Annotated in this window: 55 protein-coding genes; 27 read left to right on the top strand and 28 right to left on the bottom strand. The window is 72.1% G+C overall.

Annotated features, from left to right (window positions below; translation table 11 throughout):
* Positions 1-42: 42 nt before the first annotated feature.
* The 3 genes from ACFXKG_RS36120 to ACFXKG_RS36110 form a co-directional block, all read right to left on the bottom strand.
* Positions 43-1,434 (bottom strand): serine hydrolase domain-containing protein, encoded by a 1,392-nt coding sequence (locus ACFXKG_RS36120; protein ID WP_384848182.1) that lies wholly within the window; start codon positions 1,432-1,434, stop codon positions 43-45.
* A 226-nt stretch (positions 1,435-1,660) separates the two neighbouring features.
* Entirely contained in the window at positions 1,661-2,806 is a 1,146-nt protein-coding gene (locus ACFXKG_RS36115) for a DUF1648 domain-containing protein (protein ID WP_384848179.1), read from the bottom strand.
* A 264-nt stretch (positions 2,807-3,070) separates the two neighbouring features.
* Positions 3,071-3,475: a GntR family transcriptional regulator gene (locus ACFXKG_RS36110; protein WP_384848176.1), complete on the bottom strand. Its 405-nt coding sequence runs from the start codon at positions 3,473-3,475 to the stop codon at positions 3,071-3,073.
* Positions 3,476-3,573: 98 nt separating this feature from the next.
* Between ACFXKG_RS36110 and ACFXKG_RS36105 the strand changes: the two genes are divergently transcribed.
* The 3 genes from ACFXKG_RS36105 to ACFXKG_RS36095 are packed head-to-tail and all read left to right on the top strand — an operon-like array spanning position 3,574 to position 5,722.
* Complete coding sequence (locus tag ACFXKG_RS36105; protein WP_384848174.1) at positions 3,574-3,945, top strand: hypothetical protein; 372 nt, start codon at positions 3,574-3,576, stop codon at positions 3,943-3,945.
* The gene (locus ACFXKG_RS36100) at positions 3,942-4,928 is read left to right on the top strand and encodes an ABC transporter ATP-binding protein (RefSeq protein ID WP_384848171.1); all 987 of its coding nucleotides are present in this window, start codon (positions 3,942-3,944) and stop codon (positions 4,926-4,928) included. Before ACFXKG_RS36105 ends, ACFXKG_RS36100 begins: the two co-directional genes overlap by 4 nt.
* A complete protein-coding gene (locus ACFXKG_RS36095) occupies positions 4,925-5,722 on the top strand; it encodes an ABC transporter permease (RefSeq protein ID WP_384848168.1) in 798 nt (265 codons plus the stop codon). Before ACFXKG_RS36100 ends, ACFXKG_RS36095 begins: the two co-directional genes overlap by 4 nt.
* Positions 5,723-5,888: 166 nt before the next feature.
* On the opposite strand, the gene ACFXKG_RS36090 is transcribed toward ACFXKG_RS36095, so the two are convergent.
* The 4 genes from ACFXKG_RS36090 to ACFXKG_RS36075 all read right to left on the bottom strand — a co-directional run bounded on the left by ACFXKG_RS36090 (position 5,889) and on the right by ACFXKG_RS36075 (position 9,319).
* Positions 5,889-6,137, bottom strand: coding sequence for an MbtH family protein (locus ACFXKG_RS36090; RefSeq protein ID WP_365816775.1), 249 nt, complete (start codon positions 6,135-6,137; stop codon positions 5,889-5,891).
* A 170-nt stretch (positions 6,138-6,307) separates the two neighbouring features.
* Positions 6,308-7,117 carry an alpha/beta fold hydrolase gene (locus tag ACFXKG_RS36085; RefSeq protein WP_384848165.1) on the bottom strand — a complete coding sequence of 270 codons (810 nt, stop codon included), beginning with the start codon at positions 7,115-7,117 and terminating at the stop codon, positions 6,308-6,310.
* A gap of 58 nt (positions 7,118-7,175) precedes the next feature.
* Complete coding sequence (locus tag ACFXKG_RS36080; RefSeq protein ID WP_384848162.1) at positions 7,176-8,561, bottom strand: aldehyde dehydrogenase family protein; 1,386 nt, start codon at positions 8,559-8,561, stop codon at positions 7,176-7,178.
* Positions 8,562-8,902: 341 nt separating this feature from the next.
* The gene (locus ACFXKG_RS36075; RefSeq protein ID WP_384848159.1) at positions 8,903-9,319 is read right to left on the bottom strand and encodes a cold-shock protein; all 417 of its coding nucleotides are present in this window, start codon (positions 9,317-9,319) and stop codon (positions 8,903-8,905) included.
* A gap of 519 nt (positions 9,320-9,838) precedes the next feature.
* Between ACFXKG_RS36075 and ACFXKG_RS36070 the strand changes: the two genes are divergently transcribed.
* The 5 genes from ACFXKG_RS36070 (at position 9,839) to ACFXKG_RS36050 (ending at position 15,611) form a co-directional block, all read left to right on the top strand.
* Positions 9,839-10,792: an ArsR/SmtB family transcription factor gene (locus ACFXKG_RS36070; RefSeq protein ID WP_384848156.1), complete on the top strand. Its 954-nt coding sequence runs from the start codon at positions 9,839-9,841 to the stop codon at positions 10,790-10,792.
* Positions 10,793-11,070: 278 nt separating this feature from the next.
* The gene (locus ACFXKG_RS36065; RefSeq protein ID WP_384848153.1) at positions 11,071-11,235 is read left to right on the top strand and encodes a hypothetical protein; all 165 of its coding nucleotides are present in this window, start codon (positions 11,071-11,073) and stop codon (positions 11,233-11,235) included.
* Complete coding sequence (locus tag ACFXKG_RS36060) at positions 11,232-13,556, top strand: TOMM precursor leader peptide-binding protein (RefSeq protein ID WP_384848150.1); 2,325 nt, start codon at positions 11,232-11,234, stop codon at positions 13,554-13,556. Before ACFXKG_RS36065 ends, ACFXKG_RS36060 begins: the two co-directional genes overlap by 4 nt.
* Before the next feature lie 147 nt (positions 13,557-13,703).
* On the top strand, positions 13,704-14,945 hold the full coding sequence (locus ACFXKG_RS36055; protein ID WP_384848147.1) for a sensor histidine kinase: 1,242 nt from the start codon (positions 13,704-13,706) through the stop codon (positions 14,943-14,945).
* Between the two features lie 54 nt (positions 14,946-14,999).
* Positions 15,000-15,611: a DNA-binding response regulator gene (locus ACFXKG_RS36050; RefSeq protein ID WP_384848144.1), complete on the top strand. Its 612-nt coding sequence runs from the start codon at positions 15,000-15,002 to the stop codon at positions 15,609-15,611.
* Here ACFXKG_RS36050 and ACFXKG_RS36045 read toward each other — a convergent pair.
* A complete protein-coding gene (locus ACFXKG_RS36045; protein WP_384848141.1) occupies positions 15,577-16,203 on the bottom strand; it encodes an NADH oxidase in 627 nt (208 codons plus the stop codon). The genes ACFXKG_RS36050 and ACFXKG_RS36045 overlap by 35 nt on opposite strands.
* A 208-nt stretch (positions 16,204-16,411) precedes the next feature.
* Between ACFXKG_RS36045 and ACFXKG_RS36040 the strand changes: the two genes are divergently transcribed.
* Positions 16,412-16,903 (top strand): CoA-binding protein, encoded by a 492-nt coding sequence (locus tag ACFXKG_RS36040; RefSeq protein WP_384848138.1) that lies wholly within the window; start codon positions 16,412-16,414, stop codon positions 16,901-16,903.
* A 64-nt stretch (positions 16,904-16,967) separates the two neighbouring features.
* Here ACFXKG_RS36040 and ACFXKG_RS36035 read toward each other — a convergent pair whose 3' ends face one another.
* Complete coding sequence (locus ACFXKG_RS36035) at positions 16,968-17,540, bottom strand: helix-turn-helix domain-containing protein (protein WP_384848135.1); 573 nt, start codon at positions 17,538-17,540, stop codon at positions 16,968-16,970.
* Between the two features lie 499 nt (positions 17,541-18,039).
* Here ACFXKG_RS36035 and ACFXKG_RS36030 point away from each other — a divergent pair, with 499 nt between their 5' ends.
* From ACFXKG_RS36030 to ACFXKG_RS36010, 5 genes are all read left to right on the top strand, one after another.
* A complete protein-coding gene (locus tag ACFXKG_RS36030) occupies positions 18,040-19,821 on the top strand; it encodes an ATP-binding protein (protein WP_384848131.1) in 1,782 nt (593 codons plus the stop codon).
* A 123-nt stretch (positions 19,822-19,944) separates the two neighbouring features.
* On the top strand, positions 19,945-20,364 hold the full coding sequence (locus ACFXKG_RS36025; protein WP_382896612.1) for a roadblock/LC7 domain-containing protein: 420 nt from the start codon (positions 19,945-19,947) through the stop codon (positions 20,362-20,364).
* Positions 20,361-20,717 (top strand): DUF742 domain-containing protein, encoded by a 357-nt coding sequence (locus tag ACFXKG_RS36020; RefSeq protein ID WP_384848128.1) that lies wholly within the window; start codon positions 20,361-20,363, stop codon positions 20,715-20,717. Before ACFXKG_RS36025 ends, ACFXKG_RS36020 begins: the two co-directional genes overlap by 4 nt.
* Complete coding sequence (locus ACFXKG_RS36015) at positions 20,698-21,312, top strand: ATP/GTP-binding protein (protein ID WP_384848125.1); 615 nt, start codon at positions 20,698-20,700, stop codon at positions 21,310-21,312. Before ACFXKG_RS36020 ends, ACFXKG_RS36015 begins: the two co-directional genes overlap by 20 nt.
* Positions 21,309-22,577 carry a cytochrome P450 gene (locus ACFXKG_RS36010; protein WP_384848122.1) on the top strand — a complete coding sequence of 423 codons (1,269 nt, stop codon included), beginning with the start codon at positions 21,309-21,311 and terminating at the stop codon, positions 22,575-22,577. Before ACFXKG_RS36015 ends, ACFXKG_RS36010 begins: the two co-directional genes overlap by 4 nt.
* 170 nt (positions 22,578-22,747) lie before the next feature.
* On the opposite strand, the gene ACFXKG_RS36005 is transcribed toward ACFXKG_RS36010, so the two are convergent.
* Entirely contained in the window at positions 22,748-23,971 is a 1,224-nt protein-coding gene (locus ACFXKG_RS36005) for a cytochrome P450 (RefSeq protein WP_365816807.1), read from the bottom strand.
* 106 nt (positions 23,972-24,077) lie between these two features.
* The gene (locus ACFXKG_RS36000) at positions 24,078-24,746 is read right to left on the bottom strand and encodes a DedA family protein (RefSeq protein ID WP_384848119.1); all 669 of its coding nucleotides are present in this window, start codon (positions 24,744-24,746) and stop codon (positions 24,078-24,080) included.
* A 279-nt stretch (positions 24,747-25,025) separates the two neighbouring features.
* Here ACFXKG_RS36000 and ACFXKG_RS35995 point away from each other — a divergent pair, with 279 nt between their 5' ends.
* Entirely contained in the window at positions 25,026-26,132 is a 1,107-nt protein-coding gene (locus ACFXKG_RS35995; protein ID WP_384848116.1) for a hypothetical protein, read from the top strand.
* Positions 26,133-26,270: 138 nt separating this feature from the next.
* Here the strand turns inward: ACFXKG_RS35995 and ACFXKG_RS35990 are convergent, their stop codons facing one another.
* From ACFXKG_RS35990 to tuf, 3 genes are read right to left on the bottom strand one after another with little or no spacing between them, the layout of a single operon-like run.
* Positions 26,271-26,924, bottom strand: a complete 654-nt coding sequence (locus ACFXKG_RS35990; protein ID WP_384848113.1) for a class I SAM-dependent methyltransferase — start codon at positions 26,922-26,924, stop codon at positions 26,271-26,273.
* Between the two features lie 28 nt (positions 26,925-26,952).
* The gene (locus ACFXKG_RS35985; RefSeq protein ID WP_384848110.1) at positions 26,953-27,813 is read right to left on the bottom strand and encodes a spermidine synthase; all 861 of its coding nucleotides are present in this window, start codon (positions 27,811-27,813) and stop codon (positions 26,953-26,955) included.
* Between the two features lie 56 nt (positions 27,814-27,869).
* On the bottom strand, positions 27,870-29,048 hold the full coding sequence (gene tuf / locus ACFXKG_RS35980; RefSeq protein WP_382896590.1) for an elongation factor Tu: 1,179 nt from the start codon (positions 29,046-29,048) through the stop codon (positions 27,870-27,872).
* A gap of 386 nt (positions 29,049-29,434) precedes the next feature.
* Between tuf and ACFXKG_RS35975 the strand changes: the two genes are divergently transcribed.
* Positions 29,435-30,157 (top strand): TVP38/TMEM64 family protein, encoded by a 723-nt coding sequence (locus ACFXKG_RS35975; RefSeq protein ID WP_384848106.1) that lies wholly within the window; start codon positions 29,435-29,437, stop codon positions 30,155-30,157.
* 71 nt (positions 30,158-30,228) lie between these two features.
* Here the strand turns inward: ACFXKG_RS35975 and ACFXKG_RS35970 are convergent, their stop codons facing one another.
* The 4 genes from ACFXKG_RS35970 to ACFXKG_RS35955 are packed head-to-tail and all read right to left on the bottom strand — an operon-like array spanning position 30,229 to position 36,477.
* A complete protein-coding gene (locus tag ACFXKG_RS35970) occupies positions 30,229-31,308 on the bottom strand; it encodes an enoyl-CoA hydratase/isomerase family protein (RefSeq protein ID WP_384848103.1) in 1,080 nt (359 codons plus the stop codon).
* A 24-nt stretch (positions 31,309-31,332) separates the two neighbouring features.
* Complete coding sequence (gene meaB, locus ACFXKG_RS35965) at positions 31,333-32,325, bottom strand: methylmalonyl Co-A mutase-associated GTPase MeaB (RefSeq protein WP_382896581.1); 993 nt, start codon at positions 32,323-32,325, stop codon at positions 31,333-31,335.
* 4 nt (positions 32,326-32,329) lie between these two features.
* Complete coding sequence (gene scpA / locus ACFXKG_RS35960; RefSeq protein WP_384848100.1) at positions 32,330-34,558, bottom strand: methylmalonyl-CoA mutase; 2,229 nt, start codon at positions 34,556-34,558, stop codon at positions 32,330-32,332.
* Entirely contained in the window at positions 34,558-36,477 is a 1,920-nt protein-coding gene (locus ACFXKG_RS35955) for a methylmalonyl-CoA mutase family protein (RefSeq protein WP_384848097.1), read from the bottom strand. Before ACFXKG_RS35955 ends, scpA begins: the two co-directional genes overlap by 1 nt.
* Before the next feature lie 480 nt (positions 36,478-36,957).
* Between ACFXKG_RS35955 and ACFXKG_RS35950 the strand changes: the two genes are divergently transcribed.
* Positions 36,958-37,830, top strand: a complete 873-nt coding sequence (locus tag ACFXKG_RS35950) for an undecaprenyl-diphosphate phosphatase (RefSeq protein ID WP_384848094.1) — start codon at positions 36,958-36,960, stop codon at positions 37,828-37,830.
* Between the two features lie 46 nt (positions 37,831-37,876).
* Here ACFXKG_RS35950 and ACFXKG_RS35945 read toward each other — a convergent pair whose 3' ends face one another.
* A complete protein-coding gene (locus ACFXKG_RS35945) occupies positions 37,877-38,056 on the bottom strand; it encodes a hypothetical protein (RefSeq protein WP_384848091.1) in 180 nt (59 codons plus the stop codon).
* Positions 38,057-38,223: 167 nt separating this feature from the next.
* Between ACFXKG_RS35945 and ACFXKG_RS35940 the strand changes: the two genes are divergently transcribed.
* From ACFXKG_RS35940 to lnt, 3 genes are all read left to right on the top strand, one after another.
* Positions 38,224-38,394 (top strand): hypothetical protein, encoded by a 171-nt coding sequence (locus ACFXKG_RS35940; protein ID WP_365816834.1) that lies wholly within the window; start codon positions 38,224-38,226, stop codon positions 38,392-38,394.
* A gap of 133 nt (positions 38,395-38,527) precedes the next feature.
* Positions 38,528-38,983 (top strand): nuclear transport factor 2 family protein, encoded by a 456-nt coding sequence (locus ACFXKG_RS35935; RefSeq protein WP_384848088.1) that lies wholly within the window; start codon positions 38,528-38,530, stop codon positions 38,981-38,983.
* Positions 38,984-39,122: 139 nt separating this feature from the next.
* Positions 39,123-40,754 (top strand): apolipoprotein N-acyltransferase, encoded by a 1,632-nt coding sequence (gene lnt, locus ACFXKG_RS35930; protein WP_384848085.1) that lies wholly within the window; start codon positions 39,123-39,125, stop codon positions 40,752-40,754.
* On the opposite strand, the gene ACFXKG_RS35925 is transcribed toward lnt, so the two are convergent.
* Together ACFXKG_RS35925 and ACFXKG_RS35920 are read right to left on the bottom strand one after the other, a co-directional pair.
* Positions 40,669-41,583, bottom strand: coding sequence for a Gfo/Idh/MocA family protein (locus tag ACFXKG_RS35925; RefSeq protein ID WP_384848082.1), 915 nt, complete (start codon positions 41,581-41,583; stop codon positions 40,669-40,671). The genes lnt and ACFXKG_RS35925 overlap by 86 nt on opposite strands.
* A gap of 46 nt (positions 41,584-41,629) precedes the next feature.
* Complete coding sequence (locus tag ACFXKG_RS35920) at positions 41,630-42,886, bottom strand: FAD-dependent monooxygenase (protein ID WP_384848079.1); 1,257 nt, start codon at positions 42,884-42,886, stop codon at positions 41,630-41,632.
* A gap of 103 nt (positions 42,887-42,989) precedes the next feature.
* Here ACFXKG_RS35920 and ACFXKG_RS35915 point away from each other — a divergent pair, with 103 nt between their 5' ends.
* The 3 genes from ACFXKG_RS35915 (at position 42,990) to ACFXKG_RS35905 (ending at position 44,999) form a co-directional block, all read left to right on the top strand.
* Positions 42,990-43,706, top strand: coding sequence for a TetR/AcrR family transcriptional regulator (locus tag ACFXKG_RS35915; protein ID WP_384848076.1), 717 nt, complete (start codon positions 42,990-42,992; stop codon positions 43,704-43,706).
* 152 nt (positions 43,707-43,858) lie between these two features.
* Positions 43,859-44,326, top strand: a complete 468-nt coding sequence (locus ACFXKG_RS35910) for a DinB family protein (RefSeq protein ID WP_384848191.1) — start codon at positions 43,859-43,861, stop codon at positions 44,324-44,326.
* Positions 44,327-44,525: 199 nt separating this feature from the next.
* Positions 44,526-44,999, top strand: a complete 474-nt coding sequence (locus tag ACFXKG_RS35905; RefSeq protein WP_384848073.1) for a hypothetical protein — start codon at positions 44,526-44,528, stop codon at positions 44,997-44,999.
* Between the two features lie 64 nt (positions 45,000-45,063).
* Here ACFXKG_RS35905 and ACFXKG_RS35900 read toward each other — a convergent pair whose 3' ends face one another.
* From ACFXKG_RS35900 to ACFXKG_RS35875, 6 genes are all read right to left on the bottom strand, one after another.
* Positions 45,064-45,528 (bottom strand): hypothetical protein, encoded by a 465-nt coding sequence (locus ACFXKG_RS35900; RefSeq protein ID WP_384848070.1) that lies wholly within the window; start codon positions 45,526-45,528, stop codon positions 45,064-45,066.
* A 70-nt stretch (positions 45,529-45,598) separates the two neighbouring features.
* Positions 45,599-46,282, bottom strand: coding sequence for a uracil-DNA glycosylase (locus ACFXKG_RS35895; RefSeq protein WP_384848067.1), 684 nt, complete (start codon positions 46,280-46,282; stop codon positions 45,599-45,601).
* A 106-nt stretch (positions 46,283-46,388) separates the two neighbouring features.
* Positions 46,389-47,189 carry an SDR family oxidoreductase gene (locus tag ACFXKG_RS35890; RefSeq protein WP_384848065.1) on the bottom strand — a complete coding sequence of 267 codons (801 nt, stop codon included), beginning with the start codon at positions 47,187-47,189 and terminating at the stop codon, positions 46,389-46,391.
* A gap of 17 nt (positions 47,190-47,206) precedes the next feature.
* Positions 47,207-47,968 carry a 3-oxoacyl-ACP reductase FabG gene (fabG, locus tag ACFXKG_RS35885; RefSeq protein ID WP_384848062.1) on the bottom strand — a complete coding sequence of 254 codons (762 nt, stop codon included), beginning with the start codon at positions 47,966-47,968 and terminating at the stop codon, positions 47,207-47,209.
* A gap of 119 nt (positions 47,969-48,087) precedes the next feature.
* Positions 48,088-48,516, bottom strand: a complete 429-nt coding sequence (locus tag ACFXKG_RS35880; RefSeq protein WP_384848059.1) for a DUF3037 domain-containing protein — start codon at positions 48,514-48,516, stop codon at positions 48,088-48,090.
* Entirely contained in the window at positions 48,513-49,373 is an 861-nt protein-coding gene (locus tag ACFXKG_RS35875) for a HipA family kinase (protein ID WP_384848056.1), read from the bottom strand. The genes ACFXKG_RS35880 and ACFXKG_RS35875 overlap by 4 nt, the downstream gene beginning before the upstream one ends.
* 662 nt (positions 49,374-50,035) lie before the next feature.
* Between ACFXKG_RS35875 and ACFXKG_RS35870 the strand changes: the two genes are divergently transcribed.
* From ACFXKG_RS35870 to ACFXKG_RS35860, 3 genes are all read left to right on the top strand, one after another.
* Entirely contained in the window at positions 50,036-51,397 is a 1,362-nt protein-coding gene (locus ACFXKG_RS35870) for a PHB depolymerase family esterase (RefSeq protein ID WP_384848053.1), read from the top strand.
* A 66-nt stretch (positions 51,398-51,463) separates the two neighbouring features.
* Positions 51,464-52,474, top strand: a complete 1,011-nt coding sequence (locus ACFXKG_RS35865; RefSeq protein ID WP_384848188.1) for an LLM class flavin-dependent oxidoreductase — start codon at positions 51,464-51,466, stop codon at positions 52,472-52,474.
* A 159-nt stretch (positions 52,475-52,633) separates the two neighbouring features.
* Complete coding sequence (locus ACFXKG_RS35860; RefSeq protein ID WP_384848050.1) at positions 52,634-53,113, top strand: Rieske (2Fe-2S) protein; 480 nt, start codon at positions 52,634-52,636, stop codon at positions 53,111-53,113.
* Positions 53,114-53,262: 149 nt separating this feature from the next.
* Here the strand turns inward: ACFXKG_RS35860 and ACFXKG_RS35855 are convergent, their stop codons facing one another.
* Positions 53,263-54,180 (bottom strand): LysR family transcriptional regulator, encoded by a 918-nt coding sequence (locus tag ACFXKG_RS35855; protein WP_384848047.1) that lies wholly within the window; start codon positions 54,178-54,180, stop codon positions 53,263-53,265.
* Positions 54,181-54,218: 38 nt separating this feature from the next.
* Between ACFXKG_RS35855 and ACFXKG_RS35850 the strand changes: the two genes are divergently transcribed.
* A complete protein-coding gene (locus ACFXKG_RS35850; protein WP_384848045.1) occupies positions 54,219-55,292 on the top strand; it encodes a DMT family transporter in 1,074 nt (357 codons plus the stop codon).
* Positions 55,293-55,435: the final 143 nt, after the last annotated feature.

The following is a 55,435-nucleotide window of genomic DNA, read 5'->3' as shown; positions in this document are numbered from 1 at the left end:
TGTTGTTCGCCGGCCGGGGGCGCTTCCCCTTGCCGGGTCGGCTCAGAGCCGTTGCAGTGCCCGGCCGCCGTACTGGAGCAGCGCTACCGGGCCTCCCGGGTGCTTCCTGACGAAGCGTCCGACGATGGGGAGCGCGTCGTGCTCGCGGTCCTGGGCGACGAAGAGGTCGTCCGTGTGGATGGTGAGGCGGTAGTCGGAGTAGTCCTCGCGCGTGAGGTAGAGATCGCCCTCCGCGTCGGTCACGACCATGAGGTGGAGGTCGCCGTTGGCGTACGTGCCGAGGTGGTCGCCGAGGTCGGCGGCCTCCGGGGCATCGGGGGCCGGCAGGCTGTAGTGCCCCAGGTCCAGGCCGGCCACCCGGAGCCGGCCGACCAGGTCCTCCCACAGCTTCGGCCCGGCCGTGGAGTTGGTGGTGACCGCGAGGGCGAGATTGCGGCCCGGGTGGATCCGCAGGTTGCAGGTGGCACCGCCCACCGCGCCGTCGTGGCCGAACCAGGCCTCCTCGCCGCTGCGGTGGCACATCAGCCCCAGGCCCCAGGCATCGGCGAGGCCGAAGGGCTCGGCGTCCGGCACGCTGTCGCGCATCTGGAGTACGGCCTCTTCCGGGAGCAACTCCCGTTGCGGGAAGGTGTTCCGGTCGTCGAGGTGCAGCCGGGCGGCGGTGACCAGATCGGTGGCGCTGCCCGCGAGGCCGCCGGCCGCCGCCAGGGAGAGTGCCGTCATGTGGTCGACGGGCTCGGCGTGTTCGTCGCCGGCCCGTACCGCGTGACCCTCGGCCAGTACGCGGGCTCGGCCGCCGGCGGGCCGGTCCGCCCGGGGGCGGGGGTCGTGGAGGAAGGCCGGCTCGATGGAGAGCGGGCGCAGCAGGCAGCTGTCGACGGCCGTCCACCAGTCCATGCCGGACACCGCCTCGACGACGGAGCCGAGCAGGCAGTAGCCGGTGTTGGAGTAGGAGAAGGCGAGGCCGGGCGGGAAGAGGTTCGGCGTCTCACCGCACACGGCCGCGAATCGGCGGTACGAGGGGCCGCGCATGTCGGGGTATTCGATGCTGTCCGCCAGGCCCGCCGTGTGGCTGAGGAGTTGGCGGACGGTCGCGGTGCCCAACTCGGCGTTCGTGGCGCGTTTCAGGTCGGGCAGGAGCCCGGAGAGCGGTTCGTCGAGATCGAGGTCGCCGTCGGAGACGAACTGCATCACCAGTTCGGCCGTGAAGAATTTCGTCACCGAGCCGTAGGGGAACGCGGTGTCGACGGTGACCGGGGTGTTCGTACGTACGGAGCTGATGCCCGCCGCGCACCGGGTGAGGGTGCCGTCGCGGTAGAGGGCCAGTTGTGCTCCGGTCACGTGGTGCTTGCGCACCAACTCCTGGAAGATCCGCTCGACCTGTTCTGCCGGAGCGGGGCCGGCCCCCGCCGTCGAACCCACCGCTGCACCCACTGGACCCACCGGACCTTCCCCCTGATAGTTCGCCCCGGGCACGGCCACGGCGCGGCACGGCGTGGCACGATGTGGCGTGACCCGCCCGGAACGGGGCGTGGCCTGGCACAACATCGACTACGGGGGCGGCGCGGGCATGCCTCGCCTGCGCACACCAGACTCTCCCGGCCCGCCGTCATCCGCAATCAGCTTCGGCAGCGGTGGAAAACCCCTGGTCGCAGGGGTGTTACCCGAAGCCCACGGTGAGGCTCACGACGGTCGCCGCCAGGCCGAGCACCAGCACCACACCGGAGCCGATCAGGAACCGGGGGTTGGCGACGTTGACCGTCCATCCCATGCCCACGCGCTTGGGGACGAGGATCGCCGGGTCGTCGGAGTTCACGTACATCGTTCCCGCCGCCCGCCAGTGACGGTCGTCGTCGCGTGCCACCAGGCCGGTGTTCTCCTCGGCCTCCGCGCCCGGGGTGGCGCCGATCATCGTCCGGCCGCCCGACGGCGCGGCGCGCAGGACGACGAGCAGGGACCCCACGACGGCGACGAGCAGGGGCACGCCCACGACCAGGGACAGGACGGTTCCGGAACGGCTGTCGCCCCACATCATCCCGGACAGGCCGAGCAGCATGAGGTTGAGCAGCGCGCCCACGCCCAGCAGCGCGCGGGCCGTCAGCGCGAGATAGCGGCGGTGCTGGGCCACGCTCGTCCGGGGGCGTGACACGTCCAGGTCGGGCCGGGCGCGCAGCACGGCGGCGACGGTGCCGAGGACGGTCACGGTGACCCCGAGCTGTACGAAGACCAGGCTGAACGCGGACCAGAAGGTGGTGGTGACGTCGCGGTAGGCCGTGCCGTTCGTGGTCCGCTCCGGGAGGGACATCGTCGCGGGCAGGTCGGGGTAGGCGAACGCGCCTGCGGCGGCCGTCGCCGCGAGCACCACGAGGGAGGGGACCACCCACAGCCAGGGCAGCCGTACGGGGTCCGTGCGCAGGGAGGTGTCCATGACGGCGCCCTGACGGACGTGTTCGTACCAGTTCCCCTGTTCCTTGGCGCGGGCGAGGGCCCGGTGGGCGCTCAGCCACAGTGCGCCGGCGGCGGCGCAGAGCAGCAGCGCCGCCACGGCTCCGACCACGGCGCTGTTGAGTACGGCGCCGAGGACGAGTGAGGCCAGGGTGATGACGACGGCGATCGGTGCCAGCAGTGCGCGGTAGCGCCTGCGCTGCTCGCCCACTTCGGGACTGTCGGCCTTGTCGGGGGGTACGCGGACACCGAAGGGGACCGCTTTGGGGTTGAGGAGGGGGCTGGGAGCCGCGTAGAGGACCGCTCCGAGAATCAGGAGGGTCGCGAAATTGACGAGGAGGCTGACAAGCACGGCGTTCACCTAATCCATCCGACGAAGTCGTGGTAATTGGAGCGGCCTCGCGGGGAGCGGCCTCGCACGGTGCGCGACGGCACTCGCGTACGGCATCCGGCACCACACTCCAACTTCTCCTGGCGGCGGCTGCTCCGCAACCGCCTTTGGGCAGGACCGAATCGTCGGCCCGTTCGCACGATCCGCTCGTTCGTTCTATCTGCTTCGTTTGTTCTGTCTACTTCGTCTGTTCGTTCATTCATTCGGCACTTCTGCTTCGTCCGTCCGTTTGTTCTATCCGTTTCCCGCACCGCCTCCCAGGCCGAACCCCTTCAGGGTCGTCCGTACGTACGTCACGATCTCCTCGTCCGGAATGCCCCGGACGACGGCTTCGGCGAGGAGCGTGCGCAGTCGCTGTTCCCAGTCGACCCCCACCCTCAGCTCGGCCGTCGCCATGCGAACGTCCGGATGGACCACCGCACCGCTCTTGCGGTTGATGCGGATGATCCCTTCGCGGCGCAGCAGGTCGTACGCCTTGTTCACGGTGTGGAAGTTGATCGCGAGATCGACGGCGAACTGCCTGGTGGAGGGCAATGACTCACCAGGTTTCAGCGCGCCGTCCGCGATGGCTTCCACCACCCGGTCCCGGATCTGCTGGTAGATCGGGACCTCGCTGTCGAGATCGAGTAGTAGCTGCACAACACGAACTCTATCTGATATACATCTACTAGAACAGATAGCCAGCGTAGGGACGCACCGGGACCGCGAGCGAGGTCCCCGAGGGAGGGATGGTTCCCATGGCACTGATGAAGGTTTCCGGCAGCGGAGTGACAGTCGAGTTCAACGGACGTGAGCGCACGTGGCTCAGGCGCGGCGAGGTGACCGTGCCGCTGGCGGCCGTCCGCCGGGTGACCCCCGTCGAGACCCCGCTGCGCGCCGCGCACGGCGCCCGGAGCGGGCTGCAGATCTCCGGATTCGCCAAGATCGGGATCTGGGGCGTCATGACGGGTCCGCGCCAGCTCGTGGCGGCCTACCGCGGCCGGCCGGGGCTGCACATCCTGCTGGACCGCGGGGTCGACGGTGTCGAGTACGACGAGCTGGTGCTCTCGCTGGACGGCGCGGAGCAGCTCGCAGAGGCCCTCGGACAGCGGCTGGGGAAGGGCCGATGAGCAAGGAGTCCCGCCGTACGGAGGGCCACCGCGCCGAGGTGGACTCCCCCCGCATCGAGGTGACCGGCCTGACCAAGCGGTTCGGTCCGGTCACCGCGGTGGACGGTCTGAGCTTCTCCGTGGAGCCGGGCGTGATCACGGGCTTCCTCGGTCCCAACGGAGCGGGCAAGACCACGACGATGCGCATGATCCTCGGCCTGGTCACGCCCACCGAGGGCACCGCCACCATCGGCGGCCGGCCGTACGGGGAGCTGCGCCGGCCCTCCGAGGTCGTGGGGGCCGTGCTCGACGCCTCGGCCTTCCACCCGAACCATTCGGCCCGCGACCACCTGCGGATCTACTGCACGATGGGCGGCCACCCGGCGGGCCGCGTGGACGAGCTGCTGGAGCGGCTCGGCCTCGCGGGCGCGGCGCGGCGCAGGACGCGGACGTTCTCCACGGGCATGAAGCAGCGGCTGAGCCTGGCGACGGCGCTGCTGGGCGATCCGCGGGTGCTGCTGCTGGACGAGCCGAGCAACGGGCTCGACCCGGAGGGCATCGCCTGGCTGCGCACGTTCCTGCGGGAGCTCGCCGCCGAGGGGCGCACGGTCCTGGTGTCGAGCCATGTGCTCAGCGAGGTCCAGCAGATCGTGGACGACATCGTGATGATCCGGCGCGGCCGGCTCGTCGCGGCCGGGCCGCTCGCCGAGATGGAGCGCTTCCGGCCCTCGACGGTGCTGGTCCGCTCGCCCGACGCGGAACCGCTGAAGAAGCTGCTGCTGAAGGGCGATCCGGAGCGGGGTGCCGCGAGCCAGGTCGAGTCCGGACAGAACGGCGCGCTGCGCGTCCACGGGCTGACCACGGAGCAGGTCGCCGATCTGGCGTCGGCCGCGGGACTGCGGGTGTACGAACTGGCGACCGAGGACACCAGCCTGGAGCAGTTGTTCTTCGAACTGACCGGGGACGGCGAACGGACCGGGAACGGCGAGGGGGACGCTCGATGAACGCGTTGGTCAAGGCGGAGTTCCACCGGCTGACGGCGACCCGGCTGTGGCTGTGGGCGCTGGTGGCGGCCGTGCTCCTGGGCGGCGGTCTGGTCGGGGTGATGACCGCGGTCGGGCCCGAGAACTTCTCGCCGCCCATGCCCGGCCTGGACACCCGGGAGGGCGTGCTCTCCGTCATCGGGATGCTCGGCTTCACCGTGTTCGTCCCGGCGGCGCTGGGCACGATGGCGATGACGTCGGAGTACCGCCACCGGACGGCGACGTACACCTTCCTCTTCGCGCCGCAGCGCTGGCAGGTGCTCACGGCCAAGCTGGTCACGTACGGTGTGGCCGGCATGGTGTACGGGCTGGTGCTCACCGGCAGCGCGGCTGCGGGGTTCTTCGGGGCGCTCGCCGCCCGGGGCGTCACGCCCGGTGTCGCCACGGGGACGGTGCTGGCGCTGCTGCTGCGGCTGGCGGTCACCATGGCGGTCTACACGCTGCTGGGGGTCGCGATGGGGGCGCTGATCCGCAATCAGATCGTCGCCCTCGCGGTGGTGATCGGCTATCTCTACATGGGTGAGCTGATCCTGATGATGATCCCGGGCGTCAACCTGCTCTACCCGCTGCTGCCGGGTGGCGCGACGGCCTCCCTGACCAGCTTCACCTACATCGCGGACGCGCTGGCGGACGAACTGGCCACCAGTCCGGTCTCGCTGCTCTCGCCGGTCGGCGGCGGGCTGCTGCTGGCGGGGTACGCGCTCGTCGCGGCGGCCGTGGCCGTGCTCGTACCGATGCGGCGGGACGTGGTCTGACCGCGGACGCGGCTCGCACGGCCCACCGGTCCGAAAACGTCTCACGGCCCGCCGCTCCGGAAACGCGGGAGCGGGTGTCCCGGACTGCACTCCGGAACACCCGCGGTGGATCTCACGCGATGGAACTCACGCAATGGAGTTCAGGCGGTGGTTCCCGCCCGACGGGTCAGGCGGGGACACCGGCCGGTCTCGCCGGTACCGCCGCGGCGCCGTCCATCTCCCGGATGAGGCTGGCGGGCCTCATGTCCGTCCAGTTCTTCTCCACGTAGTCGAGGCAGGCCTGGCGGCTCTCCTCGCCGAAGACGACCGTCCAGCCGTCCGGGACACTGGCGAATGTGGGCCACAGCGAGTGCTGGTTCTCGTGATTGACCAGTACGTAGAAGGAGCCGTTGTCGTCGTCGAACGGGTTCTCCATGAGTTTCCCTTCCCTCATGTCCGGGTTCCGGTGTCACCCCGGCCCCCGCGGCATGGTCTCCCAGCCGCTTACGCCGGTTCAAACTGTTTTACCTGGGGCCGAAGCCTCCCCAGGCGGAACCTGTGATTCGGTGTGTGGATTCGGATATGCGTCGTGCGGCCACGTCCGGTTCAGCCGCGCTGTGCGAAGAATTCGAGCAGCGCGGCATTGACCCGGTCGGGGCGTTCCAGGTAGCCGTAATGCCCGGCGTCCTCGATCTCCGTATAGCGGGATCCCGGGATCGCGTCGGCGACTTCACGGCTGAAATGCGGGGGCAGTACGAGATCGTCGGCGAATCCGACGACCAGGCACGGTGTGGTGATCCGCCGGTAGGCGGGGAGCCGGTCGGAGGTGATGTCGATGTCGAGCTGCGCCCGGTAGCCGGGGAGCTGGGAGGCCGGGGCGACCTCGAAGATGTCCAGCCAGTCCTGGATCTCCTTGTCCTCGCGCAGGGTCGCGGGCGACAGGTTCTGCAGGGCGCGCAGGGTGGCCCCGTACAGCGGTGTCATCACGCCGCCGCTGTCATGGAACTCGCGCTCCGCCCGTGCGTGCGCCCGGCGCATGAAGTCCGTTCTGCCGCGCGTCGCCATCAGCACCACCTGGCTGATCAACTCCGGCCTGGCCAGGCAGAGTTCCTGGGCCACATGGGCGCCGAGGGAGGTGCCGACGAGCCGGCACGGGCCGAGGCCGAGATGGTCGATGAGCCCGGCCGTGTCCGCCACCAGGTCGTCGACGGTGAAGCCGTCGGCGCAGGCGTCGGTCGGGGGGATGCCGCGGTTGTTGAAGGTGATCACCCGGTAGCCGGCCGACCGCAGGGCGGGCACCTGGTGCAGATGCCAGGACCGGCCTCCCGCCCCGGAGCCCATCACCATCACCACCGGTTCGCCCTGCCCGGTGTCCTCGTAGCTGAGACTGATTCCGTTGATACGTGCGCTCGGCACAGCCGTCCCTCTCCGTCCTGTTCCGTTCCGCCGGTTCCCGCCACCGGTGGCGCCGCCGTCAGTCCTGCCGCCAGTACGCGCCGAACAGCGCGGCCTCGTCGGGGACGCGCTCGGGTATGGGGCGGGACACCGTCGTGTGATTGAGGAAGTGACGCCAGGTGACATTGCCCGCCACGCTCGAACCACCCCAACTCCCCGCGGAGAGCGTGGTGGTGAAGGGCACTCCGCTGGCGAAGCCGCCGGTGTTGGTCATGGTCGACTGGTTCACCACGACCCGGCAGTGCGTGACCTCCTCGGCCAGCCGCAGCACCCGGTCGGCCCGGGTCGTGTGGACGGCGCAGCTGTGGCCGAGGCCGCACCGCCGCGAGATGGACTGGACGAGGCGTACGGCTTCGTCGTACTCGGTGTAGACGGAGAGGGTGAGGAGCGGGGAGATCTTCTCCCGCAGGACCGCCGTGTCCTGCCAGGGGTCGGCGCAGCGCACGACGAGGACGGTCACCTTCTCCGCCGTGCCGAGGCCGATGCCGGCGGCCCGCGCGATCTCGGTGGCCGGCCGGCCGATCATCTCCCGGTTGAGCGCGGTGCCGTCCGGCCACAGCAGCCGGGCCAGCCGGTCCGCCTCGGCCTCGTCGCAGAGGTGGGCGCCCGCGCGGGCCAGGCCCTGCTCGAAGGCGGCGGCGACGGAGCGGTGGACGAGCACATTGCTCTCCGACGAGCAGGAGGTGCCGTTGTTGAACCCGGCGCCATGCTGGATCTTCTCCACGGCGTCGTCCAGGTCCGCGGTCTCGTCGACGATGACGGTGGGGTTGCCGACGCCGGCGCCGATGGCGGGCGTACCGCTGCGGTAGGCGCGGCGTACGGTGCCGGAGCCGCCGATGGCGACGACGGAGTCGGCGGCGGACATCAGCAGGCTCCCCGCCTCACGGCCGGCCTCGGGCAGGCAGATCAGCAGGTCGGGCGGGGCGCCGATGCCGGTGAGCGCGGCCCGCATGACCTCCACCGTGGCCCGGGCGCTGCGGTGGGCGCGGGGGTTGGGGCTGAAGACGGCCGCGTTACGGGTCTTCAGCATGGGCAGCGCGTTGCAGATGATGCCGGGGGCGGGAGCCGTCGCGGGGCTGGCGACGGCGATGACGCCCAGTGGTTTGGCGATCCTGACGAGCCCGAACTCCGGCTCCTCCTCGACCACACCGACGGTGCGCGCGCCGTGCAGGTCGTGCAGGATGCCGAGCACCCGTCGGCGGTGCAGGGTGTACAGGTCCTCGACGTCGCCGAGCCGGGTCTCCCGGTGGCTCAGGCGCGCGAGGCGGCGCGCTGTCTCCTCGCGGTAGCAGTGCCATCCGACGGCCGTGACGGCCCGGTCGGTGTCGGCCTGCGACCATGACGCCGCTTCCGCCTGGGCCGCTCTGGCCCTGCGGACGGCTTCCTCCACGGATTCGCTGATCACAGCTACTCCTCTACGGCGGTCGCTGAGAGGCGGCCCCTGGAGCACAGTGACGCGCCTTCATCCCGGCAGGCCGTCCAGCAACTCCCGACCTCCCGCAGAGAACTTCACGTTCCTGCCCGGGCAGCGTAACCATCCGGATTCGGCCGTCACCACAGTTTCTGTTGACGGCAAAAGGCCCCGGTGCCGGACCTTGGTGTCATGCCTCCGTGTCCGGGCTCGGTGCCGGTCCCTGTTTCGGCCCCGGTTTCGGTCCCGGCGTTGGCCCCGGTGTTCCGGCGCGCGGAAAAGCCGCGGAATCAACGGACTTCCCGTGATTCCGCGGCTCTCGCGCGGTGCTCCTCTCAGACGCCGACCCAGCCGTGGGCGCGTGCCAGGTCGAGGACGCGGGCCCTGACCCGCTTGATCTGATCGGCCGTCAGGGTGGGGTCCGCCTCCAGCAGCGCCTCGGTGAGTTCGCCGCGCAGGGTGGCGACGGTCGGCTCGGCGCCGTCCGCCGTCTGGTACGTCACGGCGCTCGGCGCCGGGTCGCGCTCCGGGCGGCGCTGCGCGGACTGGTGGATGAGGCGGATCTCCGACGCCTTGGGCCCCTTGTCCCCCATCTCGACGAAGAACTCGACCTCGCGGCCGGCCTGGTAGAGGTACTTCTCGTCCAGCAGGTCGTTCGCGTGCATGAACACGTCGTCACCTCCCTCGTTCGGGATGATGAACCCGTACCCACGCGTCTCGTCGAACCGCTGGATCTTTCCTGTCCTCAGCACAACCGCACCTCCACGCGAACCAATACCTCATACACCTGTACACCTCGTACGGCCCGTGAACCGGCAGCCACCGCGGAGACGGAAAGCGCGATCCGCGCATACGCAGACGGAAGCGCAGGCGGAAGCGGAAGCGGGGGCGGCGAACACGAGCCGGCGGGCGGCCCGACGGGGCCGCCCGGCCAGGATGGTACGCCGCGCCCCCCGTGCGCCGCACCTGAAGAATTCATGATCCTGGCAGTGAATCGGCCATGGGGCCCGGAGGAACGCGGCACTGTCCGAGCGGCTCCGCTCGTGGCACCGTCGGCGGGGAGTCTGGATCGTCGTGGAGTGACCACTGCACGCCTTACCCGGCGTGGCCGCTCCTGACACCAACACGAAGGGTCCGCGCACACGGCACTGCCGCCGGTGTTCGTCCGGCGTACGGGGCAGGCGGGCGGCGTACCCACCGCGAACCGGTGGGTGTACGCCGGCCGCGCGCCCGTGGCGCGGATCCGCCACTCAGCAACGGGGGCTACACACATGCAGAGAATCCATTTCACCGCCGCGGATCTCGCCCGCACACGGCTGCAGAGCACACTGGGGCCGGTCGCCGAGGGGATCTTCGCGCTCGGGGTGCTCACGCAGTCGCGCAACGCGGACTACGCGCGCTGGCGCGGGGACGTCCTGGGCCGGCTGCGGGAGACGTCCTCGCTGAACCGGCCGCTGGTTCCGCTGCTCCGCGCCCTCAAGGCGCCGGACGACCTGCTGTTCCTGCTCGACTCCTCACCGGACGCCGACGCCTCGGTGCTCGCCGCGCTCTCCCTCACCCGTACGGATCTGACCCGGCTGGCCGTGGACATGTGGCGGGCGGGGGTCGCGCCGTACTGGGACCGCGTCCTGGAGCGCCTCGACAGTGAGTGCGACGCGCACGGGCGGATCGCGATGACGGGCGGGGTGGAGCAGTTGCTGGCCACGCTGCACCCGCGGATCGTGTGGAACCCGCCGGTGCTGGAGATCCACGACGGTCTGGAGTGCGAGGTCCATCTCAAGGGGCAGGGGCTGCTGCTGACCCCCTCGGCGTTCCTGCCGGGGACCGTCGGCCGGATCATCAGGTCGGAGCGGGACAGCGATCAGCCGGCGCTGGTCTTCGCCGTACCGTCCGACGTCTCGGGTCTGTTCGCGCTGCCGGACGAGCCCGATGTGACCGGCGGACAGGCGCTGAGCGCGCTCGTGGGCCAGACCCGGGCGGCGGCGCTGCGCGCCCTGACCAACACGTGCACGACAAGTCAGCTCGCCGCACGGCTGGGCGTCTCGCCCGGGAGCGCGAGCCAGCACGCCTCCGTGCTGCGGGAGTCGGGGCTCATCACGACACGTCGGGTACGGAACTGCGCGCTGCACTCGGTGACGCCGCTCGGCATGGCGCTGCTGGGCGGCCGGCTGCGCACCCCGGTTCCCGCGCAGCGGCTCGCCCCGCGCCCGGCGTCGGTGAACTGACCAGCGGTTTCCGGCCGGTCAGGGGCGTTCTCGCGGACAGCGCACTTCCCCGCCGGATGCCAGATGTTTCGGCATCCGGCGAATCGCTGTGCCGGATCCGTGAAATCTTCATGGAGGCCCGGTGACCGGGGGACTGTCCGGTCACCGCCGCCGCTGCGGAGAATCGCTGCGGCGGCAGCCGAGCCGTCAGCAGGACTGACAGCAGGCACCGACAGCACGAACCGACAGCGGAAACCGAGCGTACGAACGAAAGGGGAACGATCGTAATGAGCAGTGCCATGACCTCCCACCCGCGGTCCGACAGCCCGGCGGCCGGCGGACGGCTGCTGATCATCGAGGATCTCGACGCGGTGCCGGAGCAGGCGACCGCCCTGTTCAGCATCTGCATCGCCGCCGCGCCCGTCGCGCCCGCGGCCGGAGAGCGCGAGCAGCTCCAGGCATGACCGCGGCAGGGGGGCACGGACCCGGGCCCGCCGCGCGGGACGGGGCGCGCCTGGGGTTCAAGAGCCATCTGCGCGCCACGGTCGTCCCCGGCGAGGCGGTGTATCTCGTCTCCCAGCGCGGGGTCACCGCCCTCCGCGGGGCTCCCGCGGAGGTGCTGGTGCCGTTGCTGGACGGGACGCGTGGCCCGGCGGAGGTGGTGCGGGACGCGACGCCCGCGCTGACCGCGGAGGAGGCCCGCGCCTCGCTGCGGGCGCTCGACGCGGCGGGGCTGCTCCGGCTCCGTACGCCCGGCGCGGACGGTCCGGCCGCGTCCCCCTGTCCGGATCCGGCGGCCGGCGCCTTCTGGGAGCTCGCCGGCGCCGACGGTGACCGGGCTCTGGCCGCGCTGGCCGGGGCCTCGGTCCTGCCGGTCTCGCTGCTACGCGGCGGTACGGCCCGGGTGTCCGAACTGGCCTCGGCCTGCCGTGCCTCGGGGCTCGGCGTCGCCGCGTCGGAGGCCGAAGCGGACTTCTCGCTCGTCCTGTGCGACGACTATCTCGCGCCGGGGCTCGCCGAGGTGGACGCCCGGCAGCGCGCGGCGGGCACGCCGTGGCTGCCGGTCCGGCTGGGTTCCGCGGTTCTGTGGGCGGGGCCGGTGTTCCGCCCGCACGACGGCCCCTGCTGGCAGTGTCTGGCGTCGCGGCTCCGCGGTCACCGGTACGCCGAGTGGCCGCTGCAGCGGGCGCTCGGGCTCGCGGGCCCGCCGGAGCGGCCGTACGCGACCCTGGCCGCGGGCCGCTCCGTCGCCGTACAGCTCGCCGTCCTGGAGACCGCGAAGTGGCTGGCCGGGGTACGGGGGCCGACGCACGACGCGGTGAACACACTGGACACACTGACGCTCGCCACCACGGCCCATCCCGTGGCGCGGCTGCCGCAGTGCCCCGCGTGCGGGGACCCCGCGCTGACGGCCCGGCGGATCGAGCGTCCGTTCGTCCCCGTGTCGCGTCCGAAGGCGGCGGGCGATCCGGGCGGCCACCGCGCCCTGGCACCCGCCGAGATGCTGGCCCGCCACGGCCGTCTGATCGACCCGGTCACCGGGATCGTCAAGGAGATCCGCCGGGCGCCGGGCTCCCCCGGCTTCGTGAACTCCTTCCTCTCCGGCCAGAATCTGGCGATGCGCAGCGGCACGCTGGCCGGGCTGCGTGCCGGGCTGCGCGCGCTGAGCGGCGGCAAGGGCCTGACCGACACGGAGGCCAGGACCAGCGCGCTGTGCGAGGCGGTGGAGCGGTACAGCGGGACCCGGCAGGGCGACGAGCCGGTCGTCCGCGACTCGTTCCGCGCCCTGGGCTCCGTGGCCGTACATCCCAACGCCTGTCAGTTGTTCGACGAGCGCCAGTTCGAGGACCGGGAGCGGTGGAACGCGGGCGGCTCGCGGCTGCATTACGTACCGCCGCGCTTCGACGAGGACCGCCCCACCGAGTGGACGCCGGTGTGGTCGCTGACCGGCGGGACGCGGCGGCTGCTGCCGACCTCCATGCTGTACTTCGGCGAGGAGGAGACGCCGGACGGCCTGTGGGCCGACTCCAACGGGAACGCCGCCGGCAGCAGCCCCGAGGACGCCGTGGTGCAGGGGTTCCTGGAGTTGGTGGAGCGGGACGCGGTGGCCCTGTGGTGGTACAACCGCACCCGGCAGCCCGGGGTCGATCTGGACGCGTTCGACGAACCGTACATCGAGCGGCTGCGCGCCGGTTACCGGTCGGTGAACCGTACGGTGTGGGCACTCGATCTCACCTCTGACCTCGGGATCCCGGTGTTCGCGGCACTGTCGCGGCGCACCGACAAACCGGCCGAGGACATCCTGTTCGGCTTCGGCGCGCACTTCGACCCGCGGGTGGCGCTGCGCCGGGCGCTGACGGAGATGGGCCAACTGCTGCCGCTGGTGAGCGCGGTGACCGCCGACGGGGCCGGATACCGGGTCGACGATCCCGACCCGCTGGACTGGTGGCGCGGGGCGACGGCCGCCAACCGGCCCTACGTACAGGCGGATCCGGCGGCGCCGGTCCGTACCCCGCGGGACTGGTCGTACACGCCGGCCGGCGATCTCCTCGACGATGTGGCCACCATCACGGAGTTGGTGCGTGCGCACGGGATGGAACTCCTGGTGCTGGACCAGACCAGGCCGGACCTGGATCTTCCTGTTGTGAAAGTTGTCGTGCCGGGTCTGCGCCATTTCTGGCCGCGCTTCGCCCCCGGCAGGCTCTACAACACACCGGTCCTGCTGGGCAGACGCGCGGAACCCACTCCGTTTGGGGAGTTGAACCCAACACCACTCTTCGTCTGAGACGTGGACCGGCTCACACCGCTTCGCATCACTTATCGTTGTTTTAGTCCCGGCGCCCTACGATCTCAGCACATCCTTCACGCAGATCACCTACGCTCTTCACGTAGCACGGAGGTTCGACGGGGAAGGCTGCGAAGACACACGATCATGCGAAGTAGCGACGACAGATCCACGGAAGAAGCCCAGCCGGGGGAATGCGACGGGGCGGCGGGCGCCCCGATCGACCCTCCGGATCTGCCGGCTCCCAAGCTGGCCCGCACCATTCTCACCATCGCACTTCTCGGCTATCTGAGCGTGACCGTCATCAATCTGCTGGGTGCGCCGCACAGCAGGCTGTCCCTGACCATGTCCCTCGTCGGCCTGTTACTCATCTTCGTCATCCAGCTGCGGCACTCCAGCGCCCGGGCGCGGCAGGCACCCGCCTGGCAGAGAGCACTGACGCTGGGGGCGCAGGCGCTGCTGACGTATCTTCCGATCGCGGTGTTCCACTCCCAGTGGGGGGCGATGGCCGGCTTCTTCGCCGGATCGCTGCTGCTCCTCCTGCCGCCCCGCCAGGCGTGGCCGGCCTACGGAGCGGTCGGGGTCACGATGCTGATCCCCCCGGCCATCGACGGCCTCCCCGTGCGGGAGGCCTTCTATTTGTGCCAGTCGACGCTGCTGACCGGGCTGGTGGTGTACGGGCTCTCCCGGATGGCCGAGCTGGTCAAGGCGCTGCACGACACGCGGGTCGAGCTGACGCGGATGGCCGTCACCCAGGAACGGCTGCGGTTCGCACGGGATCTGCACGACCTGCTCGGTTACAGCCTCTCCGCGATCACCCTGAAGAGCGAGCTGATCCACCGGCTGGTGCCCACGCACCCGCGCCGGGCGATGGAGGAGATCAACGAGGTCCTGTCCATCTCGCGGCAGTCGCTCGCCGATGTCCGCACCGTCGCCAGCGGTCTGCGCGGCATGTCGCTGGAGCAGGAGCTCGGTTCGGCCCGGTCGCTGCTGACGGCGGCCGATGTGACGGTGCACGCGGAGATCCGCCTCGGCAGGATCAGTCAGCAGGTCGACACCGTACTGGCCGCCGTGGCACGCGAGGCGATCACCAATCTGCTGCGGCACTCGCGCGCCGGGGTCTGCGACATCGAGGCGGTCCTGGAGGGCGGTCTCGTCCGGCTCTCCGTCTCCAACGACGGAGTGGACCCGTCGTACCGCGACACCTCACCGCACAGCGGCAGCGGCCTGGGCAATCTGCAGACGCGGCTGAAGGCGGTGTCCGGCACCCTCTCCGTCTTCCGAGGGGCCGACGGCACATTCGAACTGGTGGCCGAAGCCCCGGCCCAGCTCATCCGGGGGCTGCCCGAGGTGGACGATGACGTCTATGCACGGGGCTCCGCGGCCTGACCGCCACCCGGACGCGCCCGCTGCCCCACGATCCGATCCGAGGAGGTGCACCTCATGGCGATACGCATCCTGCTGGCCGAAGACATGAACATGGTCCGCGGCGCCCTTGTGGCACTGCTGAATCTGGAGGGCGATCTCGACGTCGTCTGCGAGGTCGAGCGCGGCGACCAGATCCTGACGGCCGCGCTGGAGCACCGTCCGGACATCGCCGTCATCGACATCGACCTGCCCGGAATCGACGGCCTGACCGCGGCGAGCCGGCTGCGCGAGTCCCTGCCGGAGTGCCGGACGCTGATCCTGACCAGCCTCGGCCGGCCCGGCACGCTGCGGCGTGCGCTGTCCGCCCATGTCTCGGGCTATCTCCTCAAGGACGCCCCACCGCACGAACTGGCCACCGCGGTACGGCGGGTGGTGGCGGGTCACCGGGTGATCGACCCCCAGCTCGCGCTCTCCGCGTGGGACGGCGCCGAGACCCCGCTGACCGAGCGGGAGACGGAGGTGCTGCGGCTGGCCGCGGAGGGCTCGGAGGCGGGCGAGATCGCCAAGGCGCTCCATCTCTCCCCCGGCACCGTGCGCAACTACCTCACCACCATCGTGGCCAAGCTCAACGCGCGCAACCGGGTGGACGCGATCAGGATCGCGCAGGCAGCCGACTGGCTGCTGTGACATCGGGGTCGTCGACCGGGGTCGCCATCCCGGCGGCGGCCAGATAGTCGACGATGCCCCGGGTCACCTCACGGGGCAGCGGCAGCGCCTCCGAGAGCGCGTCCGGTGTCACGGGCCAGGCCAGCAGGGCGGCCACCAGCGCCGCCTCCGGGCGGTGCAGCACCACCCGGAACGGGGAGAGCTCCGACTCCAGCGCGAACCCGGCGTCCTCCAGGGTGAGCGACACCTCCCGCGGCATCCGGACGGGCCGCCGGGGCGGCAGCCGTACGGGGGTGAAGCGGGCGGGCCGGGAGACCGGGCAGACGGAGAGCAGCGGCCCGCCGAGATCGTCCACCCCCAGGCTGCGGACCACGAGATGGGAGAGCCGGTCGAGCACGGGCAGCAGAACGAAGTAGACACACCCCCGGGGCATCGAGCCGCCGGGCAGCGGTTCGAGGTTCGCCAGCAGGACGGGCCCGAGCTGCATGCGCCGCAGCGCCTCGCGCACCACCGGCGGGGCGTCGCCGATCCGCTCGGTCCCCCAGGGCCCGGTCAGCACGAGCCCCTCACCGCCGGCCCCGCTCTCCATCACGACGTCGACGTCTTCGCTCAACGACCAGAGATTCACCGTTCTGTGCTCGTCCGCCTTTCTCAACGCTGCCCCTTGTTCTGATACGGCCATGCCACGTACCGAGCAGTATCCGGTGCGCTCCTCGCCCGCGTGCAGCGAAGAGATCACGAATGAGACATGGAGATTTCACGCGGAGACCACAGCGCGGCGGCTTGCGGAATGGCGTACGGAGCGAATCTGTTGCCCCGGTATGGACGCAGAGAGTGCAGAGAGAGCAGAGACCGGAACAGCGGGGACGGGAAGCGGTGGCCCCGCGGGCGCGCGGCCCGGGAACGGGCCCGCCGATCCGGCGACGATCCGCGAGATCCTGCGGCAGGGCGGCGACACCTGGGCCGTCGTGGGCCTGTCCGGCAACACCTCCCGGGCCGCCTACGGTGTCGCCGCGGTGCTCCAGCGCTACGGCAAGCGCGTCGTACCGGTGCACCCCGAGGCCGAGACGGTGCACGGCGAGCGGGGGTACGCCTCGCTCGCGGACATCCCCTTCCCCGTGGACGTGGTGGACGTCTTCGTCAACAGCCGACTGGCCGGAGCGGTCGCGGACGAGGCGGTCGCCATCGGGGCGAAGGCCGTCTGGTTCCAGCTCGGGGTGATCGACGAGCAGGCGTACGAGCGGACTCGGGCGGCGGGGCTCGCCATGGTGATGGACCGCTGCCCCGCGATCGAGATCCCGCTGCTCGGCTGAGAGCCACCGTCCGCGGAGAGCCACCGTCCGTCGAGATCCGCCGCCCCTCGGGAGCCACCGTCCGTCAGCGCGCGGGCGGGACGGAGACCGACATGATCATCTCGACGGTTCGGGCCCCGTCGTTGCGGTAGCTGTGCGCGACGTCGGCCTCGAAGCTCGCCGACGCACCCGCCTCCACCGGGTACGGCTCACCGTCGACGACCAGGGTCAGCTCACCGGCGGTCACATGGAGCAGTTCGGTGGTGCCCGGCGGGTGGGGGTCGGAGGCCCCGGTGTCGCCGGGCATCAGCGTCCATGCCCACAGCTCCAGCGGTCCACGCGCCTCCGTGCCGACCAGCAGGGTGCTGCGACTGCCCGCCGGGGTGGACCACAGCCGTACGGCCTGGTCCTGCGGGACGATCCTGACCTGGGCGCCCTGTTCATGGTCGAGCAGGGTGGCGAGGGAGACCCCGAGCGCGTCGGCGATCTTGACCGTGGTGCCGACGCTCGGATTGGTACGGGCCTGCTCGATCTGGATGATCATCCCCCGGCTGACCCCCGCACGGGCCGCCAGCGCGTCGAGGGTGAAGCCCCGCTCACCGCGCCAGCGCCTCAGATTACGGGCGAGCGACCGCGTGAGCCGATCGAGGTCCGACACATTCCGTCCAATGTGTTCATGGGCAAGTCCACCCGGATTGCACTGCTTTGCGGTGCACCCGGGTATGCACCGCACTGTACTGCGCGGCTCACCCCTCCGGCCTCACAGGTCACCAGACCATCAGGCATCACGCCGACAGTTGGCTGAAAACAAACGACACGCACCCGAGCCGACGCCTCGTGAGAAAACGTTCAAGCGCCCGAACCCGGCATACGAGTGTCCCTTCGCTGCATGGTTGCCCCATACGGCAAAGCTTGTAACGATCAAATCCCTTTACCACACCAGCCTTGCACGGCAGGCAACTTCGGGACGAAGTCGCCCGTTGCGCGGGCTCGGGGGGACCCTGAGTGCTTCGCCAACGCCTCCCGTGGTTAGCATGAGCGCCACATGTGGTGCGGAAGATCACCGTCCCCATCGGTGTCAGATCCCGCCCATGCGGCCGAAGCCCGCAGGTCGGCCGGTCTGTTCCCCCCGCACTCAAGTACCGAGGGACCGCGGAATGTCAGTGCCTGTCGCCCCCAGCCCGCACCGCATACCCACGGAGCGGTCGTTGTCGCTCGCCGTTCCGCTGGCCTTGCTGGTGGTGGCCGGCGCCGCCGGAGGAGCGGTCGCCGCCACGGCGCCGGACCCGGCGCGCGCCTGGGTGGCCACCACCGTCGCCGTCGCCTGGGTCTGCCTCACCGCCGCCGTCGTCACCGCCGCCCTGCTGCTGCGCCGGGCGCGCCGCGCCGCCGCGGCGGCGCACACCGGGAGCAGAACCGCGGAGACGCAACTCGCCCAGAACGGCGCCGACTCCGCGCATCTGCTGAACGTCACGCTCCCCGCGGTCGTCAAGAAGCTCCGTGAGGGCGCGAGCGCCCAGGAGACCTTCGCGACCACGCCGCCGCCGTCCGACCCGCAACTCCGCCGGATCCTGGAGACGTTCACCGGCGAGATAGCCGCCGCGGAGGCGCGCGCGGCCCGGGCGGTCGCCGAGCGCGAGACCGCCGTCGCCCAGCTGACCGAGGCGGCCGACGAACTCGACCTTCTCACCGGCAAGACGCTCCCCGACGCGCTCTCCGGACTGCGCTCGGGCGGCTCCGCCGACACCGTCCTCTCCACCGTCGTACCGCCCACCGATCCCCGCCTCCGCGTCCTGGTGGACGCCATGGTCCGGGAGTTCGCGACCAGTGAGCGCCGCGCCGCGGCGGCCCAGGCGGCGAGCGCCAAGGCACTGAGCCGGGTCCAGGCCAAGGCCGTGTCCATGCTGGCCGACCTGCGCGAGATGCAGGACCGGCACGGCGAGGACGTCTTCGGCGATCTCCTCAAGCTCGACCACAACACCTCGCAGCTCGGGCTGCTCACCGACCGGCTCGCCCTGCTGATGGGCGGGCGCGCGAGCCGCGCCTGGAACAAGCCGATCGCCATGGAGTCGATCCTGCGCGGCGCGGTGGGCCGTATCGCCGCCTACCAGCGGGTCAGGCTGCACTGCTCCAGCAACGCCGCGATCGCCGGATTCGCCGCCGAGCCCGTGATGCACCTGCTCGCCGAACTGATGGACAACGCGGCGAACTTCTCGCCGCCGATCGACGAGGTCCATGTCTACGTCGAGGAGCGCACCGCCGGCGTCGTCGTGACCATCGAGGACAGCGGCCTGAAGATGGCCGCCGCCGCGATGCGCCGCGCCGAGGAGTCCGTCTCGGGGCGGGTGACCGACCTCGCGATGCTCCAGGGCACCCGGCTCGGTCTGGCCGTCGTGGGCCGGCTGGCCGCCAAGTACCGCATCAGCGTCAACTTCCGGCCCTCGTCGCGCGGTGGCACGGGCGTCGTCGTCCTCTTCCCGCCGCAGCTCGTGGCCCAGCAGCGCGGCATGACGCCCGAGCAGTCGCTGCGCCGCCCGGCGGCGGAGGCGACCGTGCCCTCCCCCGCCGCCCCGCCCGTCGCCTCCGCCACGCCGCCCCCGCCGGTACCGACGTCCACGGCGTGGCCGGTGCTGCCCTCCCCGTCCGCCCCTGCCGAAGGACCCCGTGCCGCGACACCGGGCGGCCTGCCGGTACGCCCGCCGGGCCGCACCATGGCCGCGGCCGACCGCGGCCGGCCGCACTCGGAGCCTCAGCCCCCGGCGCCGCAGCCCGAACGCCGCGACGTGGGTGCCCGGTTCGGCGCCTTCCACCGTGCCCGTAACGCCGCTGACGCCGCGTCCGGCGAGGAGACCGGCACGGGACCGGACAGCGCCCCCGACGTCCCCGGCACCCCCGGCGCTCCCGACACGCCCCCCGCCCCCGGCACTCCGGCCGGATAACACCGCGCCCACCCCGTACGGCGCCCGGGGCATCGGCGCCCTCATCCCCACCCGGAACGTGAGATCGGAGGCACGGGCGGGCAGGTGACCGGAAATCCGGATCCCTCCCGTCCCACGCACACCATGCAGACCACAGACAACAGCCTGACCTGGCTCCTCGAGAACCTGTTGGAGCGCACCCCCGGCACCCGGCATGCCCTCGTGCTCTCCCGCGACGGACTGAAGCTCTGCTGGAGCCGTCACCTCACCCTCGACCAGGCCGACCAGTTGTCCGCCATCTGCTCCGGCATCCAGGCGCTCGCGCAGGGCGCCTCGGTGGAGTTCGGCAGCGGCAGTGGCGGCGTACGCCACTCGATGACGGAGTTCCACGGCGGGCTCCTGTTCATCGTCGAGGCCGGCGACGGGGCGCACCTGGCGGTCGTCGCCGAGGACGGCGCCGACCCCGGTGTGGTGGGCCACCAGATGAGCGAGCTGGTCGAACAGATCGGTGAGCATCTGCGGGCGGAACCGCGCACACCCGCCGAGGGCAGCGCGCACTCATGATCAGGCGGCCCGTCGACACCGGGGACCCCGACCGGCTGTACACCGTCACCGGTGGCCGCAGCCGGGCCGACGACGACACGTTCGACCTGGTCACCTTGATCGTCAGCGAGTGCCGGCCGACCGCGGGGATGCAGTCGGAGCACGTGCGGATCCTGGAGCTGTGCCGCCATCCCATGGCCGTCGTCGAGATCTCCGCCGACCTGCGGCTGCCCGTGACGGTGGTACGGATCCTCCTGGGCGATCTCCTCGCGACGGGCCGCATCACCGCCAGACACCCGCGCACGGCGCGCTCCGCCGACCTTCCCGACTCCGCTCTCCTGAAGGAGGTGCTCCTTGGACTCCGCAACCTCTGAGCTGCCGGCGCGTACCCCGCTGAGCGACGCCGCAGAGACCGGCCTGAAGATCGTCATCGTGGGCGGCTTCGGGGTCGGCAAGACCACCCTGGTCCGCTCGGTCAGCGAGATAAGACCGCTCAACACCGAAGAAGTCATGACGCAGGCCGGGGTCGGCGTCGACGAGACCGCCGGGCTGACCTCGAAGACGACCACGACGGTCGCCTTCGACTTCGGCCGCATCAGCCTCAACGACCGCATGGTGCTCTACTTGTTCGGGGCACCGGGCCAGGAGCGGTTCTGGTTCCTGTGGGACCGGCTCTTCTCCGGCACGCTGGGCGCGGTCGTCCTGGTCGACACCCGGCGGATGAGCGAGTCCTGGTACGCCATCGACCGGCTCGAACACCACCGGACGCCCTTCGTGGTGGCCGTCAACCGGTTCGACGACGACGCCTCGGCGTTCTCGCTGGACGAGATCCGCCAGGCCCTCTCGCTGCCGGAGCATGTGCCGCTGATCGACTGCGACGCGCGGGTCCGCTCCTCCGGCAAGAACGTTCTGATCACCCTCGTGGACCACCTCTACGAACTGGCCATGGCCCGGGAGATGACACCATGACCGACCCCGCAGGACCTGTCGAGGGACAGGCCCCGCCACCCGGCTGCCCCGCGCACGCGGGCGGCGCGGTACGGCTGGGCGGCCTCGAATACCAGCAGACGCCGTCCCAGCTCTACCGCGCCATGCGCACGGAGCACGGCGCGGTCGCGCCCATCCTGCTCGACGGCGACATCCCCGCCTGGCTGGTGCTCGGCTACGCCGAGGTCTCCTACGTCACCGGCCACGACGAGCTGTTCGCCCGGGACTCACGCCGCTGGAACCAGTGGCCGAACATCCCCGCCGACTGGCCGCTCATGCCGTTCGTCGGCTACCAGCCCTCGCTGCTGTTCACCGAGGGCGCCGAGCACCAGCGGCGCGCCGGAGTGATCACGGAGGCGCTGGAGGCGGTCGACCAGTTCGAACTCGCCCACACCTGCCGGGAGATCGCCGAAGGGCTCATCGACGCGTTCGCGGGCAGCGGCCAGGCCGAGCTGATGGCCTCGTACGCGCACGCGCTGCCGATGCGCGCGGTGGTCCAGCTCTGCGGGATGCCCGCCGGCGGCGTGGACACCGAGGATCTCGTACGGGACCTGCGGATCTCGCTGGACGCCCCCGAGGACGACGACCCGGTCGCGGCCTACCTGCGGGTGCAGGACCGCATGGAGCGGCTCGTCAAGGAGAAGCGGAACAGCCCCGGCACCGATGTCACGTCGCGGATGCTGGCCCACCCGGCCGGGCTGACGGACGAGGAGGTCGTCCAGGACCTGATCACCGTCATCGCCGCGGCGCAGCAGCCGACGGCCAACTGGATCTGCAACTCGCTGCGGCTGCTGCTGACCGACGACCGGTTCGCGCTGAACGTGTCGGGTGGCCGGCTCAGTGTCGGGCAGGCCCTCAACGAGGTGCTGTGGCTGGACACCCCGACACAGAACTTCGTCGGCCGGTGGGCGGTGCGGGACACGCAGCTCGCCGGGCGGCAGATCAAGGCGGGCGACTGTCTGGTCCTCGGCTTCGCGGCGGCCAACACCGATCCGCAGATCTGGCCCGAGGGGCATGTCGGGGCGGAGAACTCGGCGCACCTCTCGTTCAGCAACGGTGAGCACCGCTGCCTCTACCCGGGGCCGCTGCTCGCGGACGTCATCGCCCGTACGGCGGTCGAGACGCTGCTGGAGCGGCTGCCGGACGTGGTGCTGGCCGTGGAGCCGCACGAGCTGACCTGGCGGCCGTCGATCTGGATGCGCGGGCTGACCGCGCTGCCGGTGAGTTTCACGCCGGTGGTGCAGTAACCGATCGCGTACGGCGGCGGCTCGTGCCGTACGGACCGATGTGCGGGTACGTACCGACGCGGGCGTACCCGCTGCCGACGCGCGGGGGTGTTTCGGCCGCCGGGCCCGGGAGTTCCGGGCCCGGCGGGCACCGTGATCAGCAGACCTGCGTGATCAGCAGACCGCCGTCATCAGCCGACAGGCGTGAACTCCACCGGCAGGGACTGCGGTCCCCGGGTGAACACCCCTTGCTCGACCGGGTCGAAGCCCTCCGCCAGCCGGATGTCCGGCATGGCGTCCAGGAGTTGGTTGATCCCGGTCTCGACCTCCGCCTTCGCTAGCAGCGCCCCGACACAGAAGTGCCGGCCGAGGGCGAAGGCGAGATGGTCGGCCGCGGCGGAGAACGCGGTGGTGGCGGTCAGGTCGTCGCGGAAGATGTCGAAGGAGTCCGGCTCCCGGTAGCGCGAGCCGTCGCGGTTGGCCGCTCCGATCAGGCAGGTCACCGTCGAGCCGGCGGGGACGGTGCCGCCGCTCAGCTCCACGTCCGCGGCCGTCTGCCGCATGATCATGTGCACGGGCGGGGTGAACCGGAGCGTCTCCGCGAAGGCCCGGTCGATCAGCGTACGGTCGCGCTGTACGGCGGCGAGCTGCTCGGGGTGGAGCAGGAGGTTCGCGAAGATGCTGGCGATCGCCTTGTCGGTGGTCTCGCCGCCGGCGGCGAGCAGCAGGCTGCAGAACGCCTTGATGTCCTCGTCGCTCATCCGTACGCCGTCGACCTCGGCGGCGCAGAGGGTGGAGAGGAGGTCGTCGCCGAGGTGGTCGCGCCGCTCCCGGATGATCGGCAGCATGTACTCGGCGAACTCGACCCGGGTCCGCTCACCGGCCGCCGCCACCTCGGGGTCGCCCGAGAGATTGCCCAGGAAGGCGATGACCGCGGTGTACCAGCCGTGGAAACGGCCGTGGTCGGCCTTGTCGAGGCCCAGCATGTCGGCGATGACGTTGACGGGGAAGCGGGTGGCGTACGCCTCGACCAGATCGACGGAGCCGGTGTGCCGGAACGTGTCGATCAGTTCACGGGAGTTGCGTTCGATGACGGGCTGGAACTTGTCCCGCAGATCACCGCCGCGGAAGGCCGGCGCGACCAGGGCGCGGCGTACGGCGTGCTCCCGCCCGCTGAGCTGCAGGATCGTCTTGCCGTGCACGGGTTCGAGCTGCCAGTCGTAGTTGTCGGTGGTGAACACCGACTCCTTGTCCTTGAAGGCCCGTTCGACGTCGTCGTACCGCGAGATGATGTAGCTCTTCGTGGCCTCGTGCCAGATGAGCGGGGCGCTCTCCCGCATCGTCCGGTAGGCGGGGTACGGGTTCTCCGCGAATTCCGGCGACAGTATGTCGGGGATCTGCTCTGCGGTGGCCATGGCACTCCCTCTGTTAGGTGCCGCCCGATCGGTAACGGGCGGCACCTCAAGGGTATTGATCATTGGCCAACAGAAACAGGCCAGCTCCTGGCTGTTGGGGAGCGGCTCAGTCCGCGACGGGTACGGTGTCCGGCCCGGCCGACGCCGCGGCCCTGGCCTGCCGTGCCTGCTCGCCGGCCTTCTTGGCGCGGCTCTTCAGGATGAGCATGGAGGTGATCCCGATGAGGACGGCGAGCACGAGTCCCAGCCAGGAGAAGCGCTTGAGCCATGCCTCGGCGACGACGCCCACGGAGTAGACGACGGCGGTCGTGCCGCCCGCCCACACGATGCCGCCCAGCACGTTGGCGATCAGGAACTTCCAGTACGGCATGCGCAGGACGCCCGCGAGCGGTCCGGCGAAGATCCGGAGCAGGGCGACGAAGCGGCCGAAGAAGACCGCCCACATGCCCCACTTCTCGAACGACCGCTCCGCCATGGCGATCTGGTCCTCGCCGAAGTGCTTGGGGAAGCGTGCACCGAGCCAGGTGAGTAGGGGCCTGCCGCCCTTGCGTCCGATGGCGTAGCCGATCGAGTCACCGATGATCGCGCCGGCCGTGGCGCAGGCCCCGAGGATGTACGGGTTGATCTCGCCGTGCTGGGAGGCGAGCAGCGCGGAGCTGACGAGGACGATCTCGCCGGGCAACGGGATGCCGAGGCTCTCCAGTCCGATGACCACCCCGACCAGGATGTAAATACTGACCGCGGGGATGGTCTCCAGCCACTCCTGGACGTGCAACGGCGGTTCCTCCTGTGCGTCACTGGTTCCGTGGGCCGTGCGCCGTGTGCCGGATTCCCGGATACCGGGTTCCCCGTGCCGTCGCGCGCGGGCGCGCGCCGCGCGGGCGCACGCGGCGCAGCCTACCCGGGGTGACGGCCACGGGAAATTCGGGGCGCCCGGCGCCGGGCCGCGACCGCGGCACCACTCGCGACATTACTTACGAGTAGGGCAGCTTCACCAACCCCTGGCAAGGCGGACGTAGCAGCCCCACCGGGTCCCCCTCTATCGTTACTGGCCATGTGGCAAGGACAGCAGCCGCCCGGGGGCGAGCAGAACCCGCAGGACCAGAATCCCAATCCGTACCAGCAGCCGGGGTACCAGCAGCCGAACCCGTACCAGCAGCCGGGATACCCGCAGCAGCCCGGGTACGGCTATCCGCAGCAGCCGGGGGCCGAGCAGCAGCCCGGATATCAGCAGCCGGGGTACCAGCAGCCCAACCCGTACCAGCAGCAGCCGACGGTGCCGACGCAGTACGCCGTGGCCGAGACGCCCGGCGGCCCCGGGCCCTCGGGCGACGACAAGAAGAAGACGACGATCGTGGCGGTCGTCGCGGCCTCGGTGGTCGTGATCGCCGCCGCGGGCACGGCCTTCTTCGTGCTGGGCAAGGATGACGGTTCGAGCGACAAGGCGGCGGACCCGAAGGCGTCCACGTCGGCCTCGGCGTCCGGTTCCGACGAGCCGGGCACAGGGGCCTCGCAGGAGAACCCGCGCAGCGGCGCGGCCGCCGAGCCGCAGGTCGAGGGCTGGAAGGTCGTGACCAACCCCAAGCACGGGACGCAGTTCGACGTTCCCGCCGAATGGGAGGTCTCGAAGCCGGGGATCATAGCCGGGTTCGAGGATGTCGAGAAGGGCGACGGCTCGCCCGCGATCTCCTTCTCCGCGCCGGCCTACTTCAAGTCGGAGTGGTGCTCGCAGGACACGAACAAGGACGGCAAGCTGGAGTACAGCAGCCTGGCGGGCACCGGCACCAAGGGCGCGAGGGGCGCCACGGACACGGCGACAGCCTCGCAGAACGAGGCGGGCAGCTGGGTGTGGGCCGCGTACGCGCAGCACGAGCCGAAGTCCACGCTGAAGCAGAAGATCAAGGTCGGCAAGCCCGAGGCGTTCACCACCACGTCGGGGCTCAAGGGCCACTTCACGACGGCCGAGAGCACGGGTCTCGACCTGAAGAACAAGTGTGACACCGACGGCAAGGCGATCGCCTTCACGTTCACCAACGCCAAGGGCGACTACGCGACGTGGGTCCTGTACGCGAACAAGGGCGTGCCGGACGAACTGTCCGAGGCGACGATGAAGAAGATCATGGGCACGGTCCGTCTCGCCGGGGCGGCCCCGGAGTCCTGACCCGATCCGCCGGCCGGTCCCGCCGCCGGCCGGGAGCCGGACGCGCCCCGGCCGGCGGCCTCTGTCCGGCGGCCGACGGTCGGCGGCGGGACCGGCGGCTGGGCCTCCGTACACGGGCGAACCTCCGTACACGGGCGACTAGCCGTCGGCGGGCCGGTGGGCCAGGAGGTACGCCTGGGGGACCTTTTCGTCGCCGCTGGGCTCGCGCACCAGACGGGCGTCCATCCTGAAGCCGGCCTTCTCCAGCCCCTCGGTGACCCGGTCGGGCGAGAGCCGGTGGAAGTCGAGGGACACGGTGTGGCCGAACGCCTCGGTGAAGCGCAGCGGTGCGTCGCCGACCTGGAAGGCGACCAGGAGGTGGCCGCCCGGGGCCAGCACGCGGTGGAACTCCGCGAACACCTCGGGATGCGACTCCGGCGGGACATGGATGACGGAGTACCAGGCGAGAAGGCCCGTGAGGGAGCCGTCCGGGAGGTCCAGCGCGGTCATCGACCCCTCGTCGAAGCGCAGCTCCGGGTGGTTGCGCCGGGCCAGCGCCAGCATCGCCGGGGACAGGTCGATCCCGGAGAGGCGCACCCCGAGGGAGTGCAGGAACCCGGTCACCCGGCCCGCCCCGCTGCCCACCTCGACGACGGGGCCGCCCCCGGCGCCCTTGATCAGCTCGGCGAAGGCCGTGAGCATGGCGGTGCCCAGCGGACCGTCCACCAGCATGGTGGGGAATCTCTCGGCGTAGTCGCCGGCGATCTTGTCGTAACCCTCGCGGGTGTCACGCAGAAAGGTGGCTTCCGTCATGACGAGGACAGTAGCCGGGGCCCACGGGTCAGCCCACGGAAAACGCGCCATCGGGCGGCCGCGGCGAGGGGACCGCGCCCGCGTCCCGTACCGGTGCCGCGTTCCCCGTGAACCGGCGGAGCGACGCCCCGTGTTCGACCCGGGCGGGGAAGGCGTCCGCGGCGGTGCGACGGGCCAGGGACGCCGTGTCGAGCGGGCGGTGCGAGGCGACCAGCACGGCGTTGCCGAAGCGCCGCCCGCGCAGCACGGGCGGTTCCGCGATCAGGGCCAGCTCCGCGAAGGCCGTGGCGAATGTGGCCAGTTGTGATCGGAGGAAGGCGAACGGGGCGCCGTCCGCGAGATTCGCCGCGTAGACCCCGTCGGCACGCAGCACCCGCGCGGCCTCCCGCGCGTACTCGACGGAGGTGAGGTGCGCGGGGATCCGCGAGCCGCCGAAGACATCGGCGACCAGGACGTCCACGGAGCGGTCGGGCGCCGCTTCGAGGAAGCGCCGGGCGTCCGCCGTGTGGGCGGTGATCCCCGCGTCCGCCGGTATCGGCAGCTCCTGCTCGACCAGCGCCAGCAGCGCCGCGTCGGCCTCCACCACGGACTGCGCGGAGCCGGGCCGGGTCGCGGCGACGTAGCGGGGCAGGGTGAGGGCGCCGCCGCCGAGGTGGAGCACCGTGAGCGGCGCGGGAGGCTCCGCCCACCCGGCGGACGCCGCGCAGTCGACGACATGGGCGAGGCGCCGTACGTACTCGAACTCCAGGTGCGCCGGCTCGTCCAGGTCGACGTACGACTGGGGCGCACCGTCGACCGTCAGCAGCCAGGCCCGCGCCCGGTCCACGTCGGGCAGGAGCCTGGCGGTGCCGTGGTCGACGGCGCGGATGACGGGGATCGACTCGTTCACGGTCCCATTGTGCGCCGCCCCGGGGACCCGGTGCGGGGTCCCCGGGGCGGCCGTGGTCACAGCAGGGTGGTGACGGTGCCGGCGCCGACCGTACGGCCGCCCTCGCGGATCGCGAAGCCGAGCCCCGGCTCCAGCGGGATGTCGCGGCCCAGCTCCACGGTCACGGTGACCGTGTCCCCGGGGCGTGCCACGCCCGCCTCGCCCAGGTCGATGTCGCCGACGACGTCCGCCGTACGGATGTAGAACTGCGGCCGGTAGCCGCTGCTCACCGGTGTGGTCCTGCCGCCTTCCTTCGTGGACAGCACGTACACCCGCGCGGTGAAGCGCCTGCTGGGGACGACGCTCTCCGGCGCCGTGACGACGTGGCCCCGGCGGACCGCGTCGCGCGGCATGCCGCGCAGCAGCAGCGCGACGTTGTCGCCGGCCTCGGCGGACTCCATCGGCTTGCCGAAGGTCTCCAGCCCGGTGACGGTGGTGGGCTGCGGTCCGGTGGCGGCGCCCAGCACCTCCACCCGGTCGCCGACCCGCACCGTGCCGCGCTCGACGGCGCCGGTGACGACCGTGCCGCGCCCGGTGATGGTGAGGACGTTCTCCACCGGGAGCAGGAACGGCGCGTCCGTGTACCTGACCGGCATCGGCACATACGTGTCGACCGCGTCGAGCAGCGCCTCCACGGCGGCGGTCCACCGTGGCTCGCCCGCCAGCGCGCCGAGCGCGGAGACCCGTACGACGGGCGCCGCGTCGCCGCCGTAGCCGTGCTCGGTGAGCAGCTCGCGGACCTCCAGCTCGACCAGGTCGGTCAGCTCGTCGTCCCCGAGGTCGGCCTTGGTGAGGGCGACGACGATGTGGTTGACGCCGACCTGCCGGGCGAGCAGGACGTGCTCGGCGGTCTGGGGCATGATCCCCTCCAGCGCGGACACGACGAGGATCGCCCCGTCGAGCTGGGCCGCGCCGGTGACCATGTTCTTGATGTAGTCGGCGTGGCCGGGCATGTCGACATGCGCGTAGTGCCGGGTGTCGGTCTCGTACTCGACGTGCGCGATGTTGATGGTGATCCCCCGCGCGGCCTCCTCGGGGGCCCGGTCGATCCGGTCGAAGGGCACGAAGGTGCCGGTCCCGCGGTCGCTGAGGACCTTGGTGATGGCGGCGGTCAAGGTGGTCTTGCCGTGGTCGACGTGGCCCATGGTGCCGATGTTGACGTGCGGCTTGGTGCGCACGTATGCCGTCTTGGGCATTGGTTCCTGCCTGGACTCGAAGCGTGAGCGGGACCCCTGGGCCTTGCCGACCCTCCCCCTGCGGGGTCCGCCGGACGTTCCGGGAAGGGTCAGCTTCGGGCGCCGCCGAGGGGCGCCTGGACTGCGGCCGCTGCCGCTGCGAGCGGCGCCGCCGCCGTCAGGTGTGCGGCAGCCTTCGGCGCGTCCGCGACTGCGGACGGCGCTGCGAGGAAGGCGTACCGGAACATGGCGCCGATCCTGTCCCATGCCCGGCGCCACGTCGAATGGTTTTCCGCGGGGGGCCAGTTGGCGTGCTCGGGCAGTGGGGCACGCCCGACCGAGGAGATCGGGTACGACGTGGGCCACCCTTTACGTCGCTCCTCCCTCGGGTCGGTTAGTCTCCCCGAATGCTCGACACCGTCCCCCGGTCTGCCCCGGACCAAGGTCCCGCTGTCGTTGTCCGCCGCTCCAGGGCGCTGCTCTCGCCCTGGTTCCGTTTCGCCGTGCTGATCGCCGTGCTGGGCGCGGCGGCCACCGTGGTGCTGCTGTACGAGCCACAGCGGCTGCTCGCGGACGGCTGGCCCGAACAGCTGCGCGGGGGCACGGCCGTGGTGCTGTTCGCCGTGGCGTACGGGCTGTGCGCCACCGCGTTCGTCCCGCGCCCGCTGCTCAATCTCGCCGCGGGCGCGCTCTTCGGCTCGGCGTTCGGCCTGGCGGCGGCGCTCGGGGGGACGGTGCTGGCGGCGGGGGCGTCCTTCGCGCTCGGCCGCCTCCTCGGCCAGGACGCGCTGCGGCCGCTGCTGCGGGGCCGCTGGCTGAAGGCGGCGGACGGGCAGCTCAGCGGGCACGGCTTCCGGTCGATGCTGGCCATCCGGCTCTTCCCCGGGGTGCCGTTCGCCGTGGCGAACTACTGCGCGGCGGTCTCCCGGATGCGGGCGTCGTCGTTCCTGCTGGCGACGGCCGTCGGATCGGTCCCGAACACGGCGGCGTACGTGGTCGCGGGCAGCCGGGCCACCTCGCCGACCTCACCGGCGTTCCTGCTGGCGACCGGGTTCATCGTGGTCACGGCGGTGGGCGCGGGCGTGCTCGCCTGGCGGGAGCGGCACCGCCTCCCGGGACGCCGCCCCTAGAGTCCCTCGTTCGGACAGGTCCTGGAGTCCCTCGTTCGGACGGGCCCTGGAGTCCCTCGTTCGGACAGGCCCTAGAGGTGCGCCGTTCCCTCGGCGAGCCCGAGGTCGCCGCCGGGCGGCGGGGCCGCGAAGCGCGCCACATCCGCCTCGGTGACCTCCGCGAGTTCCTTCGGCGACCAGCGCGGGGCGCGGTCCTTGTCGATGACCCGGGCGCGGATCCCCTCCACCAGATCGGGGTGGGCGAGCGCGGCGCACGAGGCGCGGTAGGCGCGGTCGAGCGTCTCCTCCAGTGTGCTCGGCGGCCCGTCCCGGCGTATCGCGGCGAGCGTCACCTTCAGGGCCGTCGGTGAGCGGGAGAGCAGGATCTCCGCGGTGTCCTTCGCCGCGGGCACCCCGCTGTCCAGCAGCCGTCCGACGATCTCCGTGACCGAGTCGGCCGCGTAACAGGCGTCGATCCACGGACGGTCCTCGGCGAGCCGGCCGCCGGGAGGCGTGGCCGCGTACCGCAGGACCGTCTCCCGTACGTCCGCCGCGTCCCGTACCGCGGGCGCGGCCAGGGCGTCGCACAGCGCGGTCAGCCGCTCGGCGGGGACGAAGTGGTCCGCGAGCCCGCACAGCAGCGCGTCGGCCGCGCCGACCGTGTTCCCGGTGAGGGCGAGGTGGGTGCCGAGTTCGCCGGGCGCGCGGGCCAGCAGGTAGGTGCCGCCGACGTCGGGGGCGAGGCCGATGGCGGTCTCCGGCATGGCGACGGCGGACCGCTCGGTGACGATCCGCACCCCGGCGTGGCCGGAGAGCCCGACGCCGCCGCCCATCACGATGCCGTCCATGAGCGCGACGAAGGGGATCCGGTAGTGCGCGATACGGGAGTTGAGCCGGTACTCGTCGCGCCAGAAGGCGGGCGTGGCGGTGGAGCCGGCGCGGGCGTCCTCGTGGATGGCACGGATGTCGCCGCCCGCGCAGAGCCCGCGCTCCCCCGCGCCGGAGAGGATCACGGCCGTCACGCCCGCGTCGCGCTCCCACCGGTCCAGGGCGGCGCTGATGGTCAGCACCATGGGGTGGGTCAGGGCGTTGAGGGCGCGCGGGCGGTTCAGCGTGATGCGGGCGGTGGAGCCCGCCCGGCCGAGGAGCACCGGTTCGTCGTCGTGGACCATGCCGCCCAGTATCGGGCACGGCAGTTACGGCCGGGCCAGCGCCTCGATGATCCGTTCGGCGGCGAGCGTCGCGGTCAGCGTGCCCTCCCGTACCTGCCGTTCCAGCGCGGGCGCCACCTCCCGTACGCCCGGGTGCTCGCGCAGCCGGTCCAGGAGGTGGTCGCGGACCATCGTCCAGGCCCAGTCGACCTGCTGGTCGCTGCGCTTGCGCGTGAGGCGGCCGTCGGCCTCCAGGACCCGGCGGTGCTGTTCGAGCCGCTCCCACACCGCGTCGAGCCCGGTCCCCTCGCGGGCGCTGCAGTGGAGCACCGGGGGTGTCCAGGCCGCGTCCACCGGGTGCATCAGCCGCAGCGCGCCCGCGAGTTCCCGCGCCGCGGAGCGCGCGTCGCGTTCGTGCGGGCCGTCGGCCTTGTTGACGGCGATGACGTCGGCCAGTTCCAGGACGCCCTTCTTGATGCCCTGGAGCTGGTCGCCGGTGCGCGCGAGGGTGAGCAGCAGGAAGGAGTCGACCATGTCGGCGACCGCCGTCTCCGACTGTCCCACGCCCACGGTCTCGACGAGGACGACGTCGTACCCCGCCGCCTCCATCACGACGATGGTCTCCCGGGTCGCCTTGGCGACCCCGCCCAGCGTGCCCGCCGTGGGCGAGGGCCGGACGAACGCGGCCGGGTCCGCCGCCAGCCGCTCCATCCGGGTCTTGTCGCCCAGGATGGAGCCGCCGGTCCGGCTGGAGGACGGGTCGACGGCGAGGACGGCGACCCGGTGGCCGAGGCCGGTGAGCAGGGTGCCGAGCGCGTCGATGAAGGTCGACTTGCCGACGCCGGGCACCCCGCTGACCCCGATCCGGCGGGCCCGCCCCGAGTGCGGCAGCAGCTCGGTCAGCAGCCGCTGCGCGAGTGCGCGGTGGTCGGCCCTGGTGGACTCCACCAGCGTGACGGCACGGGCGATGTACGAACGGGAGCCGTCCAGGACGCCCTTGACGTAGGTGTCGATGTCGATCTCGCTCCGGGGCGCCACGCGTTCACCGCTCGTGGCCGAGCGAGGCCGCCAGGGAGACCAGCAGGTCGTGCGCCGCGTCGGGGATGACCGTGCCCGGCGGGAACACCGCCGCCGCGCCCGCCCGGCGCAGCTCCTCGACGTCCTGGGGCGGGATCACCCCGCCGACGACGATCATGATGTCCTCCCGGCCCTCCGCGGCGAGTTCCTCGCGCAGCGCCGGTACGAGCGTGAGGTGCCCGGCGGCCAGCGAGGAGACGCCGACGATGTGCGCGTCGGCCTCGACCGCCTGCCGGGCCACCTCGGCCGGCGTCTGGAAGAGCGGACCGACGTCGACGTCGAAGCCCAGGTCGGCGAAGGCGGTCGCGATCACCTTCTGGCCGCGGTCGTGGCCGTCCTGGCCCATCTTGGCCACCAGGATGCGCGGGCGGCGTCCCTCGGCCTCCTCGAACTCCCGGGCGGCCGCGCGGGTGCGCTCGACGGCCGGGGAGCTGCCTGCCTCGTTGCGGTACACACCGGCGATGGTACGGATCTGGCCCGAGTGGCGCCCGTACACCTTCTCCAGGGCGTCGGAGATCTCGCCGACGGTGGCCTTGGCGCGGGCGGCGTCCACCGCGAGGGCGAGCAGGTTGCCGTCGAGCCCGGGGCCCGGTCCGGACGCGGCGGCGGCGGTGAGGGCACGCAGCGCGTCCTGGCAGGCGGGCTCGGAGCGCTCGGCGCGCAGCCGGCGCAGCTTCTCGATCTGCTGGGCACGTACGGAGGAGTTGTCGACCTTGAGGACGTCGATCTTCTCGTCGGTCTCGACGCGGTACTTGTTGACGCCGATGACGGGCTGGCGCCCGGAGTCGATCCGCGCCTGGGTGCGGGCGGCGGCCTCCTCCACCCGCAGTTTCGGGATGCCCGCGTCGATGGCCTGCGCCATGCCGCCGGCCGCCTCGACCTCCTCGATGTGCTGCCAGGCGCGGCGCGCGAGGTCGTAGGTGAGCTTCTCGACGTACGCGCTGCCGCCCCACGGGTCGGTGACCCGGCAGGTCCCGGACTCCTGCTGGATGAGGAGCTGGGTGTTGCGGGCGATGCGGGCGGAGAAGTCGGTGGGCAGGGCCAGCGCCTCGTCGAGCGCGTTGGTGTGCAGCGACTGGGTGTGGCCCTGGGTGGCGGCCATCGCCTCGACGCAGGTGCGGGTGACGTTGTTGAAGACGTCCTGCGCGGTGAGGGACCAGCCGGAGGTCTGCGCATGGGTGCGCAGGGAGAGCGACTTGGCGTTCTGCGGGTCGAACTTCCTGACCAGCTTGGCCCAGAGCAGCCGGGCCGCCCGCAACTTGGCGATCTCCATGAAGAAGTTCATGCCGATGGCCCAGAAGAAGGAGAGCCGGGGCGCGAACGCGTCCACGTCGAGCCCGGCACCGAGTCCGGCGCGCAGGTACTCGACGCCGTCGGCGAGGGTGTAGGCCAGCTCCAGGTCGGCGGTCGCGCCCGCCTCCTGGATGTGGTAGCCGGAGATCGAGATGGAGTTGTAGCGGGGCATCTTCCGCGAGGTGTACGCGAAGATGTCGGAGATGATCCGCATCGAGGGTTTCGGCGGATAGATGTAGGTGTTGCGGACCATGAACTCCTTGAGGATGTCGTTCTGGATGGTCCCGGCGAGCTTCTCGGGCGGTACGCCCTGTTCCTCCGCCGCCACGATGTAGAGGGCGAGTACGGGCAGCACGGCGCCGTTCATCGTCATCGACACGCTCATCCGGTCGAGCGGGATGCCGTCGAAGAGCCGTCGCATGTCGTAGATCGAGTCGATGGCGACCCCGGCCATGCCGACGTCGCCGGTGACCCGGGGGTGGTCGCTGTCGTAGCCGCGGTGGGTCGGCAGGTCGAAGGCGACCGACAGGCCCTTCTGCCCGGCCGCCAGGTTGCGCCGGTAGAAGGCGTTGGACTCCTCGGCGGTGGAGAACCCGGCGTACTGGCGGATGGTCCAGGGCTGGTTGACGTACATCGTGGGGTACGGGCCGCGCAGGTACGGCGCGATCCCGGGGTAGGTGCCGAGGAAGTCGAGCCCGGTCAGGTCGTCGGCCGTGTAGAGCGGTTTGACGGCGATGCCCTCGGGGGTGTCCCAGCGGAGGTCGTCGTCGCCCTTCCCGGTCTGTTCCTTGACGGCTGTGCGCCACTGGTCGGCGGTGACCCCGGCGCTGTCGGCGCTGTCGGCGCTGTCGGCGCTGTCATCGGGGTCCAGTTCGATCTCGGAGAAGTCGGGGATCCCCATCACGCCACTCCCATCCGGTCGAGGACCGAGGTGAGGACGGCGATCGCGTCGCCGCCCGCGACGACGAAGTCGTCGACCCCGGCCCGTACATAGGTCTCACGCTGTTCGCCGGGGCGGCCCGCGAGGAACACCTGCCCGGCGCCCGCCGACTTGAGCGCCTCGGCGACGGGTGCGGCGCTCTCGGCGTAGAGCGCGTCGCTGGAGCAGATGCAGGCGACGCCCGCCCCGCTGCGGGTGAAGGCGTCGGCGGCGGTCGCCGCGTCGCTCAGGTCGGCCGGCTCCGGGTCCTGGACGGGTTCGATGCCCCCGGCCTGGAAGAGGCCGGCGGCGAAGGTGGCGCGGGCGGTGTGCGCGGCGGCGGGGCCGAGCGTGGCGAGGAAGACACGGGGCCGGGAGCCGGTGGCGGCGAGGTGCGCGTCGGAGCGGGCGCGCAGTTCCTCGTATGCCTCGTCGCGGTGGACGACGGGCAGCCCACCCGTCAACGGCTCGGGCGGAGCGGGCGGCGCGTCGCGCTCCACCGGGGGCTGGGACAGCTGCGGGAACTCGCTGACTCCGGTGATGGGTTCGCGTCTCCGGGCGAGTTGCGTGGAGCGCTCGGCCCAGGTGGCGGCGAGCCGTTCGCCGACGAGTCCGGAGCGCAGGGCGGCGTGCTGGCCGCCGGCGCGTTCGATCTCCTGGAACCAGGCCCAGGCGGCGTGGGCGAGTTCGTCGGTGAGCCGCTCGACGTACCAGGACCCGCCGACGGGGTCGATGACGCGGCCGAGGTGGGACTCCTCCAGGAGGATCGTCGAGGTGTTGCGGGCGATCCTGCGGGCGAAGGCGTCGGGAAGTCCGAGGGCGTGGTCGAAGGGGAGCACGGTCACGGCGTCGGCGCCGCCCACCCCGGCGGCGAGCGCGGCGACCGTGGTGCGCAGCATGTTCACCCAGGGGTCGCGGCGGGTCATCATCACGGCGGAGGTGACGGCGTGCTGGCGCTGCGCCGAGGCGGCGGGTCCGGCGCCGCTGACCTCCGCGACGCGGGCCCACAGCCGCCGGGCGGCGCGGAGTTTGGCGATGGTCAGGAACTGGTCGGCGGTGGCCGCGTACCGGAATTCGAGCTGTCGGCAGGCGGCGTCCACGGAGAGCCCGCCGGCGGTGAGGTCGCGCAGCCAGCCGACGCCGGTGGCGAGCGAGCACCCCAGTTCCTGCGCGTCGGAGGCGCCTGCCTCGTGGTAGGGCAGGGCGTCCACGGCGATGGCACGCAGGCCGGGGTAGTGGCGGTCGCAGAGCGCGGCGAGTGCGGCGGCCTCGCCCGTACGGTCCGTCACGTCCGTTCCCGTACGGGCGAATCGGCCGACCGGGTCGGCGCCGAGGGTGCCGCGCACCGCCTCGCGGGCCACTCCGCGCTCGTCGTGGATCCTCAGCAACTCACGTGCGGCGGGCTCGAACGCGTCGCCCGCGTCGAGTGCGACGGGCGCCAGGTCGAGATGGACGCCGTCGAGCGCGGCGGCCAGCGCGGACACGGGCACCCCTTCCGCGCCGACGGCGAGCCACAGGGAGGTGACCCCGTTCTCCAGGTCGGCGAGGACCGCCTCGTTGGTCAGGGCGGGGTCGGGGCGGGTGTGGCGCTGGCGTACGTCCCAGCCGGAGACTGCGCCGCCCTCCGGCCTGCCGCCGCGGGTGAACGGCGCGAAGCCGGGAAAGCCGCCGGTGCCGGGGGCGCCGTCGGGCGCCGTGCCGGGGGCGTCCTCCGCCGTGTAGAGGGGCCGGGTGGACAACCCGTCCTGGAGCGCGGTGGAGAGCGCTTCCTCGGCCGCCGCCCCCGCCACGTCCCGGCCCGACCTGCGCAGCACACCTGACACCAGGTTCTGCCACTGTTCGCGGGTCGCGTCGGGGAACTCTGCTGCCAGGGAAAGCCCGTCGTCATTGAGGACCGTCATGGCGCGATCGTAGGACAGCGCGTTGATCGCGCAGCAGAGCGCGTGGCTGTGACCTTCCCCTCTCCCGCCCCTACGGGATCCCTTCGGGTGCGGGTTCCGCCGGTGCGGGGGCGCGCGGTACGGGAGGGCGGCGTACGGGCGGTGTGCGCCGTACGGCGGACCCCGTGACGTCAGATCCCTGCCGCTGTCCGTTCACCCGCAGGCGCTACGCTGCCCACGCCCGGGACGATGAGATCGCCATAGTTTGCGCCTGAACGGGGTCATTTGACATGCCATGACTCCGCCCCAGCAGCGCCGTGCCAGAAGAGGAGTCAGCGTGTGCGACCCCTCTCCTTCCTCCGTACGAGCGACTCCCTGTCCGGCCCGCCGGCCCTTCCTCCTCCCGCACCCGTCCCTCGCCCACTGCCCCTCACCGCCGCTCACCGGACCGTCGTCGCGCCGGCCGGTGGCTGATCATCTTTTGGATGGCGTCCTCCTCCCATGTCTTGGTTCGAATCTTTCATCCTGGGGCTCGTCCAGGGGCTGACCGAGTTCCTGCCCATCTCGTCGAGCGCGCATCTGCGGCTGACCGCGGTGTTCGCGGGCTGGCACGACCCGGGCGCGGCGTTCACCGCGATCACCCAGATCGGCACGGAAGCGGCTGTACTGATCTACTTCCGCAAGGACATCGCCCGCATCCTCTCGGCGTGGTTCCGTTCGCTGACGAACAAGGAGATGCGCGGCGACCACGACGCGCAGATGGGGTGGCTGGTCATCGTCGGCTCGATCCCGATCGGGGTCCTGGGCGTCACGCTGAAGGACCAGATCAACGGGCCGTTCCGGGATCTGCGGCTGATCGCCGTCACGCTGATCGTGATGGGCATCGTCCTCGGCATCGCCGACCGGCTGGCGGCCCGTGACGAGACGGGCGGCAAGCACCGCGCGATCAAGGAGCGCAAGTCGCTGAAGGACCTGAGCGTCAGGGACGGTCTGATCTTCGGCTTCTGCCAGGCGATGGCCCTGGTGCCGGGCGTCTCCCGGTCGGGCGCGACGATCAGCGGCGGCCTGCTGATGGGCTACACGCGTGAGGCGGCGGCCCGCTACTCGTTCCTGCTCGCGATCCCGGCCGTGCTGGCCTCGGGGGCGTACGAGCTGAAGGACGCGGGCGAGGGCCATGTCTCCTGGGGGCCGACCCTCTTCGCGACGCTGATCGCCTTCGTGGTGGGATACGCGGTCATCGCCTGGTTCATGAAGTTCATCACCACGAAGAGCTTCATGCCGTTCGTGATCTACCGGGTGCTGCTGGGCATCGCCATCCTCGTCCTGGTCGGTACGGACACGCTGAGCCCGCACGCGGGCGAGTCGGCCGGCTGACCGCGTACGGGCCCTGGGTGACCGGGGCGGAACGGGGACCGGCGGATCAGGGGAAGAGCACGATCCCGACGGCGATCACCAGCACGACCACGGCCACGATGGCGAGGACGCTCCAGGTACCGCGGTGGAGCAGCGGAGTCTTCGGGCCACCGCCGCGCGGCCGGTCCTCCGGCAGCTTCGGGTGGGGCGGCCTGTCGCTTGCGTAGAAATCCGCTTCGGACAACATCTTCGAACCTCCTCACAGAGGTCACCACTCACGCGCCTTATACCCTCAAAAATAACAAATGCACATAAAGTGAAACCCGGATGCGTGAGGGATTGCCTACCACGAGTGTGAGCAAGGACGCTCCCGGAACGGCGCCGAGCGCCCCCGGCCGCCCCTAGGCTGGTCACATGTCCTCCACTTCCGCATCCGCCATCCGGGCCTCCGGCGCCGTCGCGGCCAATGAGCGGATTCGCGCGCTCGTCGACGCGGCCGACGGAACCTGGCCCTCGGAGGCGTACGAAGTCCTCCTCCTCGAATGGGCCGCGGCCCTGCACGACGACGTCGACCAGGCCGCCTAGGCCCGCCGGAGCGCCGCACCCGGCGCGGAACGGCACAGCACCGCACAGCCCCTGGGCCATCCAGGGGCTGTTCCTTTTGCGGCCTGCGTGCGCGTCTCTTGGCCCGGGGCCCTCCCTGCCGGAGACTGAACCGATGACACAGCGTGTGGATCTCGCGACCGTGATGGACCGTCTCGCCATCGATGAGGTGATCACCGGCTACGCGGTGGCCGTGGACGAGGGCGACTGGCCGGGATTCCGCGCCCTGTTCACCGCGGACGGCCGCGCCGACTACACCGCGGCGGGCGGTATCGAGGGCCCGGCGGCCGAGGTCGCCGACTGGCTGGCCGGCACGCTGCGCCCGTACACCGTGCGCCAGCACCTGATCGTCAACCGGCGGCTGCGCCTCCAGGACCTGGGCGGCTACCCCGGCGACCGGGCCGAGGTCCGCGCCGACTTCCTGAGCCCGCTGCGCCACACCTCGGGCGCCGACCTGCTGCGCGGCGGCACCTTCACCTTCGGGCTGCTCCGCGACGACGCCCGGTGGCGGCTGCGTACGGTCGCGGTGCACGAGAAGTGGCGGCGCGGCCCGGATCCCACCACGCCCTGATCCCACCTGCTCCCTGATCCCGCTTCCTCTGATCCTCCCCTGATCCCACCTGCCACCTGATCCCGGCTGCGCCGCCGATCCCGCTTCGCCGCCGTCCTGCGGGGAAGGGTCTGCTGGACGGACATGGCGAGGAGGCACGGTGACGGGGACCACGGTCGTCCTGCGGGAGCGGTCACTGCACGGCCGGGGCCTGGCGTCGCCGTGGTGGCGCGGGGCCGCGGCGGTGGCGGCCGGGGCGCTCTCCGCACCGGCCTTTCCCGCGCCCTCGCTGTGGTGGCTCGCGTATGTCTCCCTGGTGCCCTGGATGCTGCTCGTACGGAGCGCCCCCACGCCCCGCCGGGCCGCGCTGGACGGCTGGCTGGGCGGGCTCGGCTTCATGGTCGCCGTGCACCACTGGCTCATACCGAGCCTGCATGTCTTCATCGTGCTGCTGGCGGGCCTGCTCGGGCTGCTCTGGGCGCCCTGGGGATGGCTGGTGCGCTCCGTGCTGGGCGGCCCCGCGCCGTCCGCGGGACGCGCGCTCGCCGCGCCGGCCGTGGTCGCCTCGGGATGGCTGGTGATCGAGGTGGCCAGGTCCTGGGAGGGGCTGGGCGGCCCGTGGGGGCTGCTCGGCGCCAGTCAGTGGGAGGTCTCCCCCGCCCTGCGGCTCGCCTCGGTGGGCGGGGTGTGGCTGGTGAGCCTGGTGGTGGTCGCGGTGAACACCGCGCTGACCCTGCTGATAGCGGTGGCCGCCGCGCGGACCGCCGCGGCCGTGACCCTGGTGGTCTGCGGTCTCGTGGCCGGGTCGGCGGCGGCCTGGGCACCACGGCCCGAACCGTCCGGCCACACCCGGATCGCGGTTGTCCAGCCGGGCGTCATAGGCGGCGCCGACTCCGTCGAGCGGCGCTTCGCGCGCGGCGAGGCCCTGACCCGCACCCTGGCCGGGCAGCGGCCCGCTCTGGTGGTGTGGGGCGAGAGCAGCGTCGGAATGGATCTGAAGCGGCGACCCGATCTCGCCGGTCGGCTCGCCGCGCTCTCCCGCACGGTCGGGGCGGAGATCCTGGTCAACGTGGACGCGCGCAGCACGGACGCGTCGGGGCGTCCGGGCATCTTCAAACGCGCCGTCCTCGTGGGCCCCGGCGGACCGACCGGCGATACGTACGACAAGACGCGTCTGGTCCCCTTCGGTGAGTACGTCCCGGCGCGTGCCGCCCTCGGCTGGGTCACCTCGGTGGGCAAGGCGGCGGGCGAGGACCGGGTGCGCGGCACGCGCCAGGTGGTGATGACGGCGCCGGAACCGGACGGGGGCCGACTGCGGTTCGGGCCGCTGATCTGCTTCGAAACCGCCTTCCCCGACATGAGCCGGCGGCTGGTGCGGTCGGGCGCGCAGGTGCTGGTCGCCCAGTCGTCCACCTCGTCGTTCCAGGGCAGCTGGGCACCGGAGCAGCACGCGTCACTGGCGGCGCTGCGGGCCGCGGAGAACGGCCGTCCGATGGTCCACGCCACGCTCACCGGCGTCAGCGCCGTCTTCGGCCCGGACGGACGCCGGGTCGGGAGCCCCGTCGGTACCGAACGCTCCGCCGCCACCGTCTTCGACATACCGCTGGCGAACGGCACGACCCCGTACACCAGGCTGGGCGACTGGGCGGTGTACGGGGCGCTCACCGTGCTGGCGTTCGCGCTCGCGGTGGAGGGCGTACGGTCGCTCAGGCGTCCCGGGGCCTCTCGTCCAGCACCGCGCGTACCACCCGCTCGCACAGCTCGTGCGTCCGCAGGGCGTCCTGTGCGCTGAGGGTCCGGCCGGCCCGTACGGCGTCCAGGAAGCTCAGGACGCACTGTTCGACACCCCGCTGCCGGGCGACGGGCACCCAGTCGCCGCGCCGCCGTACGCTCGGCTGCCCCTTGTGGTCGATGATCGTCGCGAGATCGTGGACGGCCCGCTTGGTGTCCTGCCCCGAGACCTCCAGGATCTCCTCGGCGGAGCCGCTCCGCCGGTTCATCATGCCGATCGCGGTGAAGCCGTCGCCGGAGAGCTGGAGCACGACGTGGTGCAGCAGCCCGTCCCTGATCCTGGCCCGCGCCTCGGTGTGCTCGACGGGTCCCGGCAGCAGGAAGCGCAGGGTGTCGACGACATGGATGAAGTCGTCCAGGACGAAGGTGCGCGGGTCCTCGGGGAGCCCGACGCGGTTCTTCTGGAGCAGGATCAGTTCACGCGGGTGGTCCAGGCACTGGACGTAGCCGGGCGCGAAGCGGCGGTTGAAGCCGACGGCGAGACCGACGCCGCGCTCCTCGGCCAGCTCCACCAACCGCCGCGCGTCGGCGAGTTCGTACGCCAGGGGCTTGTCGACGTACGTGGGCACGCCCGCCGCCAGCAGCCGCGTCACGATCTCGGCGTGGGCGGCGGTCGGGGCGTGCACGAACGCGGCGTCGAGGCCTTGCGCGAGCAGGGCGTCCAGGTCCCGGTGGCAGTGCTCGGCGGGGACACGGAAGGTCTCGGCGGTGCGCGTGAGGGTGGCGGGACTCCGGGTCTGGAGGTGCGGTTCGACCCCGGGGAGGGTGGTCAGCACCGGCAGGTACGCCTTGTGCGCGATGTCGCCGAGCCCGATGCAGCCGACCTTCACGGGGGTCTCCCTGGCGTGGGTGGAGCGCGGTCGCCCCACGGTGGGTTCAGTGCTCCGCGCGGCCTTCTTCCCGCTGTCCGCGCGGTGTCCCGGCAGCATACGGGCGCTGCGGTGGGCGCCAGTCGGCGATGCCGTCGAAGTTCCGCAGCACGAGCCCGGGGACGAGCCGGGACACCCCCGCGACGAGGTGGTCGCGCAGGGCCGCGGTGACCGCTCCGCCGACGCCGGCCAGCCGGCCCGTCCGGTGCGCCTGGCGGACGATCGCGGTCGTACGGGGCAGCCGGGCGGCGGTGTACGCGGCGAGGTCGGGGGCGGCCAGGGCGGTACCGGGTCCCGCGTGGTGGGCGAGGACGACGGCGTCCTCGATCGCCTGGTTGCCGCCCTGCGCCAGGGTGGGCTGCATGGCGTGGGCGGCGTCCCCGATCAGGGCGACCCGGCCGCGGTGGTACGCGGGCAGCGGCGACCGCATCTCGTGGACGTCGTGGCGCAGGACGTCCCCGGGAGCGGCGGCGTCGATGATCCGGGGTACGGGGTCGTGCCAGTCGCCGAAGAGCCGGCGCAGCTCGGCCCGCTCGTCGTCGGGGGCGTGAGCGCCGGCGGGCGTCACGGCCATGGCGTACGCGTACACGCGGCCGTCCTTGAGCGGCTGGGTGCCCCAGAGGCGGCCCCGGCCCCAGGTCTCGTGCGGCGCGAACGGCCGCCCGGGCGGCGGGACGACCACCCGCCAGGTGGTGCATCCGGCGTACACCGGTCCCGGGTGGCCGGGGAAGAGCATCCGGCGGGCGGCGGACCGGGCGCCGTCGGCGGCGACGACGAGTTCGGCCTCCAGGGCGCCGTCAGGGGTGTCCACGACGGCGGCCCTCGGACCGGCGCCGAGGCTGTCGCCGGGGTCACCGGGGCCGCCGCCGGGGTCGGTGAGCGTGGCGGCGGCCCCGGTCCGTACAGCCCCTTCGGGGAGCGCGTCGCACAGGATCCCCAGCAGGGTGGCCCGGTGGAGCAGGACGAGGGGTCCGCCGAACCGCTCGGCCGCCGCCTGCCCGTCCATCCGGTTGAGCCAGCGGCCCGCGGGGGTACGGAGCCCGCCGGCGCCCTGCCAGGCGGAGAGCTCCCTGACCCGGTCGCCGAGACCGATGACGTCGAGCGCGCGCTGCGCGTTGGGCATGAGGCCGATGCCGGCGCCGACCGGGGTGAGCGCGGGGGCTCGTTCCAGGACGGTGACCGCCCAGCCCCGCTGGTGCAGGGCGATGGCCGCGGTCAGACCGCCGATTCCACCGCCGATGACGACGGCACGGGGCTGGTTCATGGCGTCTCCTCCCCTGGCCGCGCCGATTCCGACGCGAACTACAGGTGTAGTGGCATGTACCGGCAGCGTACTACGGGTGTAGTGGTAGGGATAGATTGGCCTCATGTCTCCACGCACGACACGCCCCACCAGCACGCCAGGCACCACAGGCACCACGGGCACCTCAGACGCCTCGGGCACAGGCGCAGGCGCAGGCACCGGCACCACGGGTACGGCCCGCGCGGAGCTGATCGCCGACGCCGCCCTCGCCCTGCTCGTCGAGCGCGGGATGCGCGGGCTCACGCACCGGGCGGTGGACGAGCGGGCCGGGCTCCCGCAGGGCTCGACGTCCAACCACGCGCGCACCCGGCAGGCACTGCTGGAGACGGCGGTACGGCGCCACGCGGAACGCGAGATGCGGGTGCTCACCCCGGACGAGATGCCCGCGGCCCTGGGCGGCGCCGCCGGCCCCGTCGACGCGCTGGCGCTGGCCCTGCACCGCTATCTGACCCACCATCCCGATCTGCTCATCGCCCGCTACGAACTGGCGCTGGAGGCCACCCGCCGCCCGGAGCTGCGGGCCTTCTACGACGCGACGGGCAGCCAGTTCCGGGAGCCGCTGGTCGCGATGATGACGGCGGCGGGATCGGCCGAGCCCGAGCGGCACGCGCTCTCGCTGGTCGCGTGGTGCGAGGGACTGATGTTCTCCTGCGCGGCGGGCTCGTACCACAGCGCCGTACCCACCCTGGACGAACTGCGCCGCGGCTTCGCCGAACTGCTGCGCGGCATGGTGGGCGACCTGACGCCGCCGCCGGGCGACGGGCCGGGCCCCGCCGGATAACCGCTGGCAGTGGCCGTCGGCCGTACGTGAGGATGGCCGCCATGACGACTTCCGAGACAAACACGGCGACCGCTCCCACGGCCGCCTCCGCGACCGCCACCGTGCCCGCCGACACCCGCACCGTGCCCTCCAGTTTCGCGGGCGAGCGCGAAATGCTGGAGGGCTGGCTCGAATTCCACCGGGAGACCCTCGCCCAGAAATGCGCCGGGCTGACCGGGGAACAGCTCAGGGAGCGGGCCGTACCCCCCTCGGAGCTGACCCTGCTCGGTCTCGTCCGGCACATGGCCGAGGTCGAGAGCTCCTGGTTCCGCAACCGGCTCCGCGACGAGAAGGCCCCGCCCATCTACTTCACCGACGCGGACCCCGACGGGGACTTCCACGCCGGTGCGGACGACACCTGGGAGGAGGCGTACGCCACCTGGCAGGCCCAGATCGCCTATGCGCGCGAGGTGGCCGCGCCGCTCCCGCTCGACCATCGCGGCTCGGGCGAGCGGCAGCGGAGCAGCGGCGACCCGTTCACCCTCCGCTGGATCTACGCGCACATGATCGAGGAGTACGCCCGGCACAACGGCCACGCCGATCTCCTGCGCGAGCGCCTGGACGGCGCGACGGGCGACTGACCCGCTCGCGGCGACCGACCCGCTCGCGGCGCCGAGGTCCGGGCGGCTGGAGGCCGTGATCCGAGCGCCACAGCACCGGGCGGCCGGGCACGCCAAGCCGTCAACGCCGCAGGCCACACGCCCGGGCGGCTTCACCCGTACGAGCCATCGACCCCTCCTCGGCTCGCCAACGGCGTCCGCGCCCAGCAGAGTTGCGCGCGTGCAGCGAACGAGAAGTGTGGCGATGGTCCTGCTGGGCATGGCGGTCACGGCCGTCTCCGGATGTGTGGCCGTGGGCCCGCGGCCCCCGCAGGACCCCCGGCCCACGCCCCCGGCGACCGCCCCCGCCCCGGGACCCGGCGGGGTGGAGCCACAGGTCGTCCAGTCCCCGGTCAAGGAGGCCCTGGAACGGATGACCCCCACCCCGAAGCCGCCCGCCTCCCCCGGGGCGTCACACCCGGCCCTCGCCCGGGAGACCGGTGGCGGGACCGCGAGCCCGAGGCACGCCCCGGCCCCGGCGCCACCGGAGCACGGCCGGGGCCGACTCCACGAGCGGCCCCATGAGGCGCCGCGGCGACCGCCGGCCGCACCGCTCCCGTCCGTACCGGCCCTCGCCGACCTCTGCGCCTTCGGCGAAGGCTACGCGCGCTGGCCGGCCGACAGCCCCCAGGCCGGCATCTGCCGTGGGACATAACGGAATTACGTCACGGAGTCACGCTCCTAGGGTCACGCCCCCGCGCTCTCCGCTCCCCCGGCGCTCACCACTCCCCCAGCCTCCGCTCCAGGCGGTCGATGCCCGTCCGGATCCCGTCGCCGTACCCGGCGGCCCCGAGCGCGTCCGCCGCGTCCCGCGCCCGGTCGAGGTGGAGCCGGGCCGCCTCCGGGCGCTGGAGCTTGAGATAGTCGGCGGCGAGATTGAGGTGGAGGGACGGGCAGAAGGCGCGCACGGCGGGCGACGGCTCCCCCGCTTCCCCCTCCGGCCCCTCCACCGCGGTCAGCGCCCGCAGGTCCCAAGCCAGTTCGTCCCCCGGGTCGTCCTGGGTGTCGGCCATGTAGTGCGCGAGGGTGCAGCGGTGGAGGGCGTCCCCCGCCTCACCGATCTCCGCCCACAGCTCGCCGAAGCGGTTGCGCGCCTCCTCGCGGTCACCGGCGTGGAGCAGCATGACCGCCTGCCCGATCCTGGTCAGGACGGCGTCCGCCGACGTCTGCCGCTGCTCCGCCACTGCCGCCTCCGCTTGCCCGTCCCATTTGTCCGACGAACATCACGCTAACCGCCCCGCCGGGCATTCGCTCTCAGCCGAGGTCGGGGATGCGCCAGTCGATGGGCGCGTGCCCCTGTGCGGCGACCGCCTCGTTGATCTGGGTGAACGGCCGCGATCCGAAGAACTTCTTCGCCGACAGCGGCGACGGGTGCGCGCCCTTCACCACCACGTGACGCTCCTCGTCGATCAGGGGGAGCTTCTTCTGGGCGTAGGCGCCCCACAGGACGAAGACCGCCGGGTCGGGCCGCTCGGCCACGGCGCGGATCACCGCGTCCGTCACCTTCTCCCAGCCCTTGCCCTTGTGGGAGTTGGCCTCGCCCTCCCGGACCGTCAGCACCGCGTTGAGCAGCAGGACCCCCTGCTGGGCCCAGGGCATCAGATAGCCGTTGTCCGGCACCGGAAGGCCCAGCTCCTCCTTCATCTCCTTGTAGATGTTGCGCAGGGAGGGGGGCGTCCTGACCCCGGGGCGGACCGAGAAGCACAGTCCGTGCCCCTGCCCAGCGCCGTGGTACGGGTCCTGGCCCAGGACCAGGACCTTCACCTGGTCGTACGGGGTGGCGTCGAGCGCGGCGAAGACCTCTTCACGCGGCGGGTAGACCGGCCCCTTCGCCCGCTCCTCCTCGACGAAGTCGATCAGCTCCTTGAAATAGGGCTTCTCCAGCTCCTCGCCGAGGACACCACGCCAGGACGCGGGCAGCATGTCGGTCTCGGTCACGTCAACAACCTCCGGTAAGCGATCACTTGTACCCCCTGAACCTACCGGTGGCCACTGACAATCGCTCCTACCAGCTCCTTCTGCCCGCGGGGACCCGGACCGGCGGTCAGCCGACCCCCGTGTTGAGGAAGATCCCGCCGTCGACCACGAGCGTCTGCCCGGTGATCCAGTCCGACTGGTCGGAGGTGAGGAACGCGGCGGCGCCGCCGATGTCCTCGGGCACCCCGAGCCGGCCCAGGGGGTACGCGGCGGCGGCCTCGGCCTCCCGGCCCTCGTACAGCGCCACGGCGAACTTGGTCTTGACCACCGCGGGCGCGATGGCGTTGACCCGGACGCCCGGCGCGAACTCGTGCGCGAGCTGGAGGGTCAGGTTGACCATGGCGGCCTTGCTCATCCCGTACGCGCCGATGAACGGGGACGCGGAGATCCCGGCGACGGAGGCGATGTTGACGATCGCGCCGCCGTTCTCCTTCTGCCAGGCGCGCCAGGTGAGCTGGGCGAAGCCGAGCGCCGAGACGACATTGGTCTCGAACACCTTGCGGGCGACGTCCAGGTCCAGCTCGGCCATCGGGCCGAAGACCGGGTTCGTTCCCGCGTTGTTGACCAGGAAGTCGACCCGTCCGAACGCCTCCATGGCGCGCTCGACGGCGACCGCCTGGTGCGCCCGGTCGTGCGCCTTGCCCGCCACTCCGATGACCCGGTCGGCGCCGAGCCGCTCGACCGCCGCCTTGAGCGCGTCCTCGTTCCGGCCGGTGATGCACACCCGGTCACCGCGTGCGACGAGCGCCTCGGCCACGCCGTACCCGATGCCCCGGCTCGCGCCGGTGACGAGTGCGGCCTTCCCGCTCAACGGGGGCCGCGCACCCCGTTCGCCGCGTTCCGCACGCTCTTCCGTCTGCTCCGTCATGTGGACCGCCCCCGATGTCAGTTGAGCGGTCCGCCGGCGACGTACATGACCTGTCCGGAGACGAAGCCCGCCGCGTCGCCCGTGAAGAAGGCGATCGCGTTCGCGACGTCCTCGGGCCGTCCGACGCGCTGCACGGGGATCTGGGTGGCGGCCGCGGCCTGGAACTCCTCGAAGCCCATGCCGACGCGGGCGGCGGTCTGGGCGGTCATCTCGGTGACGATGAAGCCCGGCGCCACCGCGTTGGCGGTGATGCCGAACTTGCCGAGCTCCTTGGCGAGCGTCTTCGTGAAGCCCTGGAGGCCGGCCTTGACGGCAGCGTAGTTGGCCTGGCCACGGTTGCCCAGCGCGGAACTGGAGGAGAGGCTGACGATACGGCCGAACCCGGCGTCCACCATGTGCTTCTGGCAGGCCTTCGCCATCAGGAACGCGCCCTTGAGGTGGACGTTGACCACGGTGTCCCAGTCGGACTCGCTCATCTTGAAAAGCAGGTTGTCCCGCAGCACGCCCGCGTTGTTGACGAGGATGGTCGGCGCGCCCAGTTCGGCGGCCACCCGCGCGACGGCCGCCTCCACCTGGGCGGCGTCCGAGACGTCACAGCCGACGGCCAGGGCGGTGCCGCCCGCCGCGGTGATCTTCTCGACGGTGTCCTTGCAGGCCGCCTCGTCGAGGTCGAGCACGGCCACGGCACGGCCCTCCGCCGCCAGCCGTACCGCGGTGGCGGCGCCAATGCCGCGCGCCGCCCCGGTCACGACCGCTACGCGCTGCTCGGTGGTGGACATCCCTGATCTCCTCGCCCTAGGATCCTGCGGCCCGATGCTGAGCAACCGCTTAGTAGGTTCAGCAGACAGACGCTAGAAGCCACAGCACGCCGTGTCAACGGCCGACGGCGCCGGACGACTCAGAACACGAGCAGACGCAGCAGCCGTTCCGCCTCGGACCGCGGGTCGGCCGTCAGCCCCGTGTGGACGGGGCCGGGCTGCACGACGGTCGAGCGCGGGGCGATCAGCCAGCGGAAGCGCCGGCCCGCGTCGTCCGCGCCGGCCTGTCCGGCCGCGTCGCCGCCCGCGCAGATGTTCTCGACCGCGCGCAGCGCCGCCCGTACCCCCGCGAGGTCCGCCCGGGGGTCGAGGACGGACAGCTTGGCCTCGTCGAGATGGGTGAGGGCGCCGACGTAGGACTGTGCCCGGCAGTAGACGAGCACCCCGGCGTTGAAGCACTCGCCCCGCTCGACGCGCGGCACGACCCGCAGCAGCGCGTACTCGTAGACATCCTTGTCGCCCTTGACGTTCTTGACGTACGTGGGCTCGGTGAAGCCGGTCGCGCTCACTGGGCGCCGCCCTTCTCACTCCGCGCGCCGTGCGCGCGCCGCGGCTGCGGGGCCAGCCGGTCGGCCAGCCATCCCGGTGCCCGCGAGGGCCGTTCGGGGCTGGGCTCGTCGAGCGTGATGCGCCCGTGGACGGTCGCGGCGCGTTCCAGGAGCGGCGTCACGTACGCGCGGCGCAGCGCGTCGGTGGAGTCGAAGCCGGGCTCACCGGCCAGCCATTCCTCGGGGACGTCGGCGGTGACCTCGGTCAGCAGTTCCTCGGTGACCAGCGGGGCGAGCCGTTCGGCGGCCGCGGCGACATCGGGGGCGAACGGCGCGAGCGCGTGGTCGGAGGCGTTGTACGGCTTGGCGGCGGACGCCTGCGCGCCCGGCCAGTTGTGGTGCCAGATCATGGTGGCCCCGTGGTCGATGAGCCAGAGATCGCCGTGCCAGACCAGCAGGTTGGGGTTGCGCCAGGAGCGGTCGACGTTGTTGATGAGCGCGTCGAACCAGACGATCCGGCCCGCCTCCTCGGAACTCACCTCGTACGCCAGCGGATCGAAGCCGATCGATCCCGGGAGGTAGTCCATCCCGAGGTTCAGCCCGCCGCTGGCCTTCAGCAGCTCCTGCACCTCCTGATCGGGCTCCGAGAGTCCGATGACGGGGTCGAGTTCCATCCGCACCAGTTCGGGGATCCGCAGCCCGAGCCTGCGGGCGAGCTGTCCGCAGATGACCTCGGCGACCAGGGTCTTGCGGCCCTGGCCCGCGCCGGTGAACTTCATGACGTACGTACCGAGATCGTCGGCCTCGACGAGCCCCGGGAGCGAACCGCCCTCGCGGAGAGGTGTGACGTAGCGGGTCGCAGTGACCTCATTCAACATTTTCCCAGGCTACCCGTCTCTTCAGCCTTGCGAGCCACGGGCCGCCGCCCCGTATGGCCCCCACCCCGCCAGGGAATCCCCCAGTATGCATCCGCCATGTATCCGCGCGAGATGTGCTCTTGTGCGGAGTCGGCGACGCGAAGCACGCCGGTCAAGGAGGTGTGGGGAGAGGAAATGCTGCTGGAGACGGCCTTCTGCACCGGGGACGTGCTCGCGCCGACAGATTCTCCTGTTGGCGCGAGCACACGTCCCTCAAGGTATGCGGCGGCAGCTTGATATTCGTCAGCGCTGAGTGCACACCCGGTTGGCAATGCGTCCACTCGGCAATATGCCGGGGCGCTGGGCGCATCCTGAGTGCGGGAAGGGCGGAGAGTTCCCGGGCGACGGCGAAGGCCCCGCGCGCGAGCTCGCCCAGCTACACGGAAGCTATCCGGCCAGGCCCGTGGGAGCGCTTCCATAGCAGTCGTGGGCATGCCACGATGCCCCCGGCGGCGCCCTCCCAAGAGGCGGCGGCGCCGGGAGAACTCCGGGCGGGCGAGGCCGGTACCCCTCGCCCGCCCGAGCACCGATCCGCACACGTTTCGAGCCGCGGTCTTTCCCCCCGCACGCGCACTTCCCTGAGCGATACCCCCCACGAAACGCGATCAGGAAGGGACAAGGACGTGTCCAGAACCGGCAGCAACCGCCCAAGAACACCCCTGCGCAGAGCGCTCGTCACGCTTCTCGGAGCGCTGGCGCCCTTGCTCGCGACGCTGTTCCTCACCACCCCGGCCGCCTCGGCCGTACCGTCGGGGGCGCCCACCGCTCCCCGTCCGGCGCCCGCCGCCGCACCCGCCGCCGCGCTCACCGAGGTCACGACCTTCGGCAGCAACCCCAGCAACCTCCAGATGTACCTGTACGTGCCGGACACCGTCGCCGCCCGCCCGGCCGTCCTGGTGGCCGTGCACTACTGCGGGGGCTCCGGGCCGGCGTTCCACTCCGGTACCGAATTCGCCTCGCTCGCCGACCGGTACGGCTTCATCGTCGTCTACCCGTCCGTCACCCGGGCCAGCAAGTGCTTCGACGTCTCCTCGCCCCAGGCGCTGCGCCGTGGCGGCGGGAGCGACCCGGTGGGCATCCGGTCCATGGTCGACTGGGCCACGCGTACGTACGGCGCCGACACCGGCCGGGTCTACGTCACCGGCGCGTCCTCCGGCGCGATGATGACCAACGTCCTGCTGGGCGACTACCCGGACGTCTTCGCCGCGGGCGCCGCGTTCATGGGCGTGCCGTTCGGCTGCTTCGCCACCACCGACGGCTCCGAGTGGAACAGCGCGTGCGCCAACGGTACGGTCAGCCGCACCCCGGCGGCCTGGGGAGACCTGGTCCGCACCGCCTATCCCGGCTACAGCGGGCCGCGGCCGCGCATGCAGCTCTGGCACGGCACCGAGGACGCCATCCTGCGCTACCCCAATTTCGGGGAGGAGATCAAGCAGTGGACGAACGTCCACGGGCTCGCGCAGACACCGGCCACGACCGACTCGCCCCAGAGCGGCTGGACCCGTACCCGCTACGGCTCCTCCGGCAACCAGGCGGCGGTCGAGGCCATCAGCCTGCAGGGCATCGGGCACAACCTCCCCGCCGGCGGGATGGCCGCGCGTGCCATCACGTTCTTCGGCCTGGACAGCGGCGGCTCCGGGCCGGGGCCCGGTCCTGAGCCGCAGCCGGGCACCTGCCGGGTGGCCGTCACGACCAGCGCCTGGAACACCGGGCTGACCGCCTCCGTGACGGTCACCAACACCGGCACCACCCCGGTCGACGGCTGGAAGCTGGGCTTCACCCTGCCCGCGGGCCAGACCATCACCTCCGGCTGGGGCGCCACCTACGCCCCGGTCACCGGCGCCGTGACCGCCACCAATGCCCCGTACAACGCGACGATCAACCCGGGCACCGGTGTCGCCATCGGCTATCAGGCCGGCCACAGCGGCGTCGCGTCCGCCCCCGGCGCCTTCACCCTCAACGGAACGGCCTGTGCGCTCGCCTGACCGGGCAGTCCTGGAATTTCGACCCGGGAATTTCGGCCCCCTCCGCGCGTTGAACCGAGCGTGGCCATCGCGACGACGACGAAGTTCTCCGTACTGGACCGTTCCCGCACCCGGCAGGGGGTGACGGCCCCCGAGGCGCTGCGGGAGACCGTACGGTTCGCGCGGTACGTCGAGTCGCTCGGCTACCACCGCTTCTGGGTCTCGGAGCACCACAGCGTGCCGGGGGTGGCCGGTTCCGCGCCGACCGTGCTCGCGGCGGCCGTGGCGGGCGCGACCACCACCATCCGGGTCGGCACCGGCGGTGTGATGCTGCCGAACCACCAACCACTGGTCGTGGCCGAGCAGTTCGGGGTACTGGAGTCCCTCTTCCCGGGGCGCGTCGACATGGGGCTCGGCCGCTCCGTCGGCTTCACCGACGGCATCCGCCGGGCGCTGGGCCGGGACAAAAGGGACGCCGACGACTTCCCCGGCCGGCTCGCGGAGCTGCTGGCGTACTTCACCGGCGACGGCACCACGCACCCCGAGGTCCACGCACACCCCGCCGAGGGGCTGCGGCCACCCCCGTTCGTCCTGGCCACCGGAAAGGGCGCGCGGGTCGCGGCCGAGGCGGGGCTCCCGCTGGTCATCGCGGCCGTCCGGGGCGAGGACGCGATGCTCAGGGCGGTCGAGGAGTACCGCCGGGACTTCCGGCCCTCCGCGTGGGGCGAGCGCCCGTACGTGATGCTCTCCGGCGCGGTCGCGGTCGCCGCCACCTCCGAGGAGGCGCGGCGGCTGCTGATCCCGGAGGCGTGGTCCACCGCGTACGCGCGCACGCACGGCGCGTTCCCGCCCCTCGCCCCGGCCGGCACGGTCCTCGCCACGCCGATGACGGAGCGGGAGCGCGCCCTGTTCGAGGAGGCGCGACGGGGCCATCTGGCCGGCTCCGAAGAGGAGGTCACGGCCGGTCTCGAAAAGCTGCTCGCGCGCAGCGCGGCGGACGAGTACCTGGTCACGACCAGCACGTACGACCGGGACGCCCTGCTGGACTCGTACCGGCGGCTGGCCGGTCTGGTGGGGCTCGCACCCCGCTCCGGGTGAAGGACTTCCTGAGAAATCTCCGAGTCGCTGAGTAATCCGCGGGTCCGTCACGTACTTTCTGACGAACCGGCGAGGCGGAACAGCCAGATCGGTCGAACGACCACCGGGTGACCGGGCCAATCGAGTGACCAAGAGCCGGACAGGGAACGGGAGCTGGGCATGACGGAACCGCAGGGGACCGCACGGATCGTGGAACGCCGGACCGTCGGGCGCAGAGCAGTGGTCACGGCGGCGGGCGCCGTCGGGCTGAGTGCGGCGCTCGTCGCGTGCGGCGGGTCGGACGACTCGTCGGGCTCCTCGAACGCCGCGTCCGAGCAGCCCGCGGCGGGCGGCGGCGCGGGCGCGGGCGCCACGGACGTGCTCGCGAAGACCACCGACATCCCCGAGGGCGGCGGCAAGGTCTTCGACGCGCAGGGAGTGGTGGTCACCCAGCCCACGGCGGGCGAGTACAAGGCGTTCTCGTCCAAGTGCACCCACACGGGCTGCGCGGTGAAGGACATCGTGGACGGTGTCATCCACTGCCCGTGCCACGGCAGCAAGTTCAGCGCGACGGACGGCAGTGTGCAGGCCGGCCCCGCGACGAAGCCGCTGCCCACGGCGTCGATCAAGGTCTCCGGAACGTCGATCACGCTCGCGTGACCATGGCCGCCGAGCGGCCGTGACCCCCGGCGCCCCGGCGCCACCACAGACCGACGGCTGACGGACTTCACTTTTCGTCGGCAGCGGGTGAAGCCCGTCAGCCGTCAACCCCTCCCGTACGGGTGCCCCCGTACGCGGGTCGGCCCGGCTCAGCCGGCCACCTCGGCCCGGTCGGCCGCCGCCGCCCGGCCCAGCGCCCGGGCGGCCGCCCTGATCGACGGGCGACGGCCGGCGTCCGTCCGCCACACGGCGTGGATGTGACGGCGCATCGTGTTCCGTACGGGCACGACGGCGACGCCCGCGGGCAGCGCGCCCCGCCCGAGCCGGGGCGCGACACAGACCCCGAGTCCCTCCGCGATCAGCGCGAGCTGGGTGTGGTACTCCCCCGCGAGATGTGCGATCCGCGGCTCGAACCCCTTCGCGCGCAGGGTGAACATCAGCCAGTCGTGGCAGAACTCGCCCTCCGGCCAGGACACCCAGTCGTCCTCCGCGAAGTCCTCCAGATCCACCTCCGCCCGGCCCGCGAGCGGATGGCCGACCGGCATCGCCAGGTCGGCCACGTCGTCCAGCAGATGTTCGGTGGCGAGGCCGCCGGGCACCGGCATCCGTTTGTTGCTCCACTCCAGCACGACCGCGAGATCGAGATCTCCCCTCATGACTCCCTGGATCCCGGCCTCCGGTTCCAGCTCGCACGAGCGGACCCGCAGCTCGGGATGGTCCTCCCGGAGGGCGCGGAGCGCGCGGGGGAACAGCCCGCGGGCCGCCGTCGGGAACGCCGAGATCCGCACCTCGCCGACCACCCGGCCGCGCTGCGCCTCGATGTCCGACTGCGCGATCTCGACCTGCGAGAGGATCCGCGCGGCATGGTCGGCGAGCAGCCGGCCCGCGTCCGTGAGCCGTACGCCGCGGCCGTTCCTCGCCAGGAGCTGCTGGCCGACCTCGCGCTCCAGTTTGGCCATCTGCTGGGAGACCGCCGAGGTGGTGACGTGCAGACCGTCGGCGGCGCCGCTCACCGAGCCGTGCCGCGCCAGGGCATCCAGGGTCCGCAGGCGCTCCAGATTCAACATGTAAGCAATACTAATCAGACGGGTGGACAAAGTCTCGCTTGTTCTACGAGGTGTGCCGCGTCATCGTTGACGCCATGACCACCGCGACCCCGCGCCGCCCGCCCCGGGCCACCTCGACCACCGCTGCATCCACCGCCTCCTCCGCCACCACTTCCGCCACCTCGACCACCGCAGCTTCCTCCGCCGCCGTCTCCACCGGCCCCGTCCCCGCAGCCGAGGCGGCCCGCCCGCGCCCCGCGCTCGACTGGCGCCTCCGGTTCGCCGCGCTCGCGCTCATCTGGGGCTTCAGCTTTCTGCTGATCAAGGTCGGCACCCACGGCTTCGCCCCCTTCCAGGTCACCTTCGGCCGGCTCTTCTTCGGCACGGCGGTACTGGCCGTCGCGATGGCGGTGAAGCGCGAGCGGCTGCCCCGGTCGGCACGGACCTGGGGCCATCTCACCGTCGCGGCGTTCCTGCTCAACGCGCTGCCGTTCTCGCTGTTCGCGTACTCCGAGCTGACGATCCCGTCCACGCTGGCGGGCATCTGCAACGCCACCTCCCCGCTCTGGGGCATGGCGCTCTCCATGGTCGCGCTCTCCGAGGACCGGCCCACCCGCCGCCGGGTCGCCGGCCTCGGTATCGGATTCCTCGGGGTGCTGACGGTGCTCGGCGCGTGGCAGGGCTTCTCGGGGCTCGACCCGGCGGGTACGGCGATGGCGCTGCTCGCCTCGCTGAGCTATCCGATCGGCTGGATCTACGTACGCCGCACACTGGCGGGCAGCAGCAGCTCGCACCTCTCGCTGACGGGTGCGCAGCTCTTCCTCGGTACGCTGCAACTCGCCCTGGTGACGCCGCTGTTCACCTCGATGCCGACCTCGTTCCCGGTGGGGCCGCTGCTGTCCGTGATCGTGCTGGGCGCGCTGGGGACCGGGCTGGCGATCCTGCTCCAGTACGGGATCGTCGCCGAGGTCGGGCCGACGACCGGCCAGATGGTCACGTACTTCATCCCGGTCATCGCGACCGCCGCCGGGGTCACGCTCCTCGGGGAGCAGTTGAGCTGGAACACCCCGGTCGGCGCCCTGATCGTCCTCGCCGGAGCCGCGCTCACCCAGAGCAGGGCGCGCCGGCCTTAGGGTCCCTCAGCCGTAACTGCGGGCGGGGGCCGGGGGGGGGGGGGGGGGGGGGCGGGGGGGGGGGGGGGGGGCGGCGGGGGGGGGGGGGGGGGGGCGGCGAGGGCGGGCACGCGGAGGGCGGGGGGGGCGGGGGGGCGGGCCGC

Source organism: Streptomyces sp. NPDC059255, from assembly GCF_042752355.1.
Lineage (GTDB): Bacteria > Actinomycetota > Actinomycetes > Streptomycetales > Streptomycetaceae > Streptomyces.
The sequence above is the reverse complement of the archived record's forward strand: the minus strand, read 5'-3'. Positions and strand labels throughout refer to the sequence as shown.

Bases quoted from the DNA above. Each gene is read 5' to 3' on its own strand.
- ACFXKG_RS36100 (WP_384848171.1), top strand. From the start codon at position 3,942: ATGAGCAAGGAGTCCCGCCGTACGGAGGGCCACCGCGCCGAGGTGGAC.
- ACFXKG_RS35995 (WP_384848116.1), top strand. From the start codon at position 25,026: ATGTGGCAAGGACAGCAGCCGCCCGGGGGCGAGCAGAACCCGCAGGAC.
- ACFXKG_RS36020 (WP_384848128.1), top strand. From the start codon at position 20,361: ATGATCAGGCGGCCCGTCGACACCGGGGACCCCGACCGGCTGTACACC.
- ACFXKG_RS35940 (WP_365816834.1), top strand. From the start codon at position 38,224: ATGTCCTCCACTTCCGCATCCGCCATCCGGGCCTCCGGCGCCGTCGCG.
- ACFXKG_RS36055 (WP_384848147.1), top strand. From the start codon at position 13,704: ATGCGAAGTAGCGACGACAGATCCACGGAAGAAGCCCAGCCGGGGGAA.
- ACFXKG_RS36105 (WP_384848174.1), top strand. From the start codon at position 3,574: ATGGCACTGATGAAGGTTTCCGGCAGCGGAGTGACAGTCGAGTTCAAC.
- ACFXKG_RS36070 (WP_384848156.1), top strand. From the start codon at position 9,839: ATGCAGAGAATCCATTTCACCGCCGCGGATCTCGCCCGCACACGGCTG.
- ACFXKG_RS35955 (WP_384848097.1), bottom strand. From the start codon at position 36,477: ATGACGGTCCTCAATGACGACGGGCTTTCCCTGGCAGCAGAGTTCCCC.
- ACFXKG_RS35920 (WP_384848079.1), bottom strand. From the start codon at position 42,886: ATGAACCAGCCCCGTGCCGTCGTCATCGGCGGTGGAATCGGCGGTCTG.
- ACFXKG_RS36065 (WP_384848153.1), top strand. From the start codon at position 11,071: ATGACCTCCCACCCGCGGTCCGACAGCCCGGCGGCCGGCGGACGGCTG.
- ACFXKG_RS36050 (WP_384848144.1), top strand. From the start codon at position 15,000: ATGGCGATACGCATCCTGCTGGCCGAAGACATGAACATGGTCCGCGGC.
- ACFXKG_RS35990 (WP_384848113.1), bottom strand. From the start codon at position 26,924: ATGACGGAAGCCACCTTTCTGCGTGACACCCGCGAGGGTTACGACAAG.
- ACFXKG_RS36030 (WP_384848131.1), top strand. From the start codon at position 18,040: ATGTCAGTGCCTGTCGCCCCCAGCCCGCACCGCATACCCACGGAGCGG.
- ACFXKG_RS36095 (WP_384848168.1), top strand. From the start codon at position 4,925: ATGAACGCGTTGGTCAAGGCGGAGTTCCACCGGCTGACGGCGACCCGG.
- ACFXKG_RS36005 (WP_365816807.1), bottom strand. From the start codon at position 23,971: ATGGCCACCGCAGAGCAGATCCCCGACATACTGTCGCCGGAATTCGCG.
- ACFXKG_RS35915 (WP_384848076.1), top strand. From the start codon at position 42,990: ATGTCTCCACGCACGACACGCCCCACCAGCACGCCAGGCACCACAGGC.
- ACFXKG_RS36010 (WP_384848122.1), top strand. From the start codon at position 21,309: ATGACCGACCCCGCAGGACCTGTCGAGGGACAGGCCCCGCCACCCGGC.
- ACFXKG_RS36040 (WP_384848138.1), top strand. From the start codon at position 16,412: ATGGACGCAGAGAGTGCAGAGAGAGCAGAGACCGGAACAGCGGGGACG.
- ACFXKG_RS35875 (WP_384848056.1), bottom strand. From the start codon at position 49,373: ATGTTGAATGAGGTCACTGCGACCCGCTACGTCACACCTCTCCGCGAG.
- ACFXKG_RS35970 (WP_384848103.1), bottom strand. From the start codon at position 31,308: ATGGTCCACGACGACGAACCGGTGCTCCTCGGCCGGGCGGGCTCCACC.
- ACFXKG_RS35855 (WP_384848047.1), bottom strand. From the start codon at position 54,180: ATGTTGAATCTGGAGCGCCTGCGGACCCTGGATGCCCTGGCGCGGCAC.
- ACFXKG_RS35945 (WP_384848091.1), bottom strand. From the start codon at position 38,056: ATGTTGTCCGAAGCGGATTTCTACGCAAGCGACAGGCCGCCCCACCCG.
- scpA (WP_384848100.1), bottom strand. From the start codon at position 34,558: ATGGGGATCCCCGACTTCTCCGAGATCGAACTGGACCCCGATGACAGC.
- ACFXKG_RS35890 (WP_384848065.1), bottom strand. From the start codon at position 47,189: ATGACGGAGCAGACGGAAGAGCGTGCGGAACGCGGCGAACGGGGTGCG.
- ACFXKG_RS36025 (WP_382896612.1), top strand. From the start codon at position 19,945: ATGCAGACCACAGACAACAGCCTGACCTGGCTCCTCGAGAACCTGTTG.
- ACFXKG_RS35935 (WP_384848088.1), top strand. From the start codon at position 38,528: ATGACACAGCGTGTGGATCTCGCGACCGTGATGGACCGTCTCGCCATC.
- ACFXKG_RS35860 (WP_384848050.1), top strand. From the start codon at position 52,634: ATGACGGAACCGCAGGGGACCGCACGGATCGTGGAACGCCGGACCGTC.
- tuf (WP_382896590.1), bottom strand. From the start codon at position 29,048: ATGCCCAAGACGGCATACGTGCGCACCAAGCCGCACGTCAACATCGGC.
- fabG (WP_384848062.1), bottom strand. From the start codon at position 47,968: ATGTCCACCACCGAGCAGCGCGTAGCGGTCGTGACCGGGGCGGCGCGC.
- ACFXKG_RS35975 (WP_384848106.1), top strand. From the start codon at position 29,435: ATGCTCGACACCGTCCCCCGGTCTGCCCCGGACCAAGGTCCCGCTGTC.
- ACFXKG_RS36090 (WP_365816775.1), bottom strand. From the start codon at position 6,137: ATGGAGAACCCGTTCGACGACGACAACGGCTCCTTCTACGTACTGGTC.
- ACFXKG_RS36060 (WP_384848150.1), top strand. From the start codon at position 11,232: ATGACCGCGGCAGGGGGGCACGGACCCGGGCCCGCCGCGCGGGACGGG.
- ACFXKG_RS35910 (WP_384848191.1), top strand. From the start codon at position 43,859: ATGCTGGAGGGCTGGCTCGAATTCCACCGGGAGACCCTCGCCCAGAAA.
- ACFXKG_RS35950 (WP_384848094.1), top strand. From the start codon at position 36,958: ATGTCTTGGTTCGAATCTTTCATCCTGGGGCTCGTCCAGGGGCTGACC.